This window comes from Sporacetigenium mesophilum DSM 16796, assembly GCF_059569055.1.
On the sequence record NZ_JCANUR010000001.1, the window covers coordinates 1 to 57,671 of the forward strand.

54 protein-coding genes and 1 other annotated feature (1 of these 55 running past the window's edge) are annotated in these 57,671 nt (G+C 29.5%); of the genes, 53 read left to right on the forward strand and 1 reads right to left on the reverse strand.

The annotated features are described in order from the left end of the window. From BS62_RS00005 to BS62_RS00020, 4 genes are all read left to right on the forward strand, one after another. On the forward strand, positions 1–263 hold a 263-nt coding region (locus tag BS62_RS00005), incomplete at its 5' end, for a WXG100 family type VII secretion target (RefSeq protein WP_496489183.1). A gap of 285 nt (positions 264–548) precedes the next feature. Further along, complete coding sequence (locus BS62_RS00010; protein ID WP_496489184.1) at positions 549–6,110, forward strand: Ig-like domain-containing protein; 5,562 nt, start codon at positions 549–551, stop codon at positions 6,108–6,110. Between the two features lie 74 nt (positions 6,111–6,184). Continuing rightward, on the forward strand, positions 6,185–6,760 hold the full coding sequence (gene srtD / locus BS62_RS00015) for a class D sortase, LPxTATN-specific (RefSeq protein ID WP_496489185.1): 576 nt from the start codon (positions 6,185–6,187) through the stop codon (positions 6,758–6,760). A 187-nt stretch (positions 6,761–6,947) separates the two neighbouring features. Further along, complete coding sequence (locus BS62_RS00020; protein WP_496489186.1) at positions 6,948–8,423, forward strand: M14 family zinc carboxypeptidase; 1,476 nt, start codon at positions 6,948–6,950, stop codon at positions 8,421–8,423. Between the two features lie 86 nt (positions 8,424–8,509). On the opposite strand, the gene BS62_RS00025 is transcribed toward BS62_RS00020, so the two are convergent. Then, on the reverse strand, positions 8,510–9,373 hold the full coding sequence (locus tag BS62_RS00025; protein WP_496489187.1) for an ROK family protein: 864 nt from the start codon (positions 9,371–9,373) through the stop codon (positions 8,510–8,512). Positions 9,374–9,730: 357 nt separating this feature from the next. Here BS62_RS00025 and BS62_RS00030 point away from each other — a divergent pair, with 357 nt between their 5' ends. The 49 genes from BS62_RS00030 to ileS all read left to right on the forward strand — a co-directional run. After that, positions 9,731–10,534: a hypothetical protein gene (locus BS62_RS00030; protein ID WP_496489188.1), complete on the forward strand. Its 804-nt coding sequence runs from the start codon at positions 9,731–9,733 to the stop codon at positions 10,532–10,534. Between the two features lie 13 nt (positions 10,535–10,547). Beyond that, the gene (locus BS62_RS00035; RefSeq protein WP_496489189.1) at positions 10,548–10,961 is read left to right on the forward strand and encodes a double zinc ribbon domain-containing protein; all 414 of its coding nucleotides are present in this window, start codon (positions 10,548–10,550) and stop codon (positions 10,959–10,961) included. A gap of 19 nt (positions 10,962–10,980) precedes the next feature. Further along, entirely contained in the window at positions 10,981–11,778 is a 798-nt protein-coding gene (locus BS62_RS00040; protein ID WP_496489190.1) for an N-acetylmuramoyl-L-alanine amidase family protein, read from the forward strand. 19 nt (positions 11,779–11,797) lie between these two features. Continuing rightward, complete coding sequence (locus tag BS62_RS00045; protein ID WP_496489191.1) at positions 11,798–12,655, forward strand: YARHG domain-containing protein; 858 nt, start codon at positions 11,798–11,800, stop codon at positions 12,653–12,655. Positions 12,656–12,753: 98 nt separating this feature from the next. Continuing rightward, complete coding sequence (locus BS62_RS00050) at positions 12,754–13,191, forward strand: DUF2628 domain-containing protein (RefSeq protein WP_496489192.1); 438 nt, start codon at positions 12,754–12,756, stop codon at positions 13,189–13,191. Between the two features lie 14 nt (positions 13,192–13,205). Beyond that, entirely contained in the window at positions 13,206–14,144 is a 939-nt protein-coding gene (locus tag BS62_RS00055; protein WP_496489193.1) for a M48 family metallopeptidase, read from the forward strand. Positions 14,145–14,333: 189 nt separating this feature from the next. Continuing rightward, a complete protein-coding gene (locus BS62_RS00060) occupies positions 14,334–14,705 on the forward strand; it encodes a hypothetical protein (protein ID WP_496489194.1) in 372 nt (123 codons plus the stop codon). 19 nt (positions 14,706–14,724) lie between these two features. Beyond that, positions 14,725–16,704, forward strand: coding sequence for a stage V sporulation protein D (locus tag BS62_RS00065; RefSeq protein ID WP_496489195.1), 1,980 nt, complete (start codon positions 14,725–14,727; stop codon positions 16,702–16,704). A 132-nt stretch (positions 16,705–16,836) separates the two neighbouring features. Beyond that, complete coding sequence (locus tag BS62_RS00070; RefSeq protein ID WP_496489196.1) at positions 16,837–18,291, forward strand: UDP-N-acetylmuramoyl-L-alanyl-D-glutamate--2,6-diaminopimelate ligase; 1,455 nt, start codon at positions 16,837–16,839, stop codon at positions 18,289–18,291. Between the two features lies 1 nt (position 18,292). Further along, complete coding sequence (locus BS62_RS00075) at positions 18,293–19,669, forward strand: UDP-N-acetylmuramoyl-tripeptide--D-alanyl-D-alanine ligase (protein ID WP_496489197.1); 1,377 nt, start codon at positions 18,293–18,295, stop codon at positions 19,667–19,669. Between the two features lie 26 nt (positions 19,670–19,695). Next, positions 19,696–20,661 (forward strand): phospho-N-acetylmuramoyl-pentapeptide-transferase, encoded by a 966-nt coding sequence (gene mraY, locus BS62_RS00080; RefSeq protein WP_496489789.1) that lies wholly within the window; start codon positions 19,696–19,698, stop codon positions 20,659–20,661. A 37-nt stretch (positions 20,662–20,698) separates the two neighbouring features. Continuing rightward, a complete protein-coding gene (gene murD / locus BS62_RS00085; RefSeq protein WP_496489198.1) occupies positions 20,699–22,057 on the forward strand; it encodes a UDP-N-acetylmuramoyl-L-alanine--D-glutamate ligase in 1,359 nt (452 codons plus the stop codon). Between the two features lie 34 nt (positions 22,058–22,091). Continuing rightward, positions 22,092–23,219, forward strand: coding sequence for a stage V sporulation protein E (gene spoVE, locus BS62_RS00090; RefSeq protein ID WP_496489199.1), 1,128 nt, complete (start codon positions 22,092–22,094; stop codon positions 23,217–23,219). A 15-nt stretch (positions 23,220–23,234) separates the two neighbouring features. Continuing rightward, entirely contained in the window at positions 23,235–24,452 is a 1,218-nt protein-coding gene (murG, locus tag BS62_RS00095; RefSeq protein ID WP_496489200.1) for an undecaprenyldiphospho-muramoylpentapeptide beta-N-acetylglucosaminyltransferase, read from the forward strand. A 91-nt stretch (positions 24,453–24,543) separates the two neighbouring features. Next, positions 24,544–25,797 carry a UDP-N-acetylglucosamine 1-carboxyvinyltransferase gene (gene murA, locus BS62_RS00100; protein WP_496489201.1) on the forward strand — a complete coding sequence of 418 codons (1,254 nt, stop codon included), beginning with the start codon at positions 24,544–24,546 and terminating at the stop codon, positions 25,795–25,797. Between the two features lie 50 nt (positions 25,798–25,847). After that, positions 25,848–26,597: a cell division protein FtsQ/DivIB gene (locus tag BS62_RS00105; protein ID WP_496489202.1), complete on the forward strand. Its 750-nt coding sequence runs from the start codon at positions 25,848–25,850 to the stop codon at positions 26,595–26,597. Between the two features lie 13 nt (positions 26,598–26,610). Continuing rightward, on the forward strand, positions 26,611–27,318 hold the full coding sequence (locus BS62_RS00110; protein WP_496489203.1) for a DUF881 domain-containing protein: 708 nt from the start codon (positions 26,611–26,613) through the stop codon (positions 27,316–27,318). Between the two features lie 14 nt (positions 27,319–27,332). Next, positions 27,333–28,064 (forward strand): DUF881 domain-containing protein, encoded by a 732-nt coding sequence (locus BS62_RS00115; protein ID WP_496489204.1) that lies wholly within the window; start codon positions 27,333–27,335, stop codon positions 28,062–28,064. Positions 28,065–28,100: 36 nt separating this feature from the next. Continuing rightward, positions 28,101–28,454, forward strand: coding sequence for a small basic family protein (locus tag BS62_RS00120; RefSeq protein ID WP_496489205.1), 354 nt, complete (start codon positions 28,101–28,103; stop codon positions 28,452–28,454). A gap of 101 nt (positions 28,455–28,555) precedes the next feature. Then, complete coding sequence (gene ftsZ, locus BS62_RS00125; protein WP_496489206.1) at positions 28,556–29,749, forward strand: cell division protein FtsZ; 1,194 nt, start codon at positions 28,556–28,558, stop codon at positions 29,747–29,749. Positions 29,750–29,883: 134 nt separating this feature from the next. Next, positions 29,884–30,723 (forward strand): sigma-E processing peptidase SpoIIGA, encoded by an 840-nt coding sequence (locus BS62_RS00130; protein ID WP_496489790.1) that lies wholly within the window; start codon positions 29,884–29,886, stop codon positions 30,721–30,723. Between the two features lie 36 nt (positions 30,724–30,759). After that, the gene (gene sigE, locus BS62_RS00135) at positions 30,760–31,488 is read left to right on the forward strand and encodes an RNA polymerase sporulation sigma factor SigE (protein WP_496489207.1); all 729 of its coding nucleotides are present in this window, start codon (positions 30,760–30,762) and stop codon (positions 31,486–31,488) included. A 135-nt stretch (positions 31,489–31,623) separates the two neighbouring features. Beyond that, complete coding sequence (locus BS62_RS00140) at positions 31,624–32,439, forward strand: FtsZ/tubulin family protein (protein ID WP_496489208.1); 816 nt, start codon at positions 31,624–31,626, stop codon at positions 32,437–32,439. A gap of 117 nt (positions 32,440–32,556) precedes the next feature. Further along, positions 32,557–33,330 carry an RNA polymerase sporulation sigma factor SigG gene (gene sigG / locus BS62_RS00145; RefSeq protein ID WP_490140269.1) on the forward strand — a complete coding sequence of 258 codons (774 nt, stop codon included), beginning with the start codon at positions 32,557–32,559 and terminating at the stop codon, positions 33,328–33,330. Positions 33,331–33,491: 161 nt separating this feature from the next. Next, complete coding sequence (locus BS62_RS00150) at positions 33,492–33,959, forward strand: hypothetical protein (protein WP_496489209.1); 468 nt, start codon at positions 33,492–33,494, stop codon at positions 33,957–33,959. 1 nt (position 33,960) lies between these two features. Then, positions 33,961–34,623, forward strand: coding sequence for an accessory gene regulator ArgB-like protein (locus tag BS62_RS00155; protein ID WP_496489210.1), 663 nt, complete (start codon positions 33,961–33,963; stop codon positions 34,621–34,623). Continuing rightward, positions 34,624–34,743, forward strand: coding sequence for a cyclic lactone autoinducer peptide (locus tag BS62_RS00160; RefSeq protein ID WP_496489211.1), 120 nt, complete (start codon positions 34,624–34,626; stop codon positions 34,741–34,743). It begins immediately after the preceding gene. A gap of 130 nt (positions 34,744–34,873) precedes the next feature. After that, positions 34,874–36,565, forward strand: a complete 1,692-nt coding sequence (locus BS62_RS00165; RefSeq protein WP_496489212.1) for a bifunctional diguanylate cyclase/phosphohydrolase — start codon at positions 34,874–34,876, stop codon at positions 36,563–36,565. Positions 36,566–36,632: 67 nt separating this feature from the next. Then, a complete protein-coding gene (locus BS62_RS00170; RefSeq protein WP_490140264.1) occupies positions 36,633–36,893 on the forward strand; it encodes a YlmC/YmxH family sporulation protein in 261 nt (86 codons plus the stop codon). 49 nt (positions 36,894–36,942) lie between these two features. Next, positions 36,943–37,398, forward strand: coding sequence for a transcriptional regulator NrdR (gene nrdR / locus BS62_RS00175; RefSeq protein WP_496489213.1), 456 nt, complete (start codon positions 36,943–36,945; stop codon positions 37,396–37,398). 6 nt (positions 37,399–37,404) lie between these two features. Next, a complete protein-coding gene (gene pgeF, locus BS62_RS00180) occupies positions 37,405–38,115 on the forward strand; it encodes a peptidoglycan editing factor PgeF (protein ID WP_496489214.1) in 711 nt (236 codons plus the stop codon). 9 nt (positions 38,116–38,124) lie between these two features. After that, positions 38,125–38,811: a winged helix-turn-helix domain-containing protein gene (locus tag BS62_RS00185; protein WP_496489215.1), complete on the forward strand. Its 687-nt coding sequence runs from the start codon at positions 38,125–38,127 to the stop codon at positions 38,809–38,811. A 22-nt stretch (positions 38,812–38,833) separates the two neighbouring features. Further along, complete coding sequence (locus tag BS62_RS00190) at positions 38,834–40,117, forward strand: sensor histidine kinase (RefSeq protein WP_496489216.1); 1,284 nt, start codon at positions 38,834–38,836, stop codon at positions 40,115–40,117. An 86-nt stretch (positions 40,118–40,203) separates the two neighbouring features. Then, positions 40,204–41,139 (forward strand): YIEGIA domain-containing protein, encoded by a 936-nt coding sequence (locus tag BS62_RS00195; RefSeq protein ID WP_496489217.1) that lies wholly within the window; start codon positions 40,204–40,206, stop codon positions 41,137–41,139. A gap of 13 nt (positions 41,140–41,152) precedes the next feature. Beyond that, entirely contained in the window at positions 41,153–42,085 is a 933-nt protein-coding gene (locus BS62_RS00200) for a YIEGIA family protein (protein WP_496489218.1), read from the forward strand. Further along, positions 42,085–42,282 (forward strand): capping complex subunit for YIEGIA, encoded by a 198-nt coding sequence (locus tag BS62_RS00205; protein WP_496489219.1) that lies wholly within the window; start codon positions 42,085–42,087, stop codon positions 42,280–42,282. Before BS62_RS00200 ends, BS62_RS00205 begins: the two co-directional genes overlap by 1 nt. 197 nt (positions 42,283–42,479) lie before the next feature. Further along, positions 42,480–43,808, forward strand: a complete 1,329-nt coding sequence (locus BS62_RS00210; RefSeq protein WP_496489220.1) for a DUF512 domain-containing protein — start codon at positions 42,480–42,482, stop codon at positions 43,806–43,808. A 14-nt stretch (positions 43,809–43,822) separates the two neighbouring features. Further along, positions 43,823–45,145: a ribosome biogenesis GTPase Der gene (gene der / locus BS62_RS00215; RefSeq protein WP_496489221.1), complete on the forward strand. Its 1,323-nt coding sequence runs from the start codon at positions 43,823–43,825 to the stop codon at positions 45,143–45,145. Positions 45,146–45,173: 28 nt separating this feature from the next. Then, a complete protein-coding gene (plsY, locus tag BS62_RS00220; RefSeq protein WP_496489222.1) occupies positions 45,174–45,791 on the forward strand; it encodes a glycerol-3-phosphate 1-O-acyltransferase PlsY in 618 nt (205 codons plus the stop codon). 22 nt (positions 45,792–45,813) lie between these two features. Further along, the gene (locus BS62_RS00225; RefSeq protein WP_496489223.1) at positions 45,814–46,836 is read left to right on the forward strand and encodes an NAD(P)H-dependent glycerol-3-phosphate dehydrogenase; all 1,023 of its coding nucleotides are present in this window, start codon (positions 45,814–45,816) and stop codon (positions 46,834–46,836) included. 192 nt (positions 46,837–47,028) lie between these two features. After that, positions 47,029–48,501 carry a stage IV sporulation protein A gene (gene spoIVA / locus BS62_RS00230; protein WP_496489224.1) on the forward strand — a complete coding sequence of 491 codons (1,473 nt, stop codon included), beginning with the start codon at positions 47,029–47,031 and terminating at the stop codon, positions 48,499–48,501. Between the two features lie 191 nt (positions 48,502–48,692). Next, entirely contained in the window at positions 48,693–50,165 is a 1,473-nt protein-coding gene (locus tag BS62_RS00235) for an alanine/glycine:cation symporter family protein (RefSeq protein WP_496489225.1), read from the forward strand. Between the two features lie 171 nt (positions 50,166–50,336). Beyond that, the gene (locus BS62_RS00240; RefSeq protein WP_496489226.1) at positions 50,337–51,581 is read left to right on the forward strand and encodes a hypothetical protein; all 1,245 of its coding nucleotides are present in this window, start codon (positions 50,337–50,339) and stop codon (positions 51,579–51,581) included. A gap of 8 nt (positions 51,582–51,589) precedes the next feature. Continuing rightward, positions 51,590–52,291, forward strand: coding sequence for a YggS family pyridoxal phosphate-dependent enzyme (locus tag BS62_RS00245; protein WP_496489227.1), 702 nt, complete (start codon positions 51,590–51,592; stop codon positions 52,289–52,291). A 51-nt stretch (positions 52,292–52,342) separates the two neighbouring features. Then, on the forward strand, positions 52,343–52,804 hold the full coding sequence (locus BS62_RS00250; RefSeq protein ID WP_496489228.1) for a cell division protein SepF: 462 nt from the start codon (positions 52,343–52,345) through the stop codon (positions 52,802–52,804). Between the two features lie 15 nt (positions 52,805–52,819). Next, the gene (locus BS62_RS00255; RefSeq protein WP_496489229.1) at positions 52,820–53,083 is read left to right on the forward strand and encodes a YggT family protein; all 264 of its coding nucleotides are present in this window, start codon (positions 52,820–52,822) and stop codon (positions 53,081–53,083) included. A 6-nt stretch (positions 53,084–53,089) separates the two neighbouring features. Beyond that, positions 53,090–53,878, forward strand: a complete 789-nt coding sequence (locus BS62_RS00260; protein WP_496489230.1) for a YlmH family RNA-binding protein — start codon at positions 53,090–53,092, stop codon at positions 53,876–53,878. Positions 53,879–53,891: 13 nt separating this feature from the next. Next, positions 53,892–54,392 (forward strand): DivIVA domain-containing protein, encoded by a 501-nt coding sequence (locus BS62_RS00265; protein ID WP_496489231.1) that lies wholly within the window; start codon positions 53,892–53,894, stop codon positions 54,390–54,392. Positions 54,393–54,453: 61 nt separating this feature from the next. After that, positions 54,454–54,686: a binding site (T-box leader), on the forward strand. Positions 54,687–54,744: 58 nt separating this feature from the next. Continuing rightward, on the forward strand, positions 54,745–57,671 hold the 5' portion of the coding sequence (gene ileS, locus BS62_RS00270) for an isoleucine--tRNA ligase (RefSeq protein ID WP_496489232.1). It continues 184 nt past the right edge of the window; 2,927 of the gene's 3,111 nt are visible here — the first part of the coding sequence; its start codon is at positions 54,745–54,747; its stop codon lies off the right edge, out of view.

Consider the following 57,671-nt stretch of genomic DNA (forward strand, 5'->3'; position numbering starts at 1 on the left):
AGTTAATAGGAGCAGCAGGGGAGTTTTTAAATGGATCACAACAAACAGATCAATTAATAACACAATTATCAGGAATAGTAGATGGATTATCATCAGCATGGGAAGGATTAGCACAGTCTTCATTCTTCCAAAGATTCGAAGAATTAAAACCAGCATTACAAGAATTTGTAACGATAACAGAAGGGATAAATGAACAATTAAAAAGTGTAGCAAAGGAAATGGAAGATACAGATAGCAGATTAGCATCAGCTTTAAAAGGATAATTAATGAGGGAAAATAAAAATATCCGTGAACGAATTTGTAAATAGATTTATGTAAACTTCAAATAAATATATGACTTTTGAGTGGTGATTTATAAGGTTTTTAGGAGTGAGTAGAATAATACTCACTCCTTTTTTATTTGAAAAAAATATGTAAGAAAATGTATAATTACAAAGAAAATAGTATTATTTTTAATATTGAGAAAATATAATAAAATATGATATTATATGTAAGATAATGCCATTTTTTCAAAAAAATTATAAAAATAAAGCAGGGGGAGAAACAAAATGCATAAGAAAAAACTTTCATCAATTGTTACAATAGCGCTAGCTATAGGAAGTGCATCTGTAACACCTGTGTTTGCTCAAGAATTTCAAAATTCGGGAGATAATACAGAAGTGGTTGAACAACAAATTATAGAAGGAGAACAAGTCACAGAAAACTTAATCACTGAAGAAAATCAAACAGTAGAGGAAGAAATAACTGAACCAAAAATAAAATCTGTTACAGTGGATAAAACAAGTGTCCAACCTGGAGAAAGTTTTGAAATATATTTAGATATAGATTATGATCCATCTCTAATTAGTAGGGTAGAAGTAAACTATGGAGATTCTAATGATACCTCATCATATAGACATTATGCTGAATATGATTCTGAATCAGGAAAGTGGGTTGTTACTACAAATCCTCTATATGAAGAGGTTGAACTTGGCACATGGGACGTTAAATACATAAAGTTATATTATAGAGATACAACAAATAATTATAAATCTAAATCGTATACAAAGGAAGTAGATTATACTAGTCCTTCTATTTTAGTTGAATATCAAGATAAAATAAAGCCAGTATTTAATGGTGTAGAAGTAAGTAAAAAACAAATATCAGAAGGAACATTGAGAATAAGTATAAATGCTCAAGATGAATCAGAGTTATATAAAGGAAGATATAAAAGTTCCGTAATATACAATACACCTGATGGACCAAAAAACATAGATTTAGAGTATAATGAGATAACTAATAAGTTAGAAGGATTCATAGACATAAATAAAAAATACAATGGACAAGTAGAAAAGTGGATTTTAGAAGAAATACATATATATGATAATTCACGAAATGAACTAGTTATTTCTAGTGAAGATAGAGACTTAAGTGAAGGGAATTTTGAGGTAATTAACACAACAGTAGATAATTTACTTCCAGAATTTATATCAGTACAAACAGATAAGGAAAAGGTTTTAATAGGGGAAAGTATTTATATAAGTATAGAAGCAAATGATAGTGAGTCAGGACCACGTAGAGCTGAAATCGTATATATAAAACCAGATGGTGATATAGAAACTATAGATTTGAGTTATGATAGAAATACAAATAGACTAGAAGGCGAAATTTGGGACTCATATTTTATAGGTAAATGGACGATAGATCAAATAAATATATATGATAATGCAGGAAATAAACAAGTTATTTCTAAATCAGATAGAGATTTAAGTGAAGGTAACTTTGAAGTAATAAAAAGAGATAGTATTGCACCAAAGTTTAATTCTGTAAATGTAGATAAAACAAGAGCTACAGCAGATGAAATAGTAAAAATAAGTGTAGATGCAGAAGATGTTGAACCTGGAATAAAATCTATTGTTGTAACCTATAAAAATACGAAATCGGCATGGGATGATAGCAGAGTAACACTGACTTATAATGAAGAGTCAAAAAAATATATAGGATACATTATGGAAATAGATAAGTACAATACTGCTTCTGGGAAGTGGGAAATATACAATATAGCACTTGAAGATGGACATGGAAACGTAACAACTATATATAATTCAAATATATCTGATGAAATAGAGGCACAAGATCTGAGCGGAGGAGATTTTGAAGTTTATGGAACTGTATTAGATAAAACAGCACCTATTATTAAGTCAGTACAAGTAGATAAAGATACGGTAACAGAAGGAGAAAGGTTAAAAATAACTATAGATGCGGAAGATAATGAATCGGGATTAGGAGAATTAAAGTTAATAGAAGACTCGTCATGGGGAGGTTATTTTTCTCCACAAGTAGTTTATATAACTCCAGTAACAAAGGATGAATATTACTTAGATTTAAAATACAATAGTGTTACTAATAAATATGAAGGATATATAGATATTGACAAATATCTGAGTGAACCAGGTGAATGGAAGATAAAATCTATATGGATATTCGATAAAAATGGTAATGAATCAAGGACATATAATTCAAACTCTATAGAAGAAGATTATTATCAGGAAATAATGGATTTAAGCGGAGGAAATTTTAAGGTAGATGGAACAATATTAGATACTACAGCTCCTATAATTAAATCTGTAAGTATAGATAAAACAACTGCAAAAGTAGGAGAAACAGTAAAAATAGTAATAGATGCAGAAGATAAAGATTCGGGATTATCTAGCTTAAAGTCGAAGTATGATCCTTATGGAGCGGGACATTATGAAACACAAGCACATGTAGTTTATAAGACACAAGGAACAAAAATGTCCCGTCGCATAAACTTATATTATAACGAAGAAACAAATAAATATGAAGGGGATATTAATATTGATACCCAAGCAAGCCCTTGGGAAATAGAGTATATAGAAATTTACGATAAGAGTGGTAATGTTACAAGATTATTTAATTCAAATATAAGTAGAGAACTGGAGTCTCAGGACTTAAGTGGTGCAGATATTTTTGTTGAAGAAGGAGAAAATGTTGCACCTGTAATACCAGAAGTTAAATCTATAAAAGTGGAAAAAGATATTTTAACAGTAGGAGATAGGTTGAAAATAAGTTTAGAAGTTAAAGATGATAAATCTGAAGTTGTCTCTGTAAGTTATATAAAGCCTATAACAGGTGTATATACTGATATTTATTTGAAATACAATGAGGAAACAAGAAAATATGAAGGGTATATTGATATTGATAATAGTATTGAATCAGGACAATGGCGATTAAATCGTATAAATCTTCGAGATGGTAATAGAAATAATTATACTATATATGACTTTTATGATAACGTAAGTTTATTTGATGGAAACTTTACAGTTACAGGGACTAACGCTGATACGTATAAACCATATATAAATTCAATAAAAGTAAACAAAAGTGAGGTAACAGTAGGGGAAACAGTAAAGATAATTGTAGAAGCAGGGGATAATGAATCTTCAGTAGACAACGTAAAGGTTGGCATAAGGAAGCCAAGATATGGAAGTTCTTTTTCGTTTTTAGGTGATTACATAACTCAATATGTAGATTTAAGTTACAATGAAGAGACAAAAGTATATGAATATGATATGAATATAGATAAATTTGATAATTTTGGCTTATGGAGTATATTTGAAGTAATTGCCACTGACAAGTTTGGTAATGAAAATGAATTACAACTAGAGAATGAAGTGAATTTCTGGGCTTTTGGAAATTATATTGAAGATAATATAAAACCAAAATTAAATAGTATTAGTATTGATAAAAAATTTGTTACAGTAGGAGACAAAATTAAAGTAACAATAGATGCTAGAGATGATGAATCGGGGATAAAAGACGTATCATTAAACTATATTATATCTAATGAAGAGTATTATTTAAATCTTATATATAATAAAGAAACAGGAATGTATGAAGGATATATCGATACATTTAATTATCCAGGACAATGGATAATGGACAATATATTTATAACAGACGATAGAGATAATAGATTAGACATAAGAGCTAGATATAGTGAATTATTTGATTTAAGTAAATATAATTTTTATGTTTCTGATGTAAAGATAAACTTAGAGGTAACTAAAGAAATAAATGATAAAACAGTTGAAATAATAGGTAAATCAGAGCCTGGATTAAAGATAATAGCAAGTGTCAATGGAGAAGAAATAGGACAAGTTGTAGTTAATGAGAGTGGAAATTACACTATAGAAATATCACCACAGAAACAAGGAACACAAATAGAAATACTAGCAATGGATAGTGAAGGAAATAAAGTAAAATCTATTGGGATAACAGTTATAGATACAACAGCGCCAGAAGCTCCAAAGGTAAACGAAATAAGTGATAAGTCAGAAGAAATAACAGGGACAACTGAAGCAGGAGCAACAATAATAGCAAAGGTCAACGGAGACAAAATAGGAGAAGCTATAGCAGACGAAAATGGAAACTTTATTATATCTATATCAAGACAGTCAGTAGGAAAAATTGTGGAAGCAATAGCGACAGATAATGCTAATAATTCAAGTATAGCAGCAAAAATAGAGGTGAAGAATGAAACTCCTAGTATAAATTTAGCTAATAGAAATATATTAGTAAATAAAGAAAATGTTGAAGATTTAGATATTATAAAGTCAACAGGAGCTAAAGCTATTGATAAAGAAGATGGAGATTTAGATATAAAAATAACTGGTTTCGATTCTTCAAGAATAGGAGAGCAAACAGTAACCGTAGAAACTATAGATAGCAACGGTCAGGTTGCAAAAGAAACTGTAACTGTTAAGGTGGTAGACATTAAAGATGAAATATCTATAGACGATAGTAAATTATACACTTTAGATTTAACATCAATAGTAGATGGCCTTGGAACTAATGCTAATATATATAGTTTAAGTACTAATATTATAGATAAAGATAGTGCTATTCTAAAGGTTGCAGTTAGAGACCAATATGGAAATAAAGTTGAAGATACAATAAATGTTACATTAACAAAGGAAAGTATATCATTAGAAAATTCTATTATTCAGCCTTATATTATGAGTGCTATAAAAGGCGACAAAGCTTATATTAAGTTTAATATTAAAAAGGAAAACATTAATACCTTAACATCAGCATATATACAAACTAATGATGGCAAAAAGATTAATTTAAAAGTAGATACTGAATTACAAATCATAAATTTAAGTGAAACAACAAATAGTTTTAAACTTGAGTATGTTTTATCAGATACTACTTATGTTACTGATGAAAAAACTATTGAATGGACAGAAAAACAAGACACAACACAACCAAGTAAAGTAGATGTGTTAGTTGAAGAGTTAGTTAAAGAAAGTAGTGTATCTATTGAAAAACCAGTAGATAAACAAGAGGTGGTTATAACATCTTCTAAAGAGGTAGTTGTAGGATTAGCAAGTGAGATCTTAGAAAATGAAAATACATCTATATCAGTTAATGATGGGATACTAGAAATAAAAGTTGAAAATACTATTATAAAAGCATCTGAAGAAAAGACAACTATTGAGAAGGGTGTAAGTGAAAAATATGAAATAACAAGTGATGGCAAGATAAGTAAATATATGGCCAAGGCTCCAGCTGTGCAAGCAAGAACTATGCGTTCATTTGGAATAATGAGTATTACACCAACGGTAGCTACTACTCAATGGGAATTAGTGTATACCATAGATACTAAACAAGGAACTATACAACATGCAGATGGTAAAGTAGAAAAATTCCAACCTTCTTCTGAGGTACAATTGATAGTTGATGCAAAAGGTGATGTACAGGAACCGGTTCTAAATATAATAAAAGAAAATAATGACCAAGGCAACACAAAACCAGAGGATAACCAAAATAATAATCCTGTAGATAATAATCAGACAAATGATAATCAAAACAATAACCCTATAAATAATAATCCTGTAAATAATGAAGAAGTTAAGGATACTAACGGGAAAGAGCCTATAGAGAATAAGGTTATAGAAAATAACAATAGTACTAATGAAAATATAATAAAGTCAGAATTGCCTAAAACTGGTGAAAATATGATAGGCAGTCTTGCAACAATGATATTTGGTGCTGCTAGTATGATAACTGGAGGATCTTTATTTAGAAATAGAAGAAATAAATAAGTCCATATTACATAAAAGGGGGAAATATATTTCTCCCTTTTATATTAATTAGAATGGGGGCAACTTCTAAAAGTATGAAAAAGATTATAGCTATATTTCTTATACTTGTAGGTATAATATCTCTTATTAAACCTATATATGAATGGATCGGTATAAGAACAGAAGAGCAAATAGCTTTGGCAAAAGCAGAAAGTATAATAAATACAAATGATGAAAAAACAATATATAGGGAAAAGATAGAAAACTTTAGAGGAAGTCATGGAAAGGCCTTTGGAGTATTGTATATACCTAAGTTTGAAAAAAGGATTGCTATAATAGAAGGAGTTAGAGATACTGATTTAAACAAGGGTATTGGTCATATAAGTGAATCTAAATACCCATTGCAAAATGATCAGATATATTTGGCAGTTCATAGAGACAAAGTATTTAAAGAAATACAAAATTTAAATTCTGGAGACTATATATATATTGAAATGCCATACAGTAAAGTAAAGTATAAAATTTCTCATAATAAAATTGTCAATCCAGAGGATACACAAGTTATTAAGTCAACTTATCCTAAAGAGGAATTAGTTATACAAACGTGCTACCCTTTTAACTTTATTGGCAATGCACCTAAGCGATATCTATTATACGCATATCCTTATTAATAATAAATATTTATACAAAGAGATTAAATGAAACTTTAAAACTAGTCCTCATATGAGGACTTATTTTATTTTTTGTATAATTCTTTGGAAAAACTTACAAACGGCTAAAATGTAGAAAAACGAAAAAATATGTAGGAAAATGTAGTAATATTATAGGGATATTATTATATTTTTAGGGGTGAAGATATTGAAGAAATTTTTGACATTATTAGTTTCCTTTATTTTATGTTTTACACAGGTGTCATGGGGTCAGACAAAAATAGTTGATACTTCTAAAACTTATACCTATGAACAGATGCAAGAAGATTTATATGAACTTGAGCAAAAGTATCCAGAAATAATAAAACTAAATGTAATTGGGGAATCCGAATATGGGCGTAATATATATGAAGTAAAATTAGGTACAGGAAATCCAATACTTCATATAAACGCATCTCATCATGCTAGAGAATGGATTAGTACAACACTAACGATGAAAATGCTAGAAGACTTAGCTATAGGGTACAATAATAATGAAAACTGGGATAAATATAACGTTAAAGAAACTTTAGACAAAACAACTATATCATTTGTTCCTATGGTGAATCCTGATGGAGTTACATTGCAACAATCTGGGTTAGAGAAGTTCCCAGAAAGTGTCCACAGCCAACTTATAAGTATGAATGGTGGAAGTTTAGACTTTAAGAGATGGAAGGCTAATGGGAAAGGGATTGACTTAAATAGACAATATAATGCTAATTGGTCTTCAAGTTCTACTCCAACTAAGCCGAGTTATGCTGGGTTCAAAGGAAATAGACCAGAAGAGGCGAAAGAGGTAGTTGGTCTATTAAACTTAGTAAGAAGTAATAATCCTGAAATGGTTGTATCTTATCACAGTTCAGGTGAACTTATATTTTGGAAATTTGGACAAGATAGTGTTACAGAAAAAAGAGATTATGATTATGCACAAAAGATAAATTTATACACAGGATATAAATTAATAAATAGTGGATATGGAATGGAAGATGGTAAAGGCTTTAAAGATTGGTTTGTTACAACAACGAAAAGGCCAGGATTTACACTTGAACTTAGTCCATACGTTGGAGAAACACATGTGCCACTTTCAAATTTTAATAAAATATGGAATGAAAATAAATATGTACCACTTTATTTAGCAGAAGAAAGTTACAATTTATATAATACTAGAAATAATCCAACACCACCTCCAATAACAGAAGTGCCTAAACCACAGCCTATAGTACAAAAAGAAACTACTACAAATCTTAATATGAGAAGTGGACCTAGTACAACTGCTAAAACTATAACTACTTTGAAAAAAGGAATTAAGGTAGATGTATTAGAAAGTAAAAATGGTTGGGATAAAATAAAATATGGATCGAAGATAGGTTATGCAAGTAGTAAATACTTAAAAATAATACCTACAAAACCAGCTACTAATACACCAACAACACCTGCTGTAAAAGTTATAGCACAAAAACAAACTACTACAAATCTTAATATGAGAAGTGGGCCTAGTACAACTGCCAAAACTATAACTACTTTTAAAAAAGGAACTAAGGTGGATGTATTAGAAAGTAAAAACGGTTGGGATAAAATAAAGTATGGAACAAAGATAGGATATGTAAGCAATAAATACTTAAAAGCTATAACTACTACTAGATAGCAACGGAAAAACAAAGTGTGTAACTTCCAAAATTGGTGATGGTTAAAATATCATTACCAACTAAGGAGGGTACACACTTTATGTATTTAAACACATTCCTTAGCTAATAAAAAACATCCTATTATACCTGCATTATCTTCTAAAGCACAAGGTACTATGTATTCATTTAAATCAGGTGTGTTGACGTAGTTATTAAGTTGGTTTTTGAATGATTCTCTTATCATAGATAATAGATGCTCCTGTTTCATAACTCCGCCTCCAAATATTATTTTTTCAGGTGAAAGAGTCAATGTATAGTTCATTACAGCTTGAGCTAAATAATATGCTTCAATTTCCCAAACATTACTATCTCTGCTAATTAACTGTCCTTTTACTCCTGTTCTTTCTTCTATTGCAGGTCCTGCTGCCATACCTTCTAGACAATCTCCATGGAAAGGACAATTACCCTCATATTTATCATCTTTATGGCGTCTTACTAATATATGTCCTATCTCAGGATGACTAAATCCTTCCAGTATAGAACCATTAACTATAATTCCGCCACCTATACCTGTTCCTACTGTAATATATATACAACTTTCTTTTCCAGCAGCTGCTCCCATTTTTAACTCTCCGTAAGCTGCAGCGTTTACATCTGTAGTCCAAGCAATAGGAATATTATAATGTTTTTTTAATTCTCCTAAAAAATTATAGTTTTTCCAAGCTAATTTTGGCGTATTAGTTATATATCCATAGGTAGGCGATTTTGTGTTTATATCTATAGGTCCAAATGATCCAACTCCAATAGAGCTAACAGAATGTTTGTCAAAAAACTTAAAAACTTCTTTCATAGTTTCTTCAGGAGTTGTCGTAGGAATAGTCAATTTTTCCTTAATATTAAATTGTTTATCACAAGTTGCACAAATAAATTTTGTTCCCCCTGCCTCGATTGCTCCATACATTACTGACATTCAGTTTCCTCCTATAACTTTATACCTGTGTTTATACTTCTGGGTTTTATATCTTAGTCAAAATTATAATGCACATAACCTATTAATAAATTCTTAACTTAATTATATCATATTAATTATTTAAAATAGATACGTTGTTATAATAGCCTCTAAGTATCTACTTAACAAGTACTTTTATAGCAGATATTATCTATATTTTTACTGTGAAAAGCAATACGGAGAAGTCACAAATGCAAAATAAAATTGTGCTAAATTTAATGTAGAATAAATACGTTGCTAAAAAATTCAAATTATGACAAATTATTACATAAGAAATATGTATAATTATAAAGGAATTACTTATATGGAGGGAATTATATGAAATGTATTAGATGTAATCAAGATAATTTGAGTTATCATAATTACTGTATAAATGATGGCGAGAGCTTGAATTATCCTAATGAAAAATTAACACTAAAAAGCAACGTAGATAAGTATTGTATGGAATGTGGAAGTCATATAGAAGAAAAAGCAAATTACTGTATTGGATGTGGAAAAATTATTGCAAAAATTTGCTCAAAAAATGACTTGTCAAGATTAGACTCTATAGGCGAAGTTGGAAATAAATTTGGAGGGTCAACAATAAATCAAATTAAATCCAAACTAAAAAACATAAATATAACTGAACAATATTATAATAGTTATTTTGGTACTTCCAGAAAAATGACAAATAAAAAAAACGGTATTATGGAGAACAATTCAAGTCTAAGTATAATCTCATTAATAATTTCAATACTATTGCTGATAGAGATATTTACTTATTCTACAATATATACAGTTTCATTGAATCAAGCGTATCATCCAGATACTCGACTTGAAATTCAAATACTTTATATTATTCCACTTATAATATGTTCAACGGTATTTATTTTATTTTGGATAACATCTATTAGTAAAAATAAGTATTTATCTCTAATTTTATTGAGTATTTTATCTGGATGGGCTCCGCTTCTGTTAGTTCCAGTATTTATAGACATAGGTATGTTAAAATTTATGTTTAGCGAATCAATGCTAGTGCAGTTATTACCTTTTATATCTATAGCTATAGCGGTTTTATCTAATATAAAATACATTAAAATTTTAATAAGTAGATATAATTCCCCAACAATAGAAAACATTTAGGAGGAGAAAATACGTGAATAATGTTGAAGATTCAATAAAAGAAATCTATAAGCTAAATAAAATCATAGAAGATATAAGTGCTAAAAAAGCAGAAGCTTTATTAGATTTAGGTATAAATATCTACCAAAAAGTAAGAGAAGGTATTATAAAAGATGAAGAGATAATCGAAAAATGTAATAGTATATTAGGTTTTGATTACTTAATCTACAATAATAAAAGAAAGATAGAAGAAATTAAAAGCGCAGATGAAGGATTTACATGTTCATGCGGTAAAGCTTTAACTTCTGAAGATAGGTTTTGTGGAGGGTGTGGAAAAAAAGTTGAAATACCAGTTGAAAATATAGAAAGCGATACTTGTGACAACTGTGATATGAATATTAATTCTAATTTAAATTTCTGCCCTTGTTGCGGAGTAAAAATAAATTAAAAATAATAAAGGAGAAAAAATGAGAAAGAAAATTACTTATACAATAATATCTATATGTATGCTATTAGCTATAGGTGGGTGCAGTAAAAAAGAAGTTGCAACTGTTGTAAAAGATAAAAATATAGTTGTAAAAGAAGATAATAAAAAAGATCAAGAAAATAAACCAAAAGAAGAAAATGAAAACATTATTGAAGAAGTTAAAACTATTGTTATAGATCCAGGTCATTCATCAGTAGGAAACTTTACAAAAGAACCTATATCACCTAATTCATCTAAGACGAAACCTAAAGATGTGATAGGTGCTACAGGATATTACACAAAAGTACCAGAACATAAAACTACAGTAGCCATTGGGCTACTATTGAAAGAAGAACTTGAGTCAAAAGGATATAATGTGGTTATGACAAAGACAGAAGTATCAAAATCTCTAAGTAATATTGATAGAGCAACTATAGCAAATGAAAATAGTGCAGATTTAGTTGTGAGAATACATGCAGATTCATCTGAAAATCATAGCGTAAAAGGAGCATCAGTACTTATTCCTGAAGATAATCAATATACCTCTAATATATATGAAATAAGTAAAATTTATGGAAAGCAAATAATAAACACTTATACACAAGAGTTGAATATACAAAACAGAGGAATTATACCTAGAGATGATATGACCGGTTTCAATTGGTCAAAAGTACCGGTTGTTATATTAGAGATGGGTTTCTTATCTAATAAAGAAGAAGACAATTTCATTAGTAATACTCAAAATCACGAAAAAATAGCAAAAGCTATAGCGAATGGAATATATAACTGTTTTGAATAAAATAATGGGGGAGCGTAATATGAATACTTGTAGTAATTGTGGTAAAAAAATAAAGGATGGAATTTTATTTTGTAATTATTGCGGTACTAAAATAAGTGAATCAGTAAAAAATAAACAAGTCAATAAACAAATCATAGTAAATAAACAAAAATCAAATAACTTACCTATAATATTTTTAGTATGTGCGGTAATAGTTCTTGGAGTTGTGTTAAGAAAAGACAGTATAATGTATAACTATTATATGTTAAAGGGAAATACAGAAAGTTCAGTTACACAATCAATAAGCTATTATACAAAAGCACTAAAAATAAAGTATGAACAAGATTTAGTAGTTAAAATCAGTGAAAAATTAAAAGAAGATGAAAACTTTGAAACTACTTTAGAAAATTTAGATTGGGTAGTTAAAGAAGAAGACTTAAATAAAATATATGCTAATACTTATGTAAGTAAAGCAAAGGAAAATTTTAATAATAAAAACTATGAGACAACTTGGAATTATCTAGAAAAGGCCACGCTATATAACTATGATATAGAAAAGTTTGAGTACTATAAAGATTTAGTTAAATTAGAAGAAGCTTCAGAAGCTAATGAAGATACAAGTACATATAATTTGCACTCAGAATATATAATAGCAGATAGTAATACAAGATATCTAACTAGAGATGACTTAAGTAGTTATACTAAACGTCAGTTAGCGTTTATAAGAAATGAAATATTTGCAAGACATGGATATGTATTTGAAAAAGAAGATTATAATAATTATTTCATGAGTAAGTCTTGGTATTATCCAAATAACTACTTTACAGGTAGTGAAGAAGAGTTGAGTACTGTGGAAAGAGAAAACTTAAAACTTATACAGAATTTAGAAAAAGAATAAATTGTTACAAATATTAATAATAAATTAGTAATATATTACGATATAATAGTATGGAAATATATTACTAATTTATAGATGACCGTGAAGGGAGATTTAAAATGATGTTTTGTGGAAATTGTGGGCAACCAATGGATGCTACTAATAAGTTTTGTGGGAAATGTGGAAAACCGAATTCAAACAGAGAAGAGAGTACAAGTTTTTCAGAATCAGTAGTTGTGCAAGATAACTACATAAATGAAAATAGATATGATAATTGTGAAGTCGATTATTCCTACTTATCTGATTACTACCAAGATGAATTTAATAAAATAACAGAGTATGAAGAGGCATACAAAGGAAAGTGGAATTGGGCAGCATTCTTATTCGGAGGTCTATGGGCATTAACAAAAGGATTATGGTTATCTGCAGTTGTTTGCATAGTATTAAATATTATTACTAGCGGAATTGCAAGTTTTGTATATTGTGTCATATATGGATTCAGAGGAAACTATATGTATTACAATAAAATTGTAAAAAATAAACAGATACCGTTCTAAGCAAGGAGTATAAAATGACTAGAAAAGAAATTTTAAATTTAAACTCTAATGAATATGAACATCCATTTGATAGAAAGGCACTTAATGCTTTAGAACAAACACCAGGATTAGACATAATAATAAGGAAATTTAGTAAGTATTGGACTGATAAGATTCTTAAAATACAATATACTGGAAGTAATATAAAAGTAAATGAAAAAAATTTTCCTGAGGTACACAATGCATTGATAGAAGCTTGCAATATTTTGTGCGTTAAAAACATTCCTAAGTTATATATAAAATGGGGCTATGACGTCAATGCTTTCACAGCTGGAGTAGAAGATCCAATAATAGTATTAAATAGTGGAACAATAGATTTACTTACATATGAAGAATTACTATTTGTTATAGGTCACGAAGTTGGACATATTAAGAGCCAACATGTATTGTATTATCAAATGGCTCAAATACTTCCATTTTTAGGAGAGATAATAGGCTCGGCTACACTAGGGGTAGGAAACTTAGTATCTACTGGATTGCAAATAGCTATTTTAAATTGGGCGAGGATGTCAGAGTTTACAGCTGACAGAGCTGGGCTTTTAACTTGCCAAGATTCTAATGTTGCAGCAACAGCTATGATAAAAATAGCAGGTGTACCTAAAAAATATTTTAATTTAATTGATGTAGATGATTTTATAGGGCAAGCTAAAGAGTTTGATGATTATGATTATGATTCTATGGATAAGGTGGCTAAAATAGTAAGTACAATGTGGATTGATCACCCATGGACAGTAATGAGAACAGCCGAATTTTTTAAATGGATTGATTCTGGAGAATACGACGCCATATTAAATAGAACTAATAAAAAAGAATCAAAACCAGGTTATAATAATATGAGATTCTGTACTAATTGTGGGTATAAGATAAGAGCAGATCAAGTTTTCTGTTCAAATTGCGGAAATAAACTAAAATAGATATTATAATAATTTAATAAATATTATATATCCCATCAGTCTACTTGGCTGAAGGGATTTTTTATTTTAAATTTTGTAAAAATTTGAAGAACGTTTCTTGGTGTTTTTTGAAGGAAGTACAATATAAAAGTTGAAATTATAACTATTGTATTTTTTTATTTATTTTTCTTTTTTGTAGGGGGGAACCATATGAAGAAACGTTCTAATGTAAAACATATTGATGAATATAAAGCAAAAAAAGTGAATAAGAATAATAAGAAGAAAAAAACAAAAAAGAAGATTAGCACAAAGGTATTAATAAAATTTATAAAAGCATCTTCAATTTTAGCAGTTCTTGGCCTTGTTATAGGGCTTTTGTGCGGTTATTCAGTAGTTAGTGAGTTAAAATACGAATTAAATACCTTAAACAAAGAACTAGATAAAAAACTTGAGAAAAAGGATAATATTAGAGTTGAATTAGATGTATTAAGTAAAAGTGGGTACATAGAAGAAGAAGCAAAAACAAGACTTAACATGGATAGCCCAAAAGGAGATCAAATAAAGTATATAGATGTTGAGTAAGTAATTGGGGGGATGATATTTGAGTAAGTTAAAGGGAATAGGCAAAAAGCGTTTGGTACTTATTCTAGCACTTGCTTGTTGTGCTTTTTTGGCACTTATATTTAGAACTGGATATATACAACTTGTTAAGGGAACTTGGTTAAACCAATTAGCCCTAGCACAACAAACTAGAGATATACCTATAGAGCCCAAAAGAGGAGCTATATATGATAGAAATATGAAAGAGCTAGCTGTAAGTGTTACTAAATATACAATATGGTGTAAGCCTGTCGAGGTAAAAAACAAAGAAGACGCAGCAAAGAAAATAAGTGAAATAATAGGGGAAGATTATGACAAAGTACTTAAGTCTGTAAGTAGAAAAGACATGGCATTAGTTATGGTAAAAAGATGGGTAGAAGATGATCAAGCTGAAAAAATAAGAACATCTAAAGTACCTGGAATATGGGTAGCTGAAGATAATCAAAGATATTATCCATATGGTAATTTTGCTGCACATATATTAGGTCATACGGCATCTGATGCAACTGGTATATCTGGTATAGAAATGGAATACGACAAACATTTAAGAGGAACAAGAGGAAAATTAGTTGTAAGTACTGATGCTTCAGGTAGAGAGATACCTTATGGAAGTGAAAAATACTTTGAACCTGTAGAAGGAAATGGGATAGTACTTACTATAGATGAGGTTATACAACATTATATAGAAAACGCAGTTCAAAAGGCATATGAAATTAATAGTGCAAAAAGAGTTACAGTTGTAGCTATGAATCCTAAAACTGGAGATATAGTTGGTATGGCATCAAAACCTGACTATGACCCTAATAATCCAAGAGATCCAATATATCCTGCATGGGAAGAAGAACTTGATAGCTATAGCGATAAAGATAAAATAAAAGGTTTATTTAAAATGTGGAGAAATCCAGCTATAAGTGATACATATGAACCAGGATCTACTTTTAAACTTATAACATCATCGGCAGCAGTTGAAGAAGGTGTTATTAAAGAAGGAGAAAAATTCAACGACCCAGGATATGTAATGGTTGAAGGCAGAAGAATAAAATGTTGGAGACATTACAGACCACATGGGCTACAAACATTCCCAGAAGCAGTTCAAAACTCATGCAACCCAGTATTCGTTGAACTTGGTCAAAGACTTGGAGTTGCAAAGTTATATGATTATATAGAAGCATTTGGACTTATGAAGGTTACAGGTGTAGATTTACCAGGAGAAGCAAAGGGTATATTATATGCTGAAAAAAATGTTGGCCCTGTAGAACTTGCAACAATATCATTTGGCCAATCTATATCAGTTACACCAATACAACTTATAACTGCCATATCTGCAATAGCAAATGAAGGTGAATTAATGCAACCTAGAGTTGTAAAGCAATATGTTGATAATCAAGGAAATATTACAAAAAATATAGATCCTAAAATGGTTAGACAGGTAGTATCAAAGGAAACAGCAAAAGAAATGATGGATGTTATGAATTCGGTTGTTTCTTTGGGCTCTGGTAAGGCAGCTTATTTGCCAGGATACAGAGTTGGAGGTAAAACTGGTACTGCACAAAAAGTTATAGATGGGGTTTATGCTCAAGGGAAATATATAACTTCATTTGTAGGTGTTGCTCCAACAGATGACCCACAACTTGTAGTGTTAGCTATAGTTGATGAGCCGTCAGGAGTTGCAGCATTTGGTAGTACAACTGGGGGACCTATAATTAAGGAGATAATGGCTGAATCATTAAAATATCTAGGAGTTGAACCTAAATACAGTGAAGAAGAAAAAGCTGAATTTGTAAAAGAACAAGTTGTTGTTCCAGATGTAAGAAATCTAAGTATACAAGATGCAAATAAGGTGTTAGAAGAAGCTAGACTTAAACATATAATAGATGAAGATATAGAAGTTGATGAAAATGCAAAAATAATTGATATGTTCCCAAAACCAGGAGTTAAGGTACCTGTAGACTCTGGCATAGTACTATATCCTAAACATTAAAGTCATAAACATCTTTAAAAAAGTTATATTTTGTTATATAATTAATAAGTTATAATATGGAGTTTTTGATAAAGGCAATGTATATATATACATTGCCTTTTTAAAAGGAAATAAATTAGGAGGGAAATCAATATGTTACTTAAAGATATAATAAAAAATTTAGATATAGTAGACATAAAAGGTAATTTAGATATACAAATAGATAATGTTCAATATGATTCAAGAAAAGTAGGTCCTAATGGATTATTTGTATGTGTTAGAGGGTTTAATGTTGACGGACATGATTTTATACAAAGTGCCCTTGATAAAGGAGCTATAGCATACATTGTTGAAGAAGATATTTATGTAGAAGGATATACATTTATAAAAGTAGATGACAGTAGACGTGCTATGGCATCTGTTGCGGATAACTTTTACAATAATCCAACTAAAGAGTTAAATGTAATTGGTGTTACTGGGACAAACGGTAAAACTAGTATAACAAATTATTTAAAAGATATATTGAACTTAAATGGTGAAAAAATAGGCCTTATAGGTACTATTAAAATAGCAATAGGAGAAAAAGAAATAGAATCAAGTTCAACAACTCCAGAAAGTATAGACCTTCAAGGATACTTCAAAGAAATGCTAAATAGCGGATGTAGATATTGTGCTATGGAGGTTTCATCTCATTCATTAGAATTAAATAGAGTTGATGATAGTGAATTTAAACTAGGCATATTTACTAACTTAACTCCAGATCACTTAGATTTCCACAAAAATTTAGATGAATATAGAAAAGCAAAAGAAAAGTTATTTTATAAAACTACTTTGGCTAACATTATAAATATAGATGATGAAGGCGGCAAAAAAATATATGAAAATGTAAAAAGCTTAAAAACTCCTGTTTATACTTACGGTATAGATAATGAGGCTGATTTTTATGCCAAAGATATACACATAGACTACAAAGGAGTAAAATATACTTTGGTTACTCCAACTTACGAAACAACAATGTATGTACCAGTTCCTGGAAAATTTACAGTATATAATTCTTTAGCAGTTGTAGCATCAGCTTATTTGCTAGGAATATCTAAGGAGATTATAGTACAAGGATTCCAAAGCACTAAAGGAGTTGCTGGTAGATTTGAAAGTGTTCCAAATGACAAAGAAATAAGTGTTATTGTCGATTATGCTCACACACCAGATGCACTTGAAAATATCTTAAAAACAGCACAAGGATTTGCAAAAGGAGATATAATAACAGTTTTTGGTTGTGGTGGAGATAGAGATAAAACTAAGAGACCTGTTATGGGTTCAATAGCTCAAAACTATTCAAATTATTGTATGGTAACTTCAGATAATCCAAGAACTGAAGATCCAAAAGCTATAATAGAAGATATATTAACTGGACTTGACAAAGAAAAAGAAAACTTTGAAGTTGTTATAGATAGAAAAGAAGCTATAGAAAGAGCTATAAAAAAAGCTAAAAAAGGCGATGTAGTTATAATAGCAGGTAAAGGTCATGAAAATTATCAAATAATAGGAAAAACCAAATACCATTTTGACGACAAAGAAATAGCTACAAATTGTCTAAAGGAGGTATAATATGAAGTTAACTATTAAAGAATTAGTAATTGCTACAAATGGAAGTCTTTTATGTGGAAATGATACAGATATAATAAACAACGTTGTTATTGACAGTAGAAAAGCAAAATTAGGAGATGTTTTTATAGCTATAATAGGTGAAAATTTAGATGGACATAAGTTCATAAATAGCGCCTATGAAAATGGATGTAAAACATTTATAAAAAACAAAAGTAATAGCATAAAATTACAATTTCAGGACATAAATTTAATAGAGGTAGAAGATACAACTTTTGCTCTTGCTCATATAGCAAAGTATTATAAATCAAAATTTGAAATACCATTTATAGGTGTTACAGGAAGTGTAGGAAAAACTACTACTAAGGATATGATATTTGCTACTTTATCTAATAAATTGAACACATTAAAAAACGAAGGTAACTTTAACAACCATATAGGAGTTCCTTTGACGTTATTTAATTTAAATGATAAACATGAATGTGCTATAATAGAAATGGGAATGTCGAATTTTGGAGAAATAAAATATTTAGCAAATACAGTTAATCCACAAATAGGAGTTATATCAAATATAGGACTTTCTCATATCGAAAATTTAGGATCACAAGAAGGTATATTCAAATCAAAAATGGAGATAACTGAAAATTTTGGTCCACAAAATACATTAATTGTAAATGGAGACGACAAATTTTTAGGAACTTTAAAAGAAAAAAATGTTAATTACAATTTAAAGACTTTTGGATTTGAAAAAGACAATACTATATACTGTAGTGATTATATTATGAACGATACAGATATAACTTTTAAATGCGTTATAGAAAATGTAGAAGAAACATTTTTTGTACCGACAATAGGAAAACATAATATATACAATGCTATGGCTGGAATACTTGTGGGAATTAACTTAGGACTTTCAATAGATGAAATAAAAGAAGGACTAAGAAATTATAAGGCTACAAAAATGAGATTAGATATTATAAAAAATGAAAAACTAACTATAATAAACGATGCTTACAATGCTAGCCCAGATTCTATGAAGGCTGCTCTTGACATATTAGGAAGATATAAGGAAAGAAAAGTAGCAATACTTGGAGATATGTTTGAAATGGGAGATATTGCAGAATATGGTCATAGATTAGTAGGTAGTCACTCAATTGGCAAAACTGACATATTAATAACTGTTGGGGAAAATTCAAAATTCATAGGACATGAAGCAATAGATAAAGGTCTAAATGAAAACAATGTATATCATTTTTCAACTCGCGATGAAGCAATAAATAACATTGACAATATTATAAAAGATAATGATGTCGTGTTAGTAAAAGGATCAAGAGGAATGAAAATGGAAGAGATAGTTCAGTATCTTAACAACAGGAATTAGCTAACTAAGGGAGAGGAGATTGAATAATTATGCTAGGAATATCAGAACTAATGTATACAGCAATAGTGGCATTTGCAATAGTGCTTATATTAGGACCAATATTTATACCAATGCTTACTAGATTTAAGTTCGGTCAAACAGTAAGAGAAGATGGTCCACAAACACATTTATCAAAAAACGGAACACCTACTATGGGCGGATTGATAATGATAGTTGCTATACTTTTGACTTGTCTTACAAGAAGCGACGTAAATAGTGATATAATTGTAGGACTTGTGTGTATAGGAGGGTTTGGGTTTGTAGGGTTTTTAGATGACTATATAAAAATAGTTATGAAAAGATCTTTAGGACTTAGAGCTTATCAAAAGATAATACTACAGTTAGCTTTAGCTACATTTGTAGCTTATTATCAATATACTGCTTCACCAAATGCATCACAATTAGTTGTGCCTTTTACTGATTATGTTATAGACATAGGTAACTGGTATATTCCTTTTATGGTATTTGTAATAATAGCAGTAGTTAATGCTGCAAACTTAACAGATGGATTAGATGGATTGGCATCGGGAGTTACTTTGATAGTTATGGCATTCTTTATGTTCCTTGCATCTAGATATGGAAATACAGATGTAGCTGTGTTATGTGCAGCAGTAGTTGGAGCATGTCTAGGTTTCTTAGGATTTAACTCATATCCAGCTAGGATATTTATGGGGGACACAGGATCAATGGCTTTAGGTGGAGCTGTTGTTGCAGCAGCTATACTTACTAACTCTATACTTATTATACCTATTGTAGGTGGAATATATTTTGCAGAAACATTATCAGTTATAATGCAAGTTAGCTATTTCAAATTAACAGGTAAAAGAATATTTAAAATGGCTCCACTTCACCATCACTTTGAACAATGTGGATGGCCTGAAATTAAAGTAGTTAATAGATTTTATATGGTAACTATATTACTTGCTTGGATAAGTATAATAGCATTATTTTAATTGAGCATAGCGAATTTCTAAGAGGGGTGAATACAATATGGAATTTAACAACAAATCAGTATTACTTGTAGGATTGGCAAAAACTGGCGTATCAGCTATAAAAAAATTAGTAAGTTTAGGTTCAAAAGTAATTGTAAATGATATAAAGACTAAAGATCAATTATCTGATGTATTAAATGATCTAAAAGAATTAAAAAATGTAGAATATGTACTTGGAACTCACTTAGATGATGTATCTAATATTGATTTAGCAGTTGTATCACCTGGTGTTCCATTAGACTTACCTTTTATAAAAAAATTATACAATGAAAATATAGAAGTTATAGGTGAAGTTGAATTGTCTTATAGATTATCAAAGAACCCTACTTTTATAGGTATAACTGGAACTAATGGAAAAACTACAACAACAAGTTTGGTTGGAGAAATATACAAATCTTCAGATAGAGATACTTATGTTGTAGGAAACATAGGAACTCCTGTTATAGACGTTGTAGATATCGCTAATGAAAATTCATTTTTGATTACAGAACTTAGTAGTTTTCAATTGGAAAGTGTAAATAGTTTTAGACCAAAGGTATCTGCTATATTAAATATTACTGAAGATCATTTAAATAGACATCATACTATGGAAAACTATATAGATGCAAAAGCTAATATATTTAAAAATCAAGAAAAAACAGATTATACTATATTAAATTACGACGACGAAATAGTTAGAAATTTAAAAGATAGATGTAATTCTAACGTTATATATTTCTCTAGAAAAGTACAATTAGAAGAAGGCATTTTTGTTGATGAAAATGGAGATATAATAATAAAATTAAATGATGAAAGTATTAAATTAATGAATAAAAGTGAAATAAGTATACCTGGAAATCATAACTTAGAAAATGCACTCTCTGCCATAGGTATGAGTTTTGTTTTAGGTGTAGAATTAGAAGTTATAAAAAAAGTTCTAAAAACATTTGGCGGAGTTGAACATAGATTAGAATTTGTAAAAGAAATTAATAATATAATGTTTGTAAACGACTCTAAAGGAACTAATCCAGATTCAACAATAAAGGCAATTGAATCTTACGATAGACCGATAATATTAATAGCAGGCGGTATGGATAAATACAGTGACTTTACAGATATGGTGAAATCTTTTAATGGTGGAGTTAAAGCTTTGGTGTTACTTGGGGAAACAGCAGAGAAAATAGAAAAAACAGCCAATAAAGAAGGATTTTTTGACTGCTATAGAGTAAATAATATGAAGGAAGCTGTAGCAAAATCATATTCATTGGCAGTGCCAGGAGATGTAGTGTTATTATCACCTGCTTGTGCTAGCTGGGATATGTATCCTAATTTCGAAACAAGGGGTATGGACTTTAAAAACAATGTAGAAAGTTTATAATTTTTTTATAAGTGTAGGGAATGGGGGTCTGTAAATGACTAAGGAAGCTGCGAAAGCACGTATCAGGGGGATAAACAAAGGTCATGACAATTACGTATTTTATACAACTTTAATATTAGTTTTCATAGGAATCGTAATGGTTTTTAGTGCAAGTTTTGTTCAATCGAAATTTAAGTTAAATGATCCGTATTATTTTTTAAAAAGAGATTTAATATATGCAACTTTAGGATTTATTGCAATGATGTTTACATCAAATATACACTATAGAAAATTAGAAAAATACTCAAATGTTCTTCTTATAGTTTCAGTAGTGTTATTACTTTTGGTTTTAACACCACTAGGAGTTAGAATATACGGTGCTAAAAGATGGCTTGGCGTAGGTAGTTTTACTATACAGCCAGCTGAAATAGCAAAATTTGTATCTATAATATTTACTGCAAAAATTATAGAAAAAAATTACGATAAGATAAAGTTATTGATTAAAGGAGTTGGACCAACACTTTTAGTCCCACTACTTTTCTTTGGGCTTATAATAGTTCAGCCTAACTTATCTACTGCAGGTACAATAGTAATGGCTACATTTGTAATGTTATTTGTTGCTGGAATGGACCTAAAAGTTGTCTATTCAATGTTTGGTGCAGGGATAGGATTGTTTGCAGTAATGGTTGCAATGGCACCATATAGATTAAAGCGTGTTACTGCATTTCTTGATCCTTTTCAAGATCCATTAGGATCAGGATATCAAGTTATACAGTCTTTATATGCACTAGGATCTGGAGGGTTATTTGGACTTGGTCTTGGAAGAAGTAGACAAAAATATTTTTACATACCAGAGCCACAAAATGACTTTATATTTGCGATAATAGGAGAAGAATTAGGATTGATTGGATGTATTATAGTTATAATGTTGTTCGTATTTCTGGTATACAGATGTGTTAGGATAGCACTTAGATGTCCTGACGTATTTTCTTGTATGTTAGTTATTGGTATAGCTGCACAAATAGGAATACAAGCAGCTTTAAATATAGCTGTTGCAACTTCGTCTATGCCTGTTACAGGTGTCGCCCTTCCATTTATAAGTTATGGTGGTACATCACTTATAATATTTATGTCTGCAATAGGTATAATTCTCAGTATTTCAAGAAGTGTCAAAATGAATTAGACAGGAGATGGTAAAATGAGAGTTTTAATTTCTGGTGGAGGTACTGGCGGTCACGTCTATCCTGCTATAGCCATCGCTAATAAAATAAAAGAAGAAAATCCAGATGCAGAAATTTTATTTGTAGGAACTAAAAATGGAATAGAAGCTGAAATAGTTCCTAAGTATGGATATAAGTTGGCTACAGTTACAGTACAAGGATTTAAAAGAAAGATAGATTTAGACAATGTAAAAAGAGTATTTAAGTTAGTTAAGGGATTGGAAGAATCTAGAAAAGTGGTTAAAAAATTTAAGCCAGATGTTGTTATAGGAACTGGTGGGTATGTTAGTGGACCTGTTTTATTTAATTCATCTATAAATAAGTTCCCAACTATAATACATGAGCAAAACTCATTTCCAGGTGTAACTAATAAAATACTATCTAAAATGGTTACAAAAGTTTTAACTAGTTTTGAAGATTCTCACAAAAGATTTAGTCCTGATGTTCAACATAAATTATTTTTAACAGGTAACCCTGTTAGAAAAGAAATACTAACTACTAGAAAAAATTCAGCTAGAAGAAAACTAGGTATAAGTGAAGATAAAAAAATGGTTTTATGCGCTGGAGGTAGTGGTGGTTCTAGAAAAATAAATGAAGCTATGAAAACTGTTATATTAAATCTTATAAATGAAGATATAGCATTTATACATGCTACAGGAAAATACCACTATGAAGACTTTATGGAAGCTATGGGAGATGTAAGTCTAAAACCGTACCAAAAGATAGTTCCATATTTAGACGATATGGCAAGTGCACTTGCAGCATCAGATATTGTTATAGGTAGTGCAGGAGCTATATCTTTAGCTGAAATAACTGCTATGGGTAAGCCATCTATAATAATACCTAAGGCATATACTGCTGAAAATCACCAAGAATACAATGCAAGAAGTTTAGAAAAAAGTGGTGCTGGCGTTGCTATACTTGAAAAAGAATTAACACCACAACATTTAAATGAAACTGTATTTAGATTATTAGGTGATAGAGAAGCTTTAATAGGAATGGAAAATGCAAGTAGATCTATAGGTAAGCCAGATGCTCTAAATCTTATATACAAAGAAATAATGGAAGTTTATAAGGCTAATCAAAAACATGAGAAAGTTAAAAAAGAAAAGATAGTAGAAGATAAAAAAACAACTGAAAATGTTGATGAACATAAAGAAGAACCTAAAGTTATAGGGATAAAAAAGAAAAAGTAAATATAAAAAGGTAACACATGTTCCCCTTAGTACATAATATTAAATATTATAATTAATTTATAAGACTACTTTGTACTAGGGGGTGTCCTTTTTGGATAGATACATCATCAATGGTGGTAATAGATTAGAAGGCAGTATAAAATTAAAAGGCGCTAAGAATTCAGTTTTGCCTATAATGGCAGCGACTATATTAAATGAAGGAAAAAGTGTAATTCACAACGTACCTAATATATCAGATGTTCATGTTATGATTGATATATTAAGTAGTATAGGTTGTTATGCCCATTATGAAGGTGGAACACTAATTATAGATAGTTCAAATATAAACTCTGTTGAAGTTCAAGAAGAATATGTAAGAAAAATGAGAGCTTCTATAATAATTATGGGGGCTATGATAGGTAGATTTGAATATACGAAAATAAGTTATCCTGGTGGATGTGGAATTGGGTCACGTCCTATAGACTTACATCTCAAAGCCCTAGGAGCATTAGGTATAAGAATAGAAGAAGAATACGGTTATATGAATTGTTATAAAGATAAATTTATTGGAAATGATATTCACCTCGACATGCCAAGTGTTGGGGCAACTGAAAATGCAATGCTTGCAGCTGCGAAGGCAAATGGAATAACTAGAATATACAATGCTGCTAGAGAACCAGAAATAGAAGATTTGCAAAACTTCTTAAATGCTATGGGTGCAAAAATAAGAGGAGCTGGAAGTACTGTTATAGAAATAGAAGGTGTGAATAAACTAAATGAAGTTGAACACTCTATAATACCTGATAGAATAGCTATAGGAACATATCTTGTAGCTGGAGCAATAACTGGAGGAAAAATCGAAATTGAACATGTAATACACGACCATGTTAATCCTATAGTTTCAAAGTTAAAAGAAGCAGGATGTGAAATAAACTACACAAAGGAAGGGCTTTATTTAGTTGCGCCAAAGGCTATAAAAGCTATAGATGTAGTTAAAACTTCGCCACATCCAGGTTTCCCAACAGATATGCAGTCACAGCTTATGACACTTATGGCATTATCTGATGGTATAAGTGTTTTCTATGAAACTATATTTGAAAATAGATTTATGCATTGCCCTGAACTTATTAGAATGGGTGCAAATATAAAAGTGGTAACTGATAATGTGGCTATAATAAAAGGGGTAGATAAACTTACAGGTGCCAAGGTTAAATCTACTGATTTAAGAGGTGGAGCATCTTTAATATTAGCAGGTCTTATAGCTGATGGAACTACAGAAGTTTATGATATCCATCATGTAGAAAGAGGATATGAAGATATAGAAAATATACTTCGTAGTTTGGGAGCAGATATAAAGAAGGCTTAATAAGCCTTCTTATTTTGAAAAACAGTGGACAAGTTATCGGGGGGATAATTATGAAAAGAAAAAATAATAAAAATAAGATAAAGAAAAAAGCTAGTGTAGTTATATTTGTAACTATATTTTCTTTTGCTCTTTTGGGATATATATTTATAAATACGGAAAACTTTACAGTAAAGGATATTAAAATGTTTGGACAAAACATATTAAATAAAGAAGCTATAATAAAAAGTGCAAATATAGAGTTAGATAAAAACATATTTACATACAACATAGGTCAAATAGAAAAGAAATTAGAAAAAAATCCATATATAAAAAGTGTAAAGGTAAAAAGAAAATTTCCAAATGAATTAGTTTTTAATATTGTAGAGATAAGAGAAACTGCTATAATACCTTATATGGGGTCTTTTGCTTACATAGACACTAACGGAACTATACTTAAAATAGATGACGAGATAACTAATAACTCTATACCTATTATCAATGGAATAAACCTTAAAGATGCTATGATAGGAGAAAAACTAAATAGTGGAGATAAAAAATTATCTAGTAATGTAATAAGTTTATTAAATGATTGTAGTAAAAATGACATGTCTAGTGAAATACAAAAAATACAAATAAATAATAAAAAAGACATAACGATATATACTAAGAGAGGGATAGTTGTTGACTTCGGTGAAATAAAGAATATGGATTATAAGTTTTCTTCATTGAATCAAGTTTTAACAGATCTACAAACTAAGGGTATAAGCTCAGGAACAGTAGATTTAAGTTATAATAAATACGCTATATATAAGCCAAATTAGGGAGTGAAATGTTTTGAAAAGAAAAATGCCTTTTGGTGCTTTAATTATACTAAGTACATTACTTGGACTTTTAATAAGTATCCAATTAAGAACTGTAAATATGCAAACAGGGGGATATACAACATCACAAAGAGGTCAGCAACTTGCATCTCAGTTAAACAAGTTAAATGAAAAAGAAAATGCCTTAAAAAGTGAATTAAAAACTCTTGAAGATAAGTTGAATGAATATAAAAGTTCAGAGTCTAATTCAGATGTAGCTTTGAAAAGTATAAATGAAGATATAAAAAGATATGAAGAGTTAAGTGGATATACTGATGTAAGTGGACAAGGTATAAATATGAAAATTATTGGAGTAGGATCAAATCCAGATGCAAGTATGCTTATATACAATTATGAGCTTTTGTTATCTGTAGTAAACAAATTAAATGCAGCTCAAGCTGATGCAATATCAATAAATGAACAAAGGATAGTTGCAAATACTGCAATAGAATTATCAGGTGATAAATTACTTATAAATGATACACCAATAAGTCCACCCTTTATTGTAAAGGCAATAGGAAATGCAGATACGTTAGAATCAGCTCTTAAACTAAAATATGGAGTAATATGGGAAATAGAAAACTACTATAACGCAAAAGTAGATATAGAAAAAAAAGAAAATATAAAAATACCTAGATATTCAAAACAAATAAAATATAAATATGCTAACCCTGTTGAATAATATAGAGGTGTAAAATGGAAAATAAAAATCATAAGAATATTAAAATAAAACCTATTAAAATAAAAAATTTAAAACAAAAGTCAGTAGTGTTTTCATGTTTTTTGCTTGGAATGACAATATCTATATATTTAAAGAGTTTAGACCCTAATAATATATATCTTTCCTTGGCAAATATAAAGGATATAGAATATAAAATAGATTCAAAGGAAGTTCAAATAACAAATTTAGAAAATCTTATATCTAAAACAAAAAATGAAAGAAATAAGTATAAAGATGCAGTAGAAAACGACGATATATCTCTAGGAGATACTTTAGATGAAGAAAGAAACAACTTAAAAGCTATATCAGGGAATGAAGACTTAGAAGGCCAAGGAATAAAAATTGTACTTAAAGACAGTGAAAAAGATGTTACTGAAGGCCAAAATCCTAATGACCTTTTAGTACATGATATGGATGTACTTAGAATAATAAATGATTTAAAAGGAGCAGGGGCTGAAGCTATATCAATAAATGGAGAACGATTGTTAGCTAGTAGTAGAATAAAATGTGCAGGACCTACTATTACAATAAATAAAACTACATATGGACAACCTTTTGTAATAAAGGCAATAGGAGATAAAAAAGTATTAAATGCATCAGTACAAGCTCCAGGAAGTTATGGATCTTTACTTAAAGAAGTTTATGGGTTGTACGTAGACGTTGAAGAATTTGATAGGGTATTAATACCGAAATTTGTTGGAAATTAACTGAAAATAAAGTAAAATAATAAGAGGGTGAAATTTATGATTTGGGTTTTAGTTGGACTTGCATTAGGTGTAGCTGTAGGATATTATATACCTGTAACTTATCCAGGAAGTTATTCTCTTTATATATCTATTATGATACTTGCATGTTTGGACTCAGTGTTCGGTGCAATAAGGGCAGGACTTGATGGTAAGTATAATAATATTATATTTGCTACAGGATTTTTTGGAAATGCATTAATTGCAGGGTTATTAACTTACATAGGTGATAGAGTTGGTGTTCCACTTTATTATGCTGCTATATTAGTTTTTGGTGGGCGTTTATTTGACAATGTTGCTATTATAAGACGACATATAGTTGATAATTTTGTAAATAAAAAAAGAGGAAATTAGAAATTTACGTGGAATTAGTTAAATGTTAACAAATTTGTGTAGAAAATGGTATAATAAAACATAGATTTATTTTAAATGACTATAATAAGGAGGTTAAATAGATGCTAAACTTTGACGTAGATATGGACAATTTTGCCCATATTAAAGTAATCGGCGTAGGTGGCGGTGGAAACAACGCTGTAAATAGAATGGTTGAAGCTCAATTAAAGGGTGTTGAATTTATAGCTGTAAACACTGATAAGCAAGCTTTATATACATCTAAGGCTGAACAAAAGATACAAATAGGTGAAAAATCAACAAGAGGGCTAGGCGCAGGGGCTAATCCTGATGTAGGTAAAAAAGCAGCGGAAGAAAGTAAGGAAGAGATATTAAAAACTCTTGAAGGTGCGGATATGGTATTCGTAACAGCAGGTATGGGTGGTGGAACAGGTACTGGAGCAGCTCCAGTTGTTGCACAACTTGCAAAAGAAATGGGAATACTTACAGTAGGAGTTGTAACAAAACCATTTGCATTTGAAGGTAAAGTAAGAATGAAAAATGCAGAACATGGTATAAAGGAATTAAAGTCAAAGGTTGATACTTTAATAACAATACCTAACGATAGATTGTTACAAATAGTTCAAAAAAATACATCTATGCTGGAAGCCTTTTCAATAGCTGACGATGTGCTAAAACAAGGTATAGAGTCTATATCAGATCTTATAGCAGCTCCAGGTCTTATAAACTTAGACTTTGCAGACGTACAAGCTATAATGAAGGAAAAAGGTTTGGCACATATGGGTATAGGTAGAGCGGCTGGTGAAAATAGAGCTATAGAAGCAGCTAGACAAGCTATACAATCTCCATTATTAGAAACATCTATAAAGGGAGCTAAAGGGGTACTTCTTAATATAACAGGTGGGGCAAACCTAGGATTATTTGAAATAAACGAAGCATCTACATTGGTTCAAGAATCATGTGATGAAGAAGCAAACATAATATTTGGTGCTACTATTAAAGAAGAATTAGGCGATGAGTTAGTAATAACAGTTATTTCTACTGGATTTGATGAAAATCATGACATGTCATTAGATATTAACAAAAAGCCTAGTATGGCAAAACCTGTAGAAACTAATAATAGATATCAACAACAACAACAATACCAACAACCAAATTATAGTCAGCAACAAAGTTACAATCAACAACAGACAGAACAACAAAGACATGAAGAACAAGTACAACAACAACAACAATCTCAAGGGCCGATAGAGGTTGAAGATATAGAGATACCTACGTTTTTAAGAAGAAGGAGATAATTTTATCTCCTTTTTTCTTTGTTTTTGGGGAAACAATATTATATTCGACTTTCAATTATGACACAATACCTTACTAAACATATATTATAATGTATTTATAATATTCAAAAAAATAAAGGTGGTGTTGTAAAATTATATATGCAGAGTATTACATATTAGAAAATCTGATAATTAACTATGTAATTATCAGTACTACTGCAAAGATATTAAACATGCATCATTCTAGGAAAAAAGCTATATTAGGGGCTAGTATAGGAGCATTATATTCCTTAGCTTATTTATTTCCAATATTTGAGATTTTATTCACTATTCCATTTAAAATTCTAACAGTTTTCTTAATAACCTTAATATGTTTTAGCTATAAAGATGTAAAAAGCTATATAAGGGTATTATCTATATTTTATTTAGTAAATATTTTCATCTCTGGTAGCACCTTCTTTATAATATACTTCACAGGTATTAGCCATATTACAGTTTCTTTTGTTATATTTATGTGTTTTATAAGTTCTAAAATATTAGACTTAATTTATAAAGACATAAAATCACATAAGATGATAAAAGAATTAAAAAAGAAAATAAATGTAAAGGTTAGAGACAATATATTTAACTTTAATGCATTACTAGATAGCGGCAACTTGCTTAAAGATCCTATATCTAAAGATGATGTAATAATAGTAAGTGCTAAGAAATTAGAAAAATTACTTCCTAAAGAGTTATTAAACTATGATTATGGAGATATGAGCTTTGATAAAATAAATAGTTTATTAGATGAACTAGACATAAATTTATCAAGTAGAGTTCGCCTTATACCTTGTAGAAAAATAGGAAATGACAACGGCTTTGTACTTGGAATAAAAGCAGATTATATTGAAGTTGATGGAAGTAAAATTTCTAGTATAATATTAGGACTATCTAACTTTTCTGATAAAGATGACTATGATGCTATAATGAATCCATGTGTTTGTAATGTTTAATTTATTGTTGTAAATATTTTAGGGGGGATTAGCATAATGAAATTATTTAGAAATTTTTTAAGCAAGGCAAGAACTTATATTGTAGGACTTTTGGTTAAATTTAAAATTGTAAAACATGAAGAGATATACTACCTAGGAGGAGTTAATATACTACCTCCACCTTTAACTCCAGAAGAAGAGCAAGATCTTTTGCAAAAGTTAGAAAAAGATGAAAGTATAAAGTCTATACTTATAGAAAGAAATTTAAGATTAGTAGTTTATATATCTAGAAAGTTTGAAAATACAGGATTAGATGTTGAAGATTTAATATCTATAGGTACTATAGGTCTTATAAAGGCAGTAAATACATTTAAATTAGATAAAAATATAAAATTAGCTACATATGCTTCAAGATGTATAGAAAATGAAATACTTATGTATTTAAGAAAAAATAGTAGAAAAAAGGTTGAGGTATCATTTGATGAACCTTTAAATATTGATTTAGATGGAAATGAACTTTTATTATCTGATGTATTAGGTACAGAAAATGATGAAACTTATAAACTTATAGAAGAGGAAGTAGATAAAAGTTTACTTGTAATGGCTTTGGATAAATTATCCGACAGAGAAAAACAAATAATGGAGCTTAGATTTGGGTTGACTAGGGGTAGAGAAAGAACTCAAAAAGAAGTGGCTACAATGCTTGGTATATCTCAGTCCTATATATCTAGACTTGAGAAGAAAATCATATCTAGACTAAAAAAAGAAATGAAAAAATTCGTATAAAATGTCAATTTAAGCCGTTCCTTGGGGACGGCTTTTTGGTTGCAATTTGAAGGAATAAGGGCTTTTTTATAGAAAAAATATATATAGCGAATTTTTGAGCGCAACGAATTTTATCAACAAAGGAAGGCGGATTACATGATTATAGAAAAAATAATTAAAAAATTTATAAAAAAGTTAATTCCTATAGAAGAAAAAAAAGATATTAAGAAAAAGAAATTAACTCCTCCTAAAAATTTTAAGAGAGATATAATAAATACAGAAATCATAGGTATAGGAGGATGTGGCCAAAAAATAATTGAAAAGGCAAATGAGAAAAGCTTTAAAAATACAGATTATTTATATATAGATAATGATAGTAAGTCTTTGGCTAGTTCACCTATAAACAATAAAATAGTTATAGATAAAGATATACCTAATATAGATGAGTTCATCAAAAACAAAGATGTTTTATTTTTTATAGGTGGTCTTGGAGGGGGAACAGCAAGTAAAGTATTGCCACAGATAAGTAATGTTGTAAGTAAAAAGAATTTAATTACATTTGGAATAGTTACTAAACCATTTGGATTTGAGGGAAATGTAAGAAAAAACAACTTTAAAAAATGCTTAGAGGAAATAAATAAAGATACAGATATGATAATAATTGTAGATAATGATAAGTTAATGAAAATGTCTCAGAAAAATACTTCCATGATAGAAGCATTTGATATTTTAAATGATTTTGTAGTTGAATTTATACAAAAGACTATATATATTATCAACAATTCATTATATATAGAAAAAGAAGATATAGCTATAAAAAGTATAAAAAAGTCTATGGATAATCCTTTGTTTGAAATTATAGAGTCAAAAGATTTTGAAACTAAGTTAATAGATTTATTGAAAAAACGTGTGGTACAAAAAGAAGATGATGAAGAACTTGAAATACCTCAATTCTTAATGAAGAGTAATTAAGAATATAACGATTTGCATATTTTTCCATGAAATATTTCTATGCCAAAAGTATAAAAATACATGATATGTATATAATTCAAACATACAGATACTTTTGAAGAGAGGACTGAGAAAATCGTGCAAATCAGTAAAGTTGAAATTTGTGGTGTAAATACATCTGAATTACCTGTCTTAAAAAATGCAAAAATGATGGAACTTCTTTTGAAAGTAAAAGGAGGAGATGAAGCAGCTAGACAAGAGTTTGTAAGAGGTAATTTAAGATTGGTCTTAAGTGTCATACAAAAGTTCAATAACAGAGGTGAAAACATAGACGACTTATTCCAAATAGGTTGTATAGGACTTATAAAGGCCATTGATAATTTTGATTTAAGCCAAAATGTAAGATTTTCAACTTACGCAGTCCCGATGATTATAGGAGAAATAAGAAGGTATTTAAGAGACAACAATCCTATAAGAGTTAGTAGATCGCTAAAGGATATTGCGTACAAGGCACTACAAGTAAGAGAAAGTCTTACAAGAACTAATGCAAAAGAACCTACTATATCAGAGGTTGCAAAAGAACTTGGAGTAGAAATAGAAGATGTAGTTATGGCATTAGATGCTATACAAGATCCTATATCTTTATTTGATCCTGTATACCAAGACAATGGAGACGCAATATACGTAATGGATCAGGTTCAAGACAAAAAAGATACGGATGAAAATTGGCTACAAGAAATAGCTTTAAAAGAAGCTATAAAGAAATTAAATGGAAGAGAAAAGTTAGTTTTAGATTTAAGATTTTACAAAGGAAGAACTCAAATAGAAGTTGCTGATGAAATTGGAATATCTCAAGCTCAAGTTTCAAGAATAGAAAAAAATGCACTGAAAAATATGAGAAAATATATATAATATTAGAACACATATAAACTGTTGCGGAAACGCAGCAGTATTTTTTTAGAAAAATTTCACTATTGCGCACATTTAATTGTAAAAGAATGAAAAATATGTTAAAATTTTAGGTAGTTATGTAAGATTTTGAATTAATAAGACGAACACCAAGGGGGATTTTAATGTTAGAGCAACCTATATCAGCATTGTTTTTAAGAATTATACCAGAAGGAATATTGCTTATCTATGCAAGCTATATAATTATAAATAAGAAAGTCGATAATAAAAAGACACTTCTTTCAGGTGCATTATTAGGAAGTATTATGTATTCAATAAGACTTTTACCTATAAATTTTGGAGTACACACAATATTAGGCCTTCTGGTTTACATAGGAATATTATCTAAATGGCACGAGGTTGAATTATTTAAGTCTATAAAAATATCTCTTTTATCTATGGTTATACTGTTTATATGTGATTCAGCTACTTTGTATATATGTGTAAACCTTCTTAATATTCCACAAGAGATTTTATTTGAAAAAAGTATACAAAGCTCACTGCTTAGTATGTTAACATTAGTTATATTCACTCTAATTTTAGTATTAATAAGATTAGTGAAAAAGAAAAGAAAAATAGAATATGAGGCGTAAGATGTATTCTCCAGAAAAAATAGCTTTGGGTATAACGGGTAAGATATCAAGTAACTTAGATTTAGATAATGATCAAAAAGAAATAATACAATATGGTGCTTTTATGCTTATACAAACCATTGTATCTATATTAGCAACTTTAGCTTGTGGGTATATATTTGGAGTATTAATTGAAATAATAGTAATCTCAATTGTATCTTCAACTTTAAGGAAAAATTCAGGTGGAGTTCATGCTTCTTCGCCGGGTATGTGCGTATTACTAGGAACTATAACATTTACAATACTGGCACTGTTGGTCCAATACATATCAATTATAGATATAAATATGATTATAGTATCGTCAGTAATAGTATTTACATTATCCTATTATATAGTAACAAAAAAATGTCCAGTAGAAGCTCCAACTAAACCTATAAAAAGTATAGAAAAAAGAAAAAAACTTAAAAGAAAGACAATAAATACCCTACATTTTTACTTTGTTATTTGCTTTGTATTGTCATACTTTTATTTTAGCTTAAGTAATTTGTTATTTTTAAAGTTAATCATATGTACTGTTTTGGGGGTATTTTGGCAAACGATTACTTTAACTAATGTTGGAAGAAATGCTATGCATACCATAGATGATTTCTTTAATGATTTTTACAAAAGAAGGGGGAGAATTTAAATGAAAAAACTTGTTGCAATAGCTGCTATAGTATGTACTTTTGTAGCTACAACACTATCTGCCTCAGCTTGTTGGTGGGGATTCTATCAGCCAGAAGAACCAAGGGCATTAAGAGACTAATAGTAAAAAAGAGTAAGAGATTAGAGAAATCTAATCTCTTATTTTTTAAAAAGATTTTTGATAACAATCGACAAATATATTATAATAAAAATAGACAGTGACAAATTATATTTCTGAATAGGGTGGAGAAATGTATAAATTTGAAGATAAAAGAAAAGAAACGATATTTGAGATAATATCAATAGTAAAACTAATATATATACTATTAAGTGCTATGGTTGTATTTAGTGTGTATAAATTAGATTTAGGCAACTTAAAAGATATGAATATGCTATATATAATTTGTGTAGGTGTAGCTACTTTAATTTTAATATATCAAGCTTGGTTTTTATCTTCCAAAGAAGATGATGTAGATAGAATGCCTAGACTAAAAGATTTTATAGAAACTGGGTTATTTATAGGTTTGTTTACATTTTTAATTTGTATATCAGGTTATGAAACTAGTAATTATAAATTTATGTATATATTTATGATATTAATTTCTACCATACAATTCGGAAAAAAATACGGCATTACTATTGCAGTAATAGCTTCTACTTTAATTTTAGGAATAGATATAATAAATCCAACTAATGTCGTTGATGTAAATAAATATTTTCAAATAGATTTAGTATTGTCTGGTGCATTTATGTTGACTGCTTGGGTGTTAGGAGTATATGTAGGTGTTGAAAAAGAACATAGGGATGAAATGAAAATGTTAGCCAATTTAGATGAGTTAACAGGATTATACAATCACAGATATTTTCAAGAGTATTTATCATATGCAATAAGAGAAACTGATATCCATCAAAGTGAATTGAGTTTGTTATTTATGGATATAGACTACTTTAAGTATTATAATGATACCAATGGTCATCAAGCAGGAGACCTTATACTAGAACAAATAGGAAAAATACTTAAGGAAAATGTTAGGAAAAATGATGTAGTTGCTAGATATGGTGGAGAAGAATTTGCTGTTATACTTCCACATACTTCAGAAATAGAGGCTATGAAAATAGGAGAGAAAATAAGGGATAGTATTCAAAAGAAGAAATTTTATGGACAAGAAAATCAACCTAATAAAAATGTAACTATGTCTGTTGGTGTTTCATCATATCCAACAAAATCAAAATCTAAACATCAACTTATAAATACTGCTGACGATGCATTGTATAGAGCTAAGTTCTTCAATAGAAATAGAGTTGAAGTTTATTACAGTGTATTAGAAGAAATAGCAAAAGATACAAATGTTGAACATGATACAATAACTTCTATAAAAGCATTTATAGGTATGATAAACAAAAAAGATAAGTATATGTATGGACATACTGAAAGAGTAGTTATATACTGCAATTCATTTTCAAAGTATGTAAATTTAGATACAAAGGATAAAAAGACTCTTAGATTTGGAGCTTATTTACATGATATAGGAAAAATAGATGCTCCTGAGGAAGTATTAAACAAAAGAGAACGATTGACTGATAAAGAATTTGATATACTAAAACAACATCCGAGAATGGGAGTAGAAGTTATACAACATATAGAATCATTTAAAGAACTTGTGCCACTTATATTACATCATCACGAAAGATATGATGGGAAAGGATATCCAAATGGTCTAAAGGGGGAAGAAATCCCTTATTTAGCTAGGATATTAACTATTGCAGATAGTTTTGATGCTATGACATCAAATAGACCATACAACAATAGAAAAAATTATGATGAGGCTATAATAGAACTTAGAAGATGTGCTGGTACTCAATTTGATCCAGAGTTAGTAGAATCTTTTATAGAAATGATAGAACTTAACAAAGAAAACTTCTCAGGATATGCAATTAGTTAAAAGATGACCTAAATAGGTCATTTTTTTGTGTGTTTGTACATATTTATTTCTAAGAGGAGGGATTAATATGATTAGGATATCTGATATAATGGAAAAAGAAGTTATAAATGTAAAGAATGGAAAAAGGTTAGGTTTTATAACGGATATAGAAATAGATTCTAATGAAGGAAAATTAGTATCGTTTACTATAGTAGGAGATGGTGGTAGAGGATTTTTCTCTAGACATGAAGATCAAGTAGTATTTTGGAATGATATATTAAAAATAGGATGTGACACAATAATAGTTAATATAGGATCTGATTTTAATATAGATGAATTAGAAGTTTAGTTATATAATAAAAAATAATAAATACATACAAATGATGGAGGTACGATATATGCAATGTCCGTACTGTAAATATGCAGAATCTAAAGTTGTAGATTCTAGACATACAGAAGAAAACTCTATAAGAAGAAGAAGAGAATGTGAAGATTGCAAAAAAAGATTTACTACTTATGAAAAAATAGAAATGGTACCTATTATGGTAACAAAAAAGGATAATAATATAGAGGTATTTGATAGAAATAAAATATTAAATGGAATAATAAAATCATGTGAAAAAAGGCCTGTATCTATGAAGGACATAGAAAATGTAGTTTCATCTATAGAAAATGATATAAATAAAAATATGTTTACAGAAATAAAAAGTGAACATATAGGTGAAATGGTAATGGATAAATTAAAATACCTAGATGAAGTAGCTTATGTAAGATTTGCATCTGTTTATAGAAGATTTAAAGATATAAATACTTTTTTATCTGAATTAGAAAATATACTAAAGGAAAAAAGGTGATAAGAGATGGAAAAATATATAGCTTTTGATGAAATTAACAAGAAATACCCTTTTGTAAAAATAGCTTTTACAACTAGTGAAGTGGATATGGCAAATAAAGAAGATAAAAAAACTATTTGCAAAGAATTGGGATTTAACTTCGAAAATATGACAAATAATAAGCAAATTCATTCAGGTATAGTAAATATAGTAAATAAAAAAGATATAGGGATTATAAGAGATGGAGATGCATTAGTCACAAACTTAACAAATGTTCCTCTTATAACTTTTGTAGCAGATTGCGTATCTATAGCATTTGTAGACCCGATAAAAAAAGTAATAGGTGTAGCCCATGCTGGATGGCGTGGAACATATGAAAATATATCCTCAAAAGTGCTACAAGAAATGAAAGAAAATTATGATTCTAACCCAAAAGACGTATTATGTGTTATTGGACCTTCTATAGGACCATGCTGTTATGAAGTAAGTGATGATTTAATAGAAAAATTTAACACAAACATTACAATTCAAAATGAAAAATTCTATATAATTAAAGAAGGAAAACCTCATTTAGATTTATGGAAAATAAATGAGATTACTTTGAAAAAGAGTGGAATACTAAAAGAAAATATATTTAATTCAAATTTATGTACAAGTTGTAATAAAGATATGTTTCACTCTTATAGAAAACACAATCAAACTTCAAAACGGTTGGGAATGATAATAGAGCTTTTTTAAGGAGGACACATGATAAGAGTACTTGTAGTTGACGATGAGGAGCATATAGCAGAATTATTAAAGTTTAACTTAGAAACAGAGGGATTTAATGTTGAAATAGCATACGATGGACTTGATGGTTTTGCAAAAGCTAGGGAAATAAAACCAAACTTAATATTTTTGGATTGGATGCTTCCAGGGATAAGTGGAATAGATGTACTTAAGAAAATAAGAAGTGATAAAGAATTATCGAATACACCAGTTATAATGCTTACAGCAAAAAACATGGAAAGTGATAAAATAGAAGGTTTAGATGTAGGAGCTGATGACTATATAACTAAGCCTTTTAGTGTTAAAGAGGTACTAGCTAGAACTAATGCTGTTTTGAGAAGATATTCAGGTGTGCCTAAATCTTCAGAAACAGTATTAATATTAGACGATATAAAAGTTGATTTACAAAAACATGAGGTTACAAAAAATGAACAAAAGCTAGAATTAACTTTAAAGGAATTTGAATTACTTAAAATGCTTCTTCAAAATAAGGGAAGGGTTTTGTCTAGAAATCATTTATTAGATAAAATATGGGGATATGAATACTACGGTGAAACAAGAACGGTAGATGTTCACATAAGACATCTTAGAAAGAAAATTGAAGATGAATCTAAAGGTGAAAGATATATAGAAACTATAAGAGGGGTAGGATATAAAATAAACTAAAACTTTTGTAGAAGGTGAATACATGGATGTAGAAATATACTTACTTATTATATTATTAGCAACTATAGTTTCTATAATTGCTTTTAGATATATATTACAAATAAGAAGATATCTAAAAGAATTTATTAATGTATCAAATAAGGTGAGCCGTGGAGATTTAAATGCAAAAATAAATACTTCATATAATGGAGAACTTGGAAAATTAACTTCAAATTTTAACTTTGTTATAGACAAAACAAACTATACTATAAAGGAGTTAGAAGATAAGAATATACAACTTAAGTCTATAGTTACAAGTATATCTCATGGTATTCTTGCTATTGATGTATTTGGAAATATAATGTTAATTAACGAAAAAGCTATAGATATGTTTAATTATAGTTACAAAGAAAAAGTAGAAGGAAAACATATAAGAGATGTTATTAGAGAGCCTATAATATTAAAAGAAATAGATACTATTCTAACAAACAATAAAAATATAAATAAAGAAATAAAAATAAGTGACGATTTATTTTATAATTTCAAAATGGATCCTATATATATAGAAGATGGACAAAGGTTAGTTATTGGATCTATTATAAATATTGAAGATATAACTGAAAAAGTAAAACTTGAAAGAATGAGAACTAACTTTGTAGCTAACGTAACGCATGAACTAAAAACACCACTTACGTCAATAAGTGGATTTGTTGAAACTTTAAAGCTAAATGAAGACCTAAATGTAAATACGAGAAATAGATTTTTATCTATAATAGAAATAGAATCAGATAGGTTAAAAAGACTTATAGATGATATACTTTTTTTAGCTTTCATTGAAAGTGATGAAAAAAAACATGTAGAGACTGTAAGAGTTATGGATGTTTTTAATGAAGTGTATGATTTGACAATTGGATTGGCAAGATCGAAAAATATAAGCTTTAATCATCATTTTTCTAACAAAGATATAGTTGTAATTACAAATAGAGATTATATAAAGCAAATATTTGTAAACTTAATAGACAACGCCATTAAGTACACAAATGATGGTGGGACTGTTAGAGTATCTGTTGAAGAAGGAATAGATAATATAAACATAAAAGTGAAAGATACGGGGATAGGAATACCCAAAGAAGATATAAATAGGGTATTTGAAAGATTTTATAGAGTAGATAAAGGAAGAAGTAAGAAAGTTGGAGGAACTGGGCTAGGCCTTGCTATAGTTAAACATATAGTAAAATCTCTAGGCGGTTTTATAGATGTTAAAAGTGAACTAAATAAAGGTAGCGAATTTATTGTTAATATACCTAAGAGAAAATTTCCTTATTAAGTAAGGAAATTTTTTTGTTTGTAAATTTTTTTTTCATTTTTGTAAACAATAATTACAGTAATAATAAATGTAAAGGAGTTGAAAAAATGAAAGATGCTACCTTATTTAGACATGCATTCCTAACGGCAACATTAGTTGGAATACTTGCTAGAGTAGTAATGATCAGAGTAGTAAACAAACAATATCCATCTAGACCTCAAGATTATGTAGAGCAGCTTACTCTTTCTATAATTGCATCGTCTCTTGGAGCAATAGCTTTTCCTGCTCTTATTGATAAAGAATATGCAGCACTTACTTTTCTGGCTGTGGCGGTACAACAATTCCAACAAGTTGCAGAACAAGAGAGATTAACACTTCAAAATGTAGATAATACGGACTTAGTATCAAGAGGATCTATGTATATTGAAGAAATATCAAGAACATATGAAGTTAGAAGTCACTTAAGTGTATTTTCTGCCCTTGCTGCATCTATAACATTTATAGGTCTTAGACTTTATATGAAAATGAGTCTTTTACCTACAGTTGTATGGGCATTTGTAGCAGGTGGAATAGCTGCTTTTTTATTTAGAAAAATTTTGAGACGTGGAAGTATAGAAGATATAGCAGAAATTATACCCGCTACAATATCATTTGATGGACCCTTGTTAAAGGTAAATGAAGTAGTTATTTCTAATATAGGTTTGGATTCTTCAAAGAAAAGATATCTTGAAAAAGGTCTTGCAATTGAAATAAAACCTAATGATGCAGTAGCATCAGGAATATTAAACGATTTAGGACAAAGACAAGCGATAATTCATAATATGTATATCCATTTGGGAGTAGATAGAGATGTTGATGAGCCAGACTTCATACCTATACCTAGAAGAAGTTCAAAAAACGATTCTATAGTTATACCTTTCGTACCTTTGATAAAGGATATGGATGAATTAATAAGAGCTGCTAAAAGTACTCCTATACTTGAACAAGCAAAAGGTAAAAACCAAGCTTATTCAAAAGATGAAATACTAACTCAAGGTAAGTAGAAGGGGTGATTAAATGATAAAAATGATATTCGTAGTTGCTATGGCTACTGGTATATTGTCTAGATTTTTAACTTTGAACTTAGATAGTAAACAATATCCATCTCAACCAAATATTTTAGTATCTCAGCTGGTTTTAGCTGTAATTGCATCAGCACTAGGAGCTCTTTTAGTTCCGGCATTAGCTAATCAATCTTACACTTCTATAACATTTCTATCATTGGCAGCTGAACAGTTTAGATCGGTTAGAAAAGATCAAAGAAATACACTTGAAAATTTAGAAGACTTACAGCTTGTAAAAAGAGGAGAAGCTTATATAGAAGAAATAGCTAGAACATATGAAACAAGAAACTATATATGTATATTGACAGCAATAATGACAGGATTTGTATATAGATTTGCAACAGTAGAGTTTCATATGACTGAAGGGATAAGTATAACATTAGGGGCAGTAACTGGAGTTATATTAGCTATTGTACTAAAAAAAGTTACTAAAAGACAAAGTTTAGGAGATATTGCAGATGTAGTTCCTGCTAAAATAAATTTTGACGGTCCATTAATAAAGGTAGATGATGTTGTAATAAGTAACATAGGACTAGAATCCTCAAAGCAAAGATTTTTAGAAGAAGGATTAGCTGTTAGAATAATACCTAAAGATGGAGATTATATGAATGCAGGAATAATAAATAATCCAGGCCAAAGACAAGCTATAGCACATACTGCATATATAAGAATGGGAGTATTTAGAGATGCTGATGAGCCAGACTTTACACCACTAATAAGAAGGGACCCTAATGATCAAAGTATGGTTATGCCATTTGTTCCACTAAAAAAGGATATGGATAAACTTATAGAAGCGATTAAAAGCGCTCCAGTTCTTGAAACTGCAAAAGGCAAAAATATTGGACTGAAGAAATACAATATAAATAAGAAAGGAAGTGTTTCATAATGGGCATGAATGTAGGTATAACAGAGGCTGTCCTGGCAATAATAACTATGGATAAGAACATGAAAAGTGCAGCTTACCCAGTTTTTTATGCAGAAACTAGAGAAGAATTAGAAAATAGAGCTTTAATAATATCAAAAACTATGGGTGGAATGGTTCATGATGCATTAAATGGAACTCTTATGGTAGTTAAGCACTAAAATTCGCCTTGCTCATGTCGCCAACGACCTTGAAAGGCAGGTCCGTTGCTCAAGTTTATTAGTAGGAAATTATAATTTCCTATGAATCAAAAAGGTACCTTAAAGGTACCTTTTAGCATATAAACGTCTACTCATTGACGATTTATGTCAAAACGTGGTATTATAACTTGATACATTAAAATAGGTGTGGTGATATAATGGAAGTTAATGTTAAAAGTATCAATAATGTAATAAGTAAGGTATACGAGAATAGTATAGCTGAGGAAATTGGAATAGAAGTTGGAGATGTACTTATAAGTATAAATGGTCAAAGAATTCAAGATATTATAGAGTATAAGTTTTTGATAAGTGATGAATACTTAGAAGTTGAAATACAAAAAATCAATAGAGAAATATACATATATGAAATTGAAAAAGACTATGACGAAGATTTAGGTATAGAATTCACAAATCCTATAATAGATAAGGCAAAGAGTTGTAGAAATAAATGTATGTTTTGTTTTATAGACCAACTACCTCAGGGAATGAGAGATACTCTTTACTTTAAAGATGACGATTCAAGACTTTCTTTCTTACAAGGTAATTTTATAACTTTGACTAATATGACTGATGAGGATATAAATAACATAATAAAGTATAGAATAAGCCCTATAAACATATCTGTTCATACTACAAATCCAGAACTTAGAGTTAAAATGTTGAGCAATAAAAATGCAGGAAAATTATACGAGACAATGAAAAAACTATATGATGCCAATATAGAAATGAATTGTCAAATAGTTTTATGTCCTGGAGTAAACGACAAAGATGAGTTAAAAAGAACACTAGAGGACTTATCACATTTTTATCCTTATGTTAATAGTGCTGCAGTAGTTCCAGTTGGACTTACAAAACATAGAGAAGGACTATTTGAACTTGATATATTCAATAAAGAATCTTCAAAAGAACTTATTAATCAAATCAGAGAAATTCAATCTATGTATTTAAATAAGCTAGGAACTAGATTTGTATTTTTATCAGATGAATTTTATATAATAGCTGATGAAAAACTATTAGATTATGACGAGTATGAAGGATTTATTCAATTAGAAAATGGTGTAGGACTTATGTGTAAGTTTGAAAGTGATATTCGTGATTATATTAAAAACTTACCAAATAGCAAATTAAATAATAATAAAAAAGTTTCTATAGCAACAGGATCTTCATCATATGAATTTATGAAGAAGATATCAAAGTATATAATGAATAATATAAGTGGGTTGGAAATAGTAGTATACAAAATAAACAATGTATTTTTTGGAGAAACTATAACAGTTTCAGGACTTATAACAGCAACTGATATTGTAAGTCAACTTAATGATAAAGACTTAGGAAAAAATTTATTTATACCAAAGAGTATGTTAAAAGCTGATGAAGATATATTTTTAGATGACATAACTTTAGAAGGACTATCACAGAAATTAAATTTAGACGTAATACCTTGTAAAGTTGAGGCAAAAGATTTTATAGATAAACTTTTGAAATAAAAAGGAGAAAACAAATGAGTAAACCGATAGTAGCAGTAGTTGGAAGACCAAATGTTGGCAAATCAACACTATTTAATAAGTTAGCAGGAAAGAGGATATCAATAGTAGAAGATACTCCTGGAGTAACAAGAGATAGAATATTTGCAGAAGGTGAATGGCTTAATAAATATTATACTTTAATAGATACAGGTGGGATAGAACCTGAAAGTGAAGACATTATATTATCTCAAATGAGAAATCAAGCTATGTTGGCTATGGAAATGGCTCATGTTATATTATTTGTAGTTGATGGAAAAACAGGTCTTACACCAGACGATAAAGAAGTAGCACAAATACTAAGAAAAACAAAGAGGCCTGTAATATTAGTTGTAAACAAAATTGACAATCAAAAATTTGAAGATAATGTTTACGATTTTTATGAATTAGGCTTTGAAAATGTAGTTTCTATATCAAGCGTCAATGGTTTAGGAATAGGAGATTTATTAGATGAAGTTGTAGAAAACTTCCCTAGAGGATTAGAGACAGAGTATGATGAAGATGTAATAAATGTATCCATAGTTGGTAAACCCAATGCAGGTAAATCCTCTATATTAAACAAAATATTAGGAGAAGAAAGAGTTATAGTTAGTCCTATAGCAGGTACTACAAGAGATGCAATAGATACTTACTTAGAACAAGGAGATCGTAAGTATTTACTTATAGATACAGCAGGACTTAGAAAAAAGAGCAAGATACATGAAAATATAGAAAAATACAGTGCTATAAGATCGATATCTGCTGTAGATAGAGCAGATATAGTTTTAATTGTTATAGATGCTACTGAAGGAGTTACAGAACAAGATACAAAAGTTGCAGGCCTAGCCCATGATGAAGGTAAAGGTTGTATATTTGTTGTAAACAAATGGGACTTAATAGAAAAAAATGATAAAACTATGAGTTTATTTACTAAAAATATAAAAGAAAAATTTCCATTCATGATGTATGCTCCAGTAATCTTCGTATCAGCTAAAACTAATCAAAGAATGGCTAAAATACTAGATACTGTAAACTTTGTATCAGAAGAACAAAATAAGAGAATTTCAACTTCAGTATTAAATGATGTTATAGGTGAAGCGGTACTTCTTAATCAACCACCTTCAGATAAAGGTAAGAGACTTAAGATATACTATGCTACTCAAACAGGAGTAAAACCACCTAGATTTACTTTATTTATAAATGATGCACAATTAACTCACTTCTCTTATCAAAGATATTTAGAAAATAAAATAAGAGAAAATTTTGGGTTTGAAGGAACATCTATACAATTTTCATACAAGGAAAAAGATAAGAAGAGATAGAATAATATAGTATAGGGGGGAAAATACAATGATAACTTATATTATTATTGCCTTAATATCTTATTTATTAGGTAACATATCTACTTCCTATATAGTAGGTAGAAAAGTTGCAAATGTAGATATAAGAACGCAAGGTTCAGGAAATGCTGGGGCTACTAATGTTTTAAGAACCCTTGGCAAAAAAGCTGCTGCTATAGCCTTTATAGGAGATATATTAAAGGGAACTGTAGCGGTACTTATAGGACGTTATTTATCCGGGAGATATGGACTAGACCCTTTAAATGGAGCTTATATAGGTGCTGTATTTGTAGTTTTAGGGCATAATTGGCCAGCGCTTCTCGGATTTAGAGGTGGAAAGGGAGTCGCAACATCTTTTGGTACCATGCTTGCAATTTATCCTGGATATTCTTTACTTTGTTTAGCTATAGCTATTTTGATTATGTATAGGTCAAAATACGTTTCGCTAGGATCAATACTAGGTATCGCATGTTTTCCTGTAGTTATGTTTATTATAGGGAATAATAAAGCTTCTATAGTTGGAATCATACTTACAGCAACTGCTTTTTATACTCATAGAGAAAATATAAAAAGACTTAAAAATGGCACTGAAAGAAAAATAGGGGAAAAGAAAAATATTTCTAAATAAAATATTTAGGTAGGTGTTAATAATGGGAAAAATGTGCGTATTGGGTTCTGGAAGTTGGGGGACCGCCCTTGCACTTGTTCTAGGTAAAAAAGGATATGATGTATCTCTTTGGACTTTGGACAAACAACAATGTGAAAAAATAAATAAAACTAGAGAAAATATAGATTATCTTCCAGGTGTTGTAATACCTAGCAACATAAATGTTACTACTGATTTAAAAGAGGCTGTTGAAGATAGTATATTGGTAGTTCTTGCTGTACCATCTCAAGCAGTAAGATCTGTATGTAAAAATATAAAAGAAATTATAAGTGAAGATCAAGTTTTGGTTGATGTAGCTAAGGGACTTGAAAAAGGAACTGGGCTTAGAATGTCAGAAGTTGTTAAAGAAGAACTTCCAAATAATAAATATGTTGTATTATCAGGACCGTCACATGCAGAAGAAGTTGGAAGAGATATACCCACTACAGTAGTTGCAGCATCGGAAAATATAAAAGATGCAGAACTTGTACAAGAATCATTTATGACTCCTAAATTTAGAGTTTATACAAATCCTGATGTTGTTGGAGTAGAACTTGGAGGAGCATTAAAAAATATAATAGCATTTGGAGCAGGTGTATGTGATGGTTTAGGATATGGAGACAACACTAAAGCTGCTCTTATGACTAGAGGGATAAGAGAAGTAGCTAGACTTGGTGTAGCTATGGGAGCTGATCCTAATACATTCTCAGGACTTTCTGGTATAGGTGATTTAATAGTTACTTGTACTAGTATGCATAGTAGAAACAGAAGAGCTGGAATTCTTATAGGCCAAGGAAAGAGTTTAGAAGAAACTTTAGCTGAGGTAAAAATGGTAGTTGAAGGTATAACTGCTACTGAGGTAGCTTATGATGTATCCAAGAAGCTAAATATAGATATGCCTATAACTGATGCAATATACTCTGTACTTCACAATGGAGTAAATGCAAATGAAGCTGTTACAGGGCTTATGATGAGAAGTAAAACACATGAAATGGAAGAAATAGTTAATGATAGACTAGGCTTATAATAGCCTAGTTTTTTTGAGCATTAAACTTTGTAGACTTGCATATATATTACTATGGATTATTAGGGGGATAATAATCAGCATTTAATTTTAAAATAATGATAACACATTTTAATAGTTATCATATAAAGTTGTAATAATAACAGTTCCCCCTAAATATAATTTAATAAGAATTTATATGCAGGAGGGATAAGGATGAACAACATATATGAAGATATAGCTAGAAGAACTCAGGGCGATATATACATAGGTGTAGTTGGACCTGTTAGAACGGGAAAATCTACCTTTATCAGAAAGTTCATGGAGACTTTGGTTATTCCTAATATGGATAATGAGTACAAAAAAGAAAGAGCTTTAGATGAAATACCACAAAGTGGTTCAGGAAAGACTATAATGACTGTTGAACCAAAGTTTGTTCCAGCTGATGGAGCAGAAATAAAAATAAGAGACAATGTATCTATGAAAGTTAGAATGATTGACTGCGTAGGATACATAGTCGATGGAGCATTAGGTCACGAAGAAGATGGAAGACAAAGATTAGTTTCAACTCCATGGTCTAGTGAAGCTATGCCATTTGAAAAAGCAGCTGAAATAGGAACTAAAAAAGTTATAAGAGACCATTCAACAATAGGAATTGTAATTATAACTGATGGATCTGTAACGGGAATAGAAAGAAGAAATTATTTATATCCAGAAGAAAGAGTAATAAGTGAATTAAAATCATTAAATAAGCCATTTGCTATAGTATTAAATACACTATATCCAGAAAGAGAAGAAACATTAGAGTTAAAAAGAGGCTTAGAAGAAAAATATCAAATGCCAGTTCTTCCATTAAACATAGTTGACATGAGTGAAAATGACATAGAGAAAGTTATGGAAACTGTATTATTTGACTTCCCAGTAAGAGAAATAAACATAAACTTACCTAAGTGGGTGGAAGGATTAGAAAAAAATCACTGGGTTAAAAATAATATAATATTCTCATTAAAAGAAAGCATATCTACTATAGATAAAATAAGAGATGTTGATTCTATAGTAAGAAGTTTTGTTGATTTAGATTTCTTAGACAAAACTTATTTAGATAATGTAGAATTAGGAGAAGGCGTAGTTAATATAAAATTAGAAACAAAGCAAGATCTATTCTATAATGTATTAGAAGAAAAAAGCGGATTTAGAATAGATGGAGATTACCAATTACTAAACTTATTATCTAAGTTAGCTAAGGTAAAAACTGAGTATGATAAGGTAGAGCAAGCTCTAATAGATGTTAGAACTAAGGGATATGGATTAGTTCCTCCATCATTAGATGAGTTAACATTGGCTGAGCCTGAAATAGTAAAACAAGGTAAACAATATGGAGTTAAGTTAAGAGCAACAGCTCCATCACTACACTTAATAAGAGCTGATATAGCTACTGAAGTTTCTCCAGTTGTAGGAACAGAAAAACAAGGAGAAGAGTTAGTTAAATACTTATTAGATGGATTTGAATCAAATCCTAGTGAAATATGGCAGTCAAATATGTTTGGTAAATCACTACATGACTTAGTAAAAGAACAATTACAAAATAAGTTATACATGATGCCAGATGATGTTAGAATAAAAATGCAAAAAACATTACAAAGAATAATAAATGAAGGAAGCGCTAACGTTATAACAATAATATTATAAAATAATTTAAGATGCCACCCTCTACGGGCGGCATCTTTTTTCTTTGTTAAAAACTTGTCTACAGAAAATATAAAATATTCTAAATATTTAAAGAAATCTATTGCGTTATTAGAATTAAATCAGTATAATAATCATATAATCAAGTAAGTAAAGAAAATTGTGAATATTATCAAAAAGGGGGAGGTTGTTTTATGGAGAACATAGTAAATTCACTCAACAACATCATTTGGAGTAACGCACTTATAGTTTTATGTTTAGGAACTGGACTTTATTTTTCTTTAAGAACTCGTTTCATGCAAGTAAGACATTTAAAAGAAATGGTAGTTTTATTATTAAAAGGTGAAAAATCAGAACAAGGTATATCGTCTTTCCAAGCAATATGTGTTTCACTTGCTGGTCGTGTTGGTACTGGTAATATAGCAGGGGTTGCAACTGCTATAGCAATGGGAGGACCAGGAGCACTGTTTTGGATGTGGGCTATAGCATTCTTAGGTGCAGGATCAGCTTTCGTTGAATCAGTATTAGGTCAGGTATACAAAGAAGAAGTAGATGGACAATATCGTGGAGGTCCAGCGTATTATATAGAAAAAGGTATGGGGCAAAAATGGTATGCAATAACTTTTGCAGTAGCTACAGTTGTTGCAATGGGACTATTCTTACCAGGTGTTCAATCTAACTCTATAGCAACAGGTGTTCAAAATGCATTTGGAGTAACTCCAATGGTAACAGGATTAGCGTTAGTTGCTTTATTAGCTCTAATAATATTTGGTGGATTAAAAAGAATTGCATCTGCAACTGAATTCATAGTTCCTTTTATGGCAGGAGCTTATATATTAATGGCAGTAGTAATAATAGCTATGAATGCAAGTGAAGTGCCAGCAGTTATAGCTTTAATATTTAAATCTGCATTTGGTGCTGAACAAGCATTTGCAGGTATATTAGGTTCTACAATAGCTTGGGGTGTTAAAAGAGGTATATACTCAAATGAAGCTGGTCAAGGTAGTGGACCACACGCAGCTGCAGCTGCAGAAGTTAACCATCCAGCTAAACAAGGTTTCGTTCAAGCATTCTCAGTATATGTTGATACATTGTTCGTTTGTTCAGCTACAGGATTTATGATATTAATGACTGGAAGCTACAACGTAGTAAATCCAAATGGTGGATTTATAACTGAAAACTTACCAGGTGTTGAATATGGTCCTGCATTTACTCAAATGGCAATTGATAAATTCATACCAGGATTTGGTGCAGCATTCGTTGCTATAGCATTATTCTTCTTCGCATTCACTACATTAATGGCATACTACTATATGTCAGAAACGAACGTTTCATATTTAATGAAAAAGGTATTTAATGCAGATAGTAGTAAATTAGCTACTAACGTATTAAGAATAGCAATATTAGGAGCTACATTCTACGGAGCTGTAAAAACAGCAGGATTAGCTTGGGCAATGGGTGATATAGGTGTTGGTGTAATGGCATGGTTAAACATAATAGCTATATTAATAATGGCTAAGCCAGGGCTTGCTTGCTTAAAAGACTATGAAGCTCAACAAAAAGCAGGTATTCACAGAGATAATATGACTTTCGATCCTATTAAATTAGGTATAAAAGGTGCTACTTTCTGGGAAGAAAGAAATAATAAATCAAAAGGTAATGGATAATTTGATATCTTAAATAATAAAAATCCTAGGTGTTAAGCCTAGGATTTTTTCAATTATAAGGATATTACAATTTATCTAGAAAATATATACAATATTGTATTTTTAAAAGGATATAGATATATATTGAAGAATTATTATATAATTAAAGATTGTTTTTGGGGGGAACCTTTTTTGAAAAAAAGTAAAAAGAAACTAAGGATAAAATACACAAACATTTTTGTTATGGGAGTTTTTATTTACATATTGGCAAATGTATTTAACTTTTTTGTTAATCGTACAATACCAACTACTTTAGCTGAAAATGGAAATGTAGAAGAAAAAATTACAAAAGAAGCTGTGATTATAAGAGATGAACAAGTTATATTTGCTGAGTATTCTGGTACTGTAAAGTCAAATATAGATGAAGGAAGTAGAATACAAAAGGGGTATAAAGTTGCAACAATATATAAAAAAGATGTAGATGAAAAAATAGAAAAAGAAGTAGAGACATTAAATAAAGACATAAAAGAAATTAAGGAAGGGTCTAATGGTATTTTATCAAAGGATATAGAAAGTATAAATTCTGATATAGAAAATATAACAAATAAAATACAATATAATGCATTAAGAAAAGACATAGTAAATTTAGCAGAAAGCAAAGATGAAATAGTATCTTTGATTAATAAGAGAAATAGTATAAAAAATAATAGTGTTGCAGCAATAAATATAGAAAATATGGAATCAGAAAAAAAAATATTAGAAAATAAAATAAATAAATATACAGAATCTGTTTTAGCTAATAATTCAGGTATAGTGTCTTTTAATGCAGATGGATTTGAAGATGATTTAACTTATGAAAATATGGACAAGTTAAATTTTGATATTCTTAAAAATATAGAAAACAAAGATAATTTAATAAAAGAAGATAAAAAGGTAAAAACAGGAGATCCAATACTTAAGGTTATAAACAATCATAAATTTTACGTAGCAGTAGTCTTAGATAATAATGAATATAAAGATTTCAAAATAGGAGACAATGTAAAGTTAGCAAATAAAGATATTAAATTAGATGCAAAGGTTTATGACAAATATAAAGATAAAAATAACAAAAATATAACAATATTTGAAATTACCCAACAAAATAGGAAAATTTACGATACAAGGGTCTTAGAATTTGATATAATATATAAGCAACTAGAAGGAATAAAAATTCCTAAAGATGCTATAATTACAAAAGACAGTAAAAAGGGCGTATATAGAATTTCAGAAACTGGAAATGTACAATTTATAGAATTACAAGGAGTTTCTGGAGAAAATGACGATTTTATTGTGTTAAGTTATTTAACTATAAAATCAAATGGATTAAAAACAGTAAATTTACATGATGAAATCCTTTTAAAGCCAAATAAGGTTAAAGAAGGACAAAAGATAAAGTAGGTGATAAATTGAGTTTTTTAAGACAAAACTTGGAGATAGTTAAAGGCGATATTAAAGACGCTTGTGAAAAAGCAAATAGGGATACTGATAACGTTATATTAATAGGAGTAACCAAAACTGTAGATATACCAGTTATTGAAGAAGCAATAGAATTAGGTATAACTCATGTAGGTGAAAATAAGCCTCAAGAACTAGTAAGAAAATATGAGGCAATAGGTGATAAAGTAAAGTGGCATCTTATAGGTACTTTACAAACTAATAAGGTTAAGTATATAGTAGACAAAGTACATATGATACATTCATTAGATAGAAAATCATTGTGTGACGAAATAGAGAGAAGAGCACAAGGCATAGATAGAGTTATAAACTGCTTAGTTCAAGTAAACGTTTCTAATGAAGAAAGTAAACATGGTTTAAGTAGGGAAGATGTTATACCTTTTATAAAAGATGTTTCTACTAATTACAAACATATAAAAATAAAGGGCCTTATGACTATGGCAATGAATTCTGATAATCCTGAAGAGACTAGATGGGTTTTTAAAGAGTTAAAAGCACTTTCAAATGAAATAAAAAATCTTAATATTGAAAATGTAGATATTGATTATCTTTCAATGGGTATGAGTAATGATTTTAAAATAGCAATTGAAGAAGGTTCAAACATGGTTAGGGTTGGAACGTCTATATTTGGGGAAAGAAACTACGACATTTAACAAGGATGAGCATATATATTTGTTTAAAGACAATGAGGGAGGTTTTTAAAAATGGCTGAAGGATTAATAACGAAAATAAAAAAGTGGGTAACTGAGGAAGAAGTAGAGGAAGTTGTTGAAGATGATTATGAATTAGAAGATGTAGCTGAAGATGATTTAGTACCACATTTTAATGCACAAAATACTGGGAAAAATGGTAAAATATTAAATATACATGCTACTACTCAAATGAAGGTTGTAATATTTGAACCTAAAAGCTATGATGAAGCACCAGCTATAGCAGACCATCTAAAACATAGAAAGGCTGTTATAGTTAATTTAGAGAATTTAGATGATCCTGAAATGCGTAAGTCTATATTTCACTTTATAAGTGGAGCTGTATACGTTTTAGATGGAAGTATTCAAAAGGTATCTAAGGCAATATTTATATTAGCTCCAAGTAATGTAGATATTGATGCAAATATGAAAAAAGAATTAGAAACCAAAGTTTTATTCCCATGGCAAAATAAATAATAAAGGAGAATAAATATGGATGCATTTACAATAAAAAGAGCCTTATACTATTTAGTTGAGTTTATAGAATGGATGATAGTAGTTAGAGCTCTTATGTCTTGGTTCCCAAATAGCAGAGGTACTAAATTACATGCCTTTGTTCATAAAGTTACAGAACCAATAATAGGTCCTATAAGAGATATTATGTTCAAGCGTTTCAACAGCACTATAGATTTTTCACCTGTAATAGCATTGATACTTTTACAAGTTATTAGTGGCTTTGTAATTCGTGTAATCTAGGTTTTTATGCTTGATAAAAATACACTGACGAATCATATAAAAGATGTAGAACTTAAAAATAAAATATACAAGGTAATAGACAAATCTATAGGTGTTTTGAAAAATTACGATTATAGATATACAGAGTTTTTAAATCCATATGAACTTAAAAATGCAATAGCAGCATTAAATGCTATAGATGATATTAGTTATAGTGTATATGGTGGATATGAGAAAGCCGAAAGAAAGCTTGTTTATATCTACCCTTTTTATGTTAATGAAGAAGATTTAAATAAGCCAATTAAGGTTATTAAAATAAGTGGGAATTTTAAATTTAGAAAAGTATCTCATAGAGATTATTTAGGTTCTTTACTTGGACTTGGGATAAAAAGGGAAAAAATAGGAGATATATTAATTCATGAAAACTTCTGCCAAGTTGTAGTTTGTGAAGATATATGTGATTACATAATCCTAAACTTAGACAAGGTTGGAAGCAATAAAGTTTCTATAGAAGAAATAGAATTGTCACAAATTATATACAGTGAACCTGAATATAAGGAAGTTAACTTTACAGCAGCGTCTGATAGGCTAGATACTATTATAAGCGGTATTTATAATATATCTAGGCAAGAAAGTTCAAATTATATAAATTCTGAAAAAGTTTTTGTAGATTACGAAAAAATAACCTCCGTATCTAAAAGCGTAAAAGAAAATTGTATAATATCTGTTAGAGGTCTTGGTAGAGCAATAGTTTCTCAAATAGGAGATTATACAAAAAAGGGTAGGCTTAAAGTCAAAGCAAAAATCATAATATAAAGGGGGAATACACATGTTAACACCAATAGAAATAGAAAATAAGGAATTTAAAAAAGGATTAAGAGGATTCAAAGAAGAAGAAGTAGATGAATTTTTAGATATAGTAAAAGAAGATTTTGAGAAATTATACAAAGAAAATCTTGATCTAAAAGATAAGTTAAATTTATATCAAGATCAAGTTTCTAGATATAAAAATATTGAAGATACTTTAAAGGCTACTTTAATAACTGCTCAAGGAGCAGCTGAAGATACATGTAATGCTGCGAATAAAAAAGCTCAAATAATAGTTGAAGAAGCAGAACTTAGAGCAAGACAAATAATAGAGCAAGGAAACAATCAAGTTATAGAAATAAGAAAAGAATATGATTCTCTTTTAAAGGAATTTAAGATATTTAGAAATAAGTTCAAATCGTTGTTAGAAGATGAAATGAGAAACATAGATGAAATTTTTGATGAAGTAGGATCAAACACAGGATTAGATGAGAATCGAATTTTAGTTAAAAATGTCGAGTAAATAATATTGACGAAGACGAAAAAGTGTCATAAAATTAAGAACATAAACATAAAATAATAAATTAAAAGCTGTGATGGAGAAAGTAGACTTTAAATGTTTTTACAGAGAGCTGGGTAAGCTGAGAACCAGTAAATCTATAAAGTTGAAGATCACTCCTAAGCTGCAGGCTGAACGATTATTTAATTCATTAAGCTGTGCCGGTTAAAACCGTTATATTAAATGAGTGTTGTATATAGGTATGTTTTATTTATATACAAAATTAGGGTGGTAACGCGAGCAGACCTCGTCCCTTTATGGGGGCGGGGTTTTTTTAATACAAAAAAACACAAAAGACAAAAGAAAGGGTGATATTATGGCAAGATTTAAACCGCTAGTAGATAATTCTGTAAAAGAGGCAGAAGCTAATATCTCAAAATACTGGGATGAAGTTAATATACTAGAAAAAACTTTAGAAAAAGGAGAAAATGATCCAAGTTTCGTATTTTACGAAGGACCTCCTACAGCTAATGGTAAACCAGGTATACACCATGTTTTAGCTAGAACGCTAAAAGATTCTGTATGTAGATATAAAACAATGAGTGGATACCAAGTTAAAAGAAAAGCAGGATGGGATACTCATGGTCTTCCTGTTGAAATAGAAGTTGAAAAGCAATTAGGACTTTCTGATAAACAAGCTATAGAAAGTTATGGAATAGACAAATTCAATGAAAAATGTAGAGAGTCAGTTTTCTCTTATGAAAAGCAATGGAGAGAAATGACTAAACGTATGGCATATGAAATAGATTTAGACAACCCATATATAACTTTAGACAATAACTATATAGAATCTGTATGGTGGATATTAGATCAAATAAATAAAAAAGGTTTAATATATGAAGGGCATAAAATACTTCCATACTGTCCAAGATGTGGAACAGGTCTTGCATCACATGAAGTTGCACAAGGATACAAGGAAGTTAAAACTAATACGGTTATAGCTAAGTTTAAGAGAAAAGATGCAGAAAATGAATACTTCTTAGCATGGACAACTACTCCATGGACACTACCTTCAAACGTAGCACTTGCTGTTAATCCAAAAGAAACATATTTAAAGGTTAAAGTAAATGATGAAGTATATTATTTAGAAAAATCTTTAGCTCCTAAGGTTATAGGTGGCGAGTTTGAAGTACTAGAAGAAATGAAAGGTCAAGATTTAGAAGGTGTTGAATATGAACAATTAATGCCTTTTGTAAAAGTTGATAAGAAAGCTTTCTTTATAGGAGTTGCTGATTATGTAACTACTGAAGATGGTACTGGTATAGTTCATACAGCTCCAGCTTTTGGTGAAGATGACTACAATTTAGGTAGAAAATATGATTTACCTGTTATACAACCTGTTGATGAAAGTGGTAAATTTACAACTACTCCATGGGAAGGCAGATTCGTTATGGAGGACGGCTTAGATGTAGATATAATAAAATGGTTACATAGTGAAAATAAGTTATTTAAAAAAGAAAAAGTTGTTCATAATTATCCACACTGTTGGAGATGTCAAACTCCATTAGTATACTATGCTAAGCCAAGTTGGTATATAGAAGTTACAAAAGTAAAAGATCAATTAATAGCAAACAACAACTCTGTTGAGTGGTACCCATCTTTCGTAGGTGAAAAGAGATTTGGAAACTGGTTAGAAAACTTAAATGACTGGGCTATATCTAGAAGTAGATATTGGGGAACTCCTCTTAATATATGGACTTGCGAATGTGGTCATAAGGAATCTATAGGTTCTAGAAAAGAATTAGCAGAAAAAGCTATAGAAAATATAGATGAATCTGTAGAATTACATAGACCATATGTTGATGATATACATATAAAATGTGAAAAGTGTGAAGGTACTATGACAAGGGTTACTGATGTTATAGACTGTTGGTTTGACAGTGGGGCTATGCCATTTGCTCAACATCATTATCCATTTGAAAACAAAGAAAGATTTGATGAATTATTCCCAGCAGACTATATATGTGAAGGTATAGATCAAACTAGAGGATGGTTCTATTCATTACTTGCTGTATCTACACTTGTTACAGGAAAGCCTCCATATAAGAGAGTTTTAGTTAACGACTTAGTTCTTGATAAAGAAGGAAAGAAAATGAGTAAGTCAAGGGGTAATACAGTAAACCCATTTGAGTTATTCGATAGTTACGGTGCAGATGCACTAAGATGGTATCTATTATATGTATCTCCACCATGGACTCCAACTAGATTTGACTTAGATGGATTAAAAGAAGTTCAAAGTAAGTTCTTAGGAACTATAAAGAATGTATATAACTTCTTCACATTATATGCTAATACTGACGATATAAATCCAGATGATTTCTTCGTTGAATATAAAGATAGACCAGAACTTGATAGATGGATATTATCTAAGTTCAACAACTTAAAGAAATACGTTGAAGAAAACTTAGAAATATTTGAATTAAATAAATCAGTTAGAGCTATACAAGACTTTATAAATGAAGATTTATCTAACTGGTATATAAGACGTTCAAGAAGAAGATTTTGGGCTACAGAGTTAACACAAGATAAAAAAGCAGTTTACAATACAACTTTTGAAATATTAACAGACCTTTGTAAAATGATAGCACCAGTTGCACCATATTTATCAGAGGAATTATATAGAAACTTAACTAATGACGTTTCTGTTCATTTACAAAACTACCCAAGAGTAAATGAAGAGTTAATAGACTTTAAATTAGAAGAAAAAATGGATTTAGTTAAGAATTTAGTTACTCTTGGTAGAGCTTCAAGAGAAGCTACAAGAATAAAAGTACGTCAACCAATACAAAAGGTATTAGTTGATGGAAAATATGAAACTACTATAGATAACTTAGTTCCACTAATAGCTGAAGAGCTAAACGTTAAAGAAGTTGTATTTGCTAAGGATCTTGGAGAATATATGAACTTTAGCCTAAAGCCAAACTTCAAAGTATTAGGACCTGTACTTGGATCAAAAATGAAATTCTTTGGAAGTGAAATAGCAAAACTTAATCCAGCTGATGTAGTTCCAAAACTTGAATCTGGAGAAGTAATAAATGTTAATGTAGATGGTGAAGATTTTGAATTTAATAAAGATCATGTTTTAATAAATATAGCTGCTAAAGAAGGCTTCAATGTAACTATGGAAAACAACGTGTTTGTAATACTTGATACTACTTTAAATCAAGATTTATTAAGTGAAGGTTATGCTAGAGAATTTATATCTAAAGTTCAACAATTAAGAAAATCAAATGATTTCCAAGT

Excerpts from the sequence above, each read along its gene's own strand:
- BS62_RS00010 (WP_496489184.1), top strand. The coding sequence starts at position 549 with ATGCATAAGAAAAAACTTTCATCAATTGTTACAATAGCGCTAGCTATA.
- srtD (WP_496489185.1), top strand. The coding sequence starts at position 6,185 with ATGAAAAAGATTATAGCTATATTTCTTATACTTGTAGGTATAATATCT.
- BS62_RS00025 (WP_496489187.1), bottom strand. The coding sequence starts at position 9,373 with ATGTCAGTAATGTATGGAGCAATCGAGGCAGGGGGAACAAAATTTATT.
- BS62_RS00030 (WP_496489188.1), top strand. The coding sequence starts at position 9,731 with ATGAAATGTATTAGATGTAATCAAGATAATTTGAGTTATCATAATTAC.
- BS62_RS00040 (WP_496489190.1), top strand. The coding sequence starts at position 10,981 with ATGAGAAAGAAAATTACTTATACAATAATATCTATATGTATGCTATTA.
- BS62_RS00045 (WP_496489191.1), top strand. The coding sequence starts at position 11,798 with ATGAATACTTGTAGTAATTGTGGTAAAAAAATAAAGGATGGAATTTTA.
- BS62_RS00050 (WP_496489192.1), top strand. The coding sequence starts at position 12,754 with ATGATGTTTTGTGGAAATTGTGGGCAACCAATGGATGCTACTAATAAG.
- BS62_RS00055 (WP_496489193.1), top strand. The coding sequence starts at position 13,206 with ATGACTAGAAAAGAAATTTTAAATTTAAACTCTAATGAATATGAACAT.
- BS62_RS00060 (WP_496489194.1), top strand. The coding sequence starts at position 14,334 with ATGAAGAAACGTTCTAATGTAAAACATATTGATGAATATAAAGCAAAA.
- BS62_RS00070 (WP_496489196.1), top strand. The coding sequence starts at position 16,837 with ATGTTACTTAAAGATATAATAAAAAATTTAGATATAGTAGACATAAAA.
- BS62_RS00075 (WP_496489197.1), top strand. The coding sequence starts at position 18,293 with ATGAAGTTAACTATTAAAGAATTAGTAATTGCTACAAATGGAAGTCTT.
- murD (WP_496489198.1), top strand. The coding sequence starts at position 20,699 with ATGGAATTTAACAACAAATCAGTATTACTTGTAGGATTGGCAAAAACT.
- spoVE (WP_496489199.1), top strand. The coding sequence starts at position 22,092 with ATGACTAAGGAAGCTGCGAAAGCACGTATCAGGGGGATAAACAAAGGT.
- murG (WP_496489200.1), top strand. The coding sequence starts at position 23,235 with ATGAGAGTTTTAATTTCTGGTGGAGGTACTGGCGGTCACGTCTATCCT.
- BS62_RS00105 (WP_496489202.1), top strand. The coding sequence starts at position 25,848 with ATGAAAAGAAAAAATAATAAAAATAAGATAAAGAAAAAAGCTAGTGTA.
- BS62_RS00115 (WP_496489204.1), top strand. The coding sequence starts at position 27,333 with ATGGAAAATAAAAATCATAAGAATATTAAAATAAAACCTATTAAAATA.
- BS62_RS00120 (WP_496489205.1), top strand. The coding sequence starts at position 28,101 with ATGATTTGGGTTTTAGTTGGACTTGCATTAGGTGTAGCTGTAGGATAT.
- ftsZ (WP_496489206.1), top strand. The coding sequence starts at position 28,556 with ATGCTAAACTTTGACGTAGATATGGACAATTTTGCCCATATTAAAGTA.
- sigE (WP_496489207.1), top strand. The coding sequence starts at position 30,760 with ATGAAATTATTTAGAAATTTTTTAAGCAAGGCAAGAACTTATATTGTA.
- BS62_RS00140 (WP_496489208.1), top strand. The coding sequence starts at position 31,624 with ATGATTATAGAAAAAATAATTAAAAAATTTATAAAAAAGTTAATTCCT.
- BS62_RS00150 (WP_496489209.1), top strand. The coding sequence starts at position 33,492 with ATGTTAGAGCAACCTATATCAGCATTGTTTTTAAGAATTATACCAGAA.
- BS62_RS00155 (WP_496489210.1), top strand. The coding sequence starts at position 33,961 with ATGTATTCTCCAGAAAAAATAGCTTTGGGTATAACGGGTAAGATATCA.
- BS62_RS00160 (WP_496489211.1), top strand. The coding sequence starts at position 34,624 with ATGAAAAAACTTGTTGCAATAGCTGCTATAGTATGTACTTTTGTAGCT.
- BS62_RS00165 (WP_496489212.1), top strand. The coding sequence starts at position 34,874 with ATGTATAAATTTGAAGATAAAAGAAAAGAAACGATATTTGAGATAATA.
- BS62_RS00170 (WP_490140264.1), top strand. The coding sequence starts at position 36,633 with ATGATTAGGATATCTGATATAATGGAAAAAGAAGTTATAAATGTAAAG.
- nrdR (WP_496489213.1), top strand. The coding sequence starts at position 36,943 with ATGCAATGTCCGTACTGTAAATATGCAGAATCTAAAGTTGTAGATTCT.
- pgeF (WP_496489214.1), top strand. The coding sequence starts at position 37,405 with ATGGAAAAATATATAGCTTTTGATGAAATTAACAAGAAATACCCTTTT.
- BS62_RS00185 (WP_496489215.1), top strand. The coding sequence starts at position 38,125 with ATGATAAGAGTACTTGTAGTTGACGATGAGGAGCATATAGCAGAATTA.
- BS62_RS00190 (WP_496489216.1), top strand. The coding sequence starts at position 38,834 with ATGGATGTAGAAATATACTTACTTATTATATTATTAGCAACTATAGTT.
- BS62_RS00195 (WP_496489217.1), top strand. The coding sequence starts at position 40,204 with ATGAAAGATGCTACCTTATTTAGACATGCATTCCTAACGGCAACATTA.
- BS62_RS00200 (WP_496489218.1), top strand. The coding sequence starts at position 41,153 with ATGATAAAAATGATATTCGTAGTTGCTATGGCTACTGGTATATTGTCT.
- BS62_RS00205 (WP_496489219.1), top strand. The coding sequence starts at position 42,085 with ATGGGCATGAATGTAGGTATAACAGAGGCTGTCCTGGCAATAATAACT.
- BS62_RS00210 (WP_496489220.1), top strand. The coding sequence starts at position 42,480 with ATGGAAGTTAATGTTAAAAGTATCAATAATGTAATAAGTAAGGTATAC.
- der (WP_496489221.1), top strand. The coding sequence starts at position 43,823 with ATGAGTAAACCGATAGTAGCAGTAGTTGGAAGACCAAATGTTGGCAAA.
- plsY (WP_496489222.1), top strand. The coding sequence starts at position 45,174 with ATGATAACTTATATTATTATTGCCTTAATATCTTATTTATTAGGTAAC.
- BS62_RS00225 (WP_496489223.1), top strand. The coding sequence starts at position 45,814 with ATGGGAAAAATGTGCGTATTGGGTTCTGGAAGTTGGGGGACCGCCCTT.
- spoIVA (WP_496489224.1), top strand. The coding sequence starts at position 47,029 with ATGAACAACATATATGAAGATATAGCTAGAAGAACTCAGGGCGATATA.
- BS62_RS00235 (WP_496489225.1), top strand. The coding sequence starts at position 48,693 with ATGGAGAACATAGTAAATTCACTCAACAACATCATTTGGAGTAACGCA.
- BS62_RS00250 (WP_496489228.1), top strand. The coding sequence starts at position 52,343 with ATGGCTGAAGGATTAATAACGAAAATAAAAAAGTGGGTAACTGAGGAA.
- BS62_RS00255 (WP_496489229.1), top strand. The coding sequence starts at position 52,820 with ATGGATGCATTTACAATAAAAAGAGCCTTATACTATTTAGTTGAGTTT.
- BS62_RS00260 (WP_496489230.1), top strand. The coding sequence starts at position 53,090 with ATGCTTGATAAAAATACACTGACGAATCATATAAAAGATGTAGAACTT.
- BS62_RS00265 (WP_496489231.1), top strand. The coding sequence starts at position 53,892 with ATGTTAACACCAATAGAAATAGAAAATAAGGAATTTAAAAAAGGATTA.